The 45,629-nt window shown below is 72.8% G+C and carries 34 protein-coding genes; 8 read left to right on the forward strand and 26 right to left on the reverse strand.

Annotated features, from left to right (window positions below; genetic code table 11):
* Positions 1-297 precede the first annotated feature (297 nt).
* The 9 genes from ACGFX4_RS37900 to eccD form a co-directional block, all read right to left on the reverse strand.
* A complete protein-coding gene (locus tag ACGFX4_RS37900; protein ID WP_393085012.1) occupies positions 298-1,983 on the reverse strand; it encodes a ribonuclease J in 1,686 nt (561 codons plus the stop codon).
* A 166-nt stretch (positions 1,984-2,149) separates the two neighbouring features.
* Positions 2,150-3,049 (reverse strand): 4-hydroxy-tetrahydrodipicolinate synthase, encoded by a 900-nt coding sequence (gene dapA / locus ACGFX4_RS37905; protein ID WP_393085015.1) that lies wholly within the window; start codon positions 3,047-3,049, stop codon positions 2,150-2,152.
* Between the two features lie 218 nt (positions 3,050-3,267).
* Entirely contained in the window at positions 3,268-3,999 is a 732-nt protein-coding gene (gene thyX / locus ACGFX4_RS37910) for an FAD-dependent thymidylate synthase (protein WP_393085017.1), read from the reverse strand.
* Positions 3,996-4,466 (reverse strand): hypothetical protein, encoded by a 471-nt coding sequence (locus tag ACGFX4_RS37915; RefSeq protein WP_393085020.1) that lies wholly within the window; start codon positions 4,464-4,466, stop codon positions 3,996-3,998. The genes thyX and ACGFX4_RS37915 overlap by 4 nt, the downstream gene beginning before the upstream one ends.
* A gap of 1 nt (position 4,467) precedes the next feature.
* Entirely contained in the window at positions 4,468-5,214 is a 747-nt protein-coding gene (dapB, locus tag ACGFX4_RS37920; RefSeq protein ID WP_393085023.1) for a 4-hydroxy-tetrahydrodipicolinate reductase, read from the reverse strand.
* Between the two features lie 31 nt (positions 5,215-5,245).
* The gene (locus ACGFX4_RS37925; protein WP_393085026.1) at positions 5,246-6,598 is read right to left on the reverse strand and encodes a M16 family metallopeptidase; all 1,353 of its coding nucleotides are present in this window, start codon (positions 6,596-6,598) and stop codon (positions 5,246-5,248) included.
* An 87-nt stretch (positions 6,599-6,685) separates the two neighbouring features.
* Entirely contained in the window at positions 6,686-8,896 is a 2,211-nt protein-coding gene (locus ACGFX4_RS37930; protein ID WP_393085028.1) for a polyribonucleotide nucleotidyltransferase, read from the reverse strand.
* 380 nt (positions 8,897-9,276) lie between these two features.
* The gene (gene rpsO, locus ACGFX4_RS37935; RefSeq protein ID WP_345697103.1) at positions 9,277-9,567 is read right to left on the reverse strand and encodes a 30S ribosomal protein S15; all 291 of its coding nucleotides are present in this window, start codon (positions 9,565-9,567) and stop codon (positions 9,277-9,279) included.
* A gap of 90 nt (positions 9,568-9,657) precedes the next feature.
* Positions 9,658-11,112 carry a type VII secretion integral membrane protein EccD gene (gene eccD / locus ACGFX4_RS37940; RefSeq protein WP_393085031.1) on the reverse strand — a complete coding sequence of 485 codons (1,455 nt, stop codon included), beginning with the start codon at positions 11,110-11,112 and terminating at the stop codon, positions 9,658-9,660.
* Between the two features lie 264 nt (positions 11,113-11,376).
* Between eccD and eccCa the strand changes: the two genes are divergently transcribed.
* Complete coding sequence (eccCa, locus tag ACGFX4_RS37945; protein ID WP_393085034.1) at positions 11,377-15,327, forward strand: type VII secretion protein EccCa; 3,951 nt, start codon at positions 11,377-11,379, stop codon at positions 15,325-15,327.
* A 425-nt stretch (positions 15,328-15,752) separates the two neighbouring features.
* Positions 15,753-17,159, forward strand: coding sequence for an APC family permease (locus ACGFX4_RS37950; protein WP_393085037.1), 1,407 nt, complete (start codon positions 15,753-15,755; stop codon positions 17,157-17,159).
* A gap of 68 nt (positions 17,160-17,227) precedes the next feature.
* On the opposite strand, the gene mycP is transcribed toward ACGFX4_RS37950, so the two are convergent.
* The 4 genes from mycP to eccB form a co-directional block, all read right to left on the reverse strand.
* On the reverse strand, positions 17,228-18,508 hold the full coding sequence (gene mycP / locus ACGFX4_RS37955) for a type VII secretion-associated serine protease mycosin (RefSeq protein ID WP_393085040.1): 1,281 nt from the start codon (positions 18,506-18,508) through the stop codon (positions 17,228-17,230).
* A gap of 105 nt (positions 18,509-18,613) precedes the next feature.
* Positions 18,614-18,907, reverse strand: coding sequence for a WXG100 family type VII secretion target (locus ACGFX4_RS37960; protein WP_393085043.1), 294 nt, complete (start codon positions 18,905-18,907; stop codon positions 18,614-18,616).
* Between the two features lie 84 nt (positions 18,908-18,991).
* On the reverse strand, positions 18,992-19,294 hold the full coding sequence (locus tag ACGFX4_RS37965) for a WXG100 family type VII secretion target (protein ID WP_393085046.1): 303 nt from the start codon (positions 19,292-19,294) through the stop codon (positions 18,992-18,994).
* A 180-nt stretch (positions 19,295-19,474) separates the two neighbouring features.
* Complete coding sequence (eccB, locus tag ACGFX4_RS37970; RefSeq protein WP_393085049.1) at positions 19,475-21,064, reverse strand: type VII secretion protein EccB; 1,590 nt, start codon at positions 21,062-21,064, stop codon at positions 19,475-19,477.
* A gap of 335 nt (positions 21,065-21,399) precedes the next feature.
* Between eccB and eccE the strand changes: the two genes are divergently transcribed.
* The 3 genes from eccE (at position 21,400) to ACGFX4_RS37985 (ending at position 25,595) form a co-directional block, all read left to right on the forward strand.
* Complete coding sequence (eccE, locus tag ACGFX4_RS37975) at positions 21,400-22,626, forward strand: type VII secretion protein EccE (RefSeq protein WP_393085052.1); 1,227 nt, start codon at positions 21,400-21,402, stop codon at positions 22,624-22,626.
* Positions 22,626-23,387, forward strand: coding sequence for a hypothetical protein (locus tag ACGFX4_RS37980; protein ID WP_393085054.1), 762 nt, complete (start codon positions 22,626-22,628; stop codon positions 23,385-23,387). Before eccE ends, ACGFX4_RS37980 begins: the two co-directional genes overlap by 1 nt.
* 204 nt (positions 23,388-23,591) lie before the next feature.
* Positions 23,592-25,595: an AAA family ATPase gene (locus tag ACGFX4_RS37985; RefSeq protein WP_393085057.1), complete on the forward strand. Its 2,004-nt coding sequence runs from the start codon at positions 23,592-23,594 to the stop codon at positions 25,593-25,595.
* A gap of 62 nt (positions 25,596-25,657) precedes the next feature.
* On the opposite strand, the gene ACGFX4_RS37990 is transcribed toward ACGFX4_RS37985, so the two are convergent.
* The 10 genes from ACGFX4_RS37990 to rimP all read right to left on the reverse strand — a co-directional run bounded on the left by ACGFX4_RS37990 (position 25,658) and on the right by rimP (position 38,637).
* Positions 25,658-26,596: a bifunctional riboflavin kinase/FAD synthetase gene (locus ACGFX4_RS37990; RefSeq protein ID WP_393085060.1), complete on the reverse strand. Its 939-nt coding sequence runs from the start codon at positions 26,594-26,596 to the stop codon at positions 25,658-25,660.
* Positions 26,597-26,659: 63 nt separating this feature from the next.
* A complete protein-coding gene (locus ACGFX4_RS37995; RefSeq protein ID WP_393085063.1) occupies positions 26,660-30,181 on the reverse strand; it encodes a hypothetical protein in 3,522 nt (1,173 codons plus the stop codon).
* Between the two features lie 245 nt (positions 30,182-30,426).
* The gene (gene truB / locus ACGFX4_RS38000; protein WP_393085066.1) at positions 30,427-31,338 is read right to left on the reverse strand and encodes a tRNA pseudouridine(55) synthase TruB; all 912 of its coding nucleotides are present in this window, start codon (positions 31,336-31,338) and stop codon (positions 30,427-30,429) included.
* Positions 31,339-31,348: 10 nt separating this feature from the next.
* A complete protein-coding gene (locus ACGFX4_RS38005; RefSeq protein ID WP_393085069.1) occupies positions 31,349-32,446 on the reverse strand; it encodes a bifunctional oligoribonuclease/PAP phosphatase NrnA in 1,098 nt (365 codons plus the stop codon).
* 2 nt (positions 32,447-32,448) lie between these two features.
* A complete protein-coding gene (rbfA, locus tag ACGFX4_RS38010; RefSeq protein WP_393085072.1) occupies positions 32,449-32,889 on the reverse strand; it encodes a 30S ribosome-binding factor RbfA in 441 nt (146 codons plus the stop codon).
* Between the two features lie 144 nt (positions 32,890-33,033).
* Positions 33,034-33,330, reverse strand: a complete 297-nt coding sequence (locus ACGFX4_RS38015; RefSeq protein WP_345697119.1) for a DUF503 domain-containing protein — start codon at positions 33,328-33,330, stop codon at positions 33,034-33,036.
* A gap of 121 nt (positions 33,331-33,451) precedes the next feature.
* The gene (infB, locus tag ACGFX4_RS38020; protein ID WP_393085076.1) at positions 33,452-36,559 is read right to left on the reverse strand and encodes a translation initiation factor IF-2; all 3,108 of its coding nucleotides are present in this window, start codon (positions 36,557-36,559) and stop codon (positions 33,452-33,454) included.
* A gap of 177 nt (positions 36,560-36,736) precedes the next feature.
* Positions 36,737-37,006 carry a YlxR family protein gene (locus ACGFX4_RS38025; protein WP_345701835.1) on the reverse strand — a complete coding sequence of 90 codons (270 nt, stop codon included), beginning with the start codon at positions 37,004-37,006 and terminating at the stop codon, positions 36,737-36,739.
* A gap of 81 nt (positions 37,007-37,087) precedes the next feature.
* On the reverse strand, positions 37,088-38,089 hold the full coding sequence (gene nusA / locus ACGFX4_RS38030) for a transcription termination factor NusA (protein WP_393085079.1): 1,002 nt from the start codon (positions 38,087-38,089) through the stop codon (positions 37,088-37,090).
* Positions 38,090-38,091: 2 nt separating this feature from the next.
* A complete protein-coding gene (gene rimP, locus ACGFX4_RS38035; protein ID WP_393085082.1) occupies positions 38,092-38,637 on the reverse strand; it encodes a ribosome maturation factor RimP in 546 nt (181 codons plus the stop codon).
* 240 nt (positions 38,638-38,877) lie between these two features.
* Here rimP and ACGFX4_RS38040 point away from each other — a divergent pair, with 240 nt between their 5' ends.
* Together ACGFX4_RS38040 and ACGFX4_RS38045 are read left to right on the forward strand one after the other, a co-directional pair.
* On the forward strand, positions 38,878-39,954 hold the full coding sequence (locus tag ACGFX4_RS38040) for a ferritin-like domain-containing protein (RefSeq protein ID WP_393085084.1): 1,077 nt from the start codon (positions 38,878-38,880) through the stop codon (positions 39,952-39,954).
* Between the two features lie 80 nt (positions 39,955-40,034).
* Entirely contained in the window at positions 40,035-40,949 is a 915-nt protein-coding gene (locus tag ACGFX4_RS38045) for an aminoglycoside phosphotransferase family protein (protein WP_393085087.1), read from the forward strand.
* A gap of 7 nt (positions 40,950-40,956) precedes the next feature.
* Here ACGFX4_RS38045 and ACGFX4_RS38050 read toward each other — a convergent pair whose 3' ends face one another.
* Positions 40,957-42,576 (reverse strand): right-handed parallel beta-helix repeat-containing protein, encoded by a 1,620-nt coding sequence (locus ACGFX4_RS38050; RefSeq protein ID WP_393085090.1) that lies wholly within the window; start codon positions 42,574-42,576, stop codon positions 40,957-40,959.
* Positions 42,577-42,676: 100 nt separating this feature from the next.
* Between ACGFX4_RS38050 and ACGFX4_RS38055 the strand changes: the two genes are divergently transcribed.
* Positions 42,677-43,222 carry a GNAT family N-acetyltransferase gene (locus ACGFX4_RS38055; protein ID WP_393085092.1) on the forward strand — a complete coding sequence of 182 codons (546 nt, stop codon included), beginning with the start codon at positions 42,677-42,679 and terminating at the stop codon, positions 43,220-43,222.
* Between the two features lie 25 nt (positions 43,223-43,247).
* On the opposite strand, the gene ACGFX4_RS38060 is transcribed toward ACGFX4_RS38055, so the two are convergent.
* Both ACGFX4_RS38060 and ispG read right to left on the reverse strand, forming a co-directional pair.
* Positions 43,248-44,123, reverse strand: coding sequence for a GNAT family N-acetyltransferase (locus ACGFX4_RS38060; RefSeq protein ID WP_393085096.1), 876 nt, complete (start codon positions 44,121-44,123; stop codon positions 43,248-43,250).
* Between the two features lie 129 nt (positions 44,124-44,252).
* The gene (gene ispG, locus ACGFX4_RS38065; RefSeq protein WP_345697126.1) at positions 44,253-45,413 is read right to left on the reverse strand and encodes a flavodoxin-dependent (E)-4-hydroxy-3-methylbut-2-enyl-diphosphate synthase; all 1,161 of its coding nucleotides are present in this window, start codon (positions 45,411-45,413) and stop codon (positions 44,253-44,255) included.
* Positions 45,414-45,629 lie beyond the last annotated feature (216 nt).

Consider the following 45,629-nt stretch of genomic DNA (forward strand, 5'->3'; position numbering starts at 1 on the left):
GCTGTTGAGTTCTCAAGGAACGGACGCTTCCTTCGGACCGCCTTCCAGCGGGCCCTCCGGGCGCTTCGTTCTTTCGTGTTTCAAGCTTATCAGATGTTTTCCGCTCCGTTTTCCGGAGTTTCGATCCGATTTGCTTTTTGCCTTTCGGCGCTCCCGAACTCTATCAGAGTTTCTCGGCCTGTTTTCCCCGCCCCGTCCGAACGAATTCGAATTCTGGAGCGAAGCCGCACGACCGTGGGGCAACTCGGAGAACATTACGCACCGAGCTGCCCCAGGTCAAATCGGCCGACCGGTGCGTCAGACCTCGACGACGACCGGGAGGATCATCGGCCGGCGGCGGTAGTTGTCCGCCACCCACTTGCCGATCGTCCGGCGGACGAGCTGCTGGACCTGGCGGATCTCCAGGACGCCCTCGTTCGCGGACTTGGTGAGCGCTTCCTCCAGCTTGGCGGCGACGGCGGTGAACGCACCGTCGTCGATGCCGGAGCCGCGGGCCTGGATGGTCGGGCCGCTGACGATCTTGCCGTTGGTGGAGTCGACCACCACGAAGACCGAGATGAAGCCCTCCTCGCCGAGGATCCGGCGGTCCTTCAGCGAGGCCTCGGTGATGTCGCCGACCGACGAACCGTCGACGTAGACGTACCCGGCCTGGACCTTGCCGGCGATCCGGGCGACGCCGCCCTCGAGGTCGACGCAGACGCCGTCCTCGGCGATGACGACCCGGTTCTTCGGGACGCCGGTCGCGATGCCGAGGTTGGCGGCGGCGCGCAGGTGTCGCCATTCGCCGTGGACCGGCATCAGGTTCTTCGGCTTGCAGATGTTGAAGAAGTACAGCAGCTCGCCGGCCGAGGCGTGGCCCGAGACGTGCACCTTGGCGTTGCCCTTGTGCACGACCTTGGCGCCCCAGCGGGTCAGGCCGTTGATCACCCGGTAGACGGCGTTCTCGTTGCCGGGGATGAGCGAGGACGCGAGCACGACGGTGTCGCCCTCGACGATGCGGATCTGGTGGTCGCGGTTGGCCATCCGGGACAGCGCGGCCATCGGCTCGCCCTGCGAGCCGGTGCAGATCAGCACAACCTCCTTGTCCGGGAGGTCGTCCAGGGTCTTCACGTCGACGATCAGGTTGCCGGGGACCTTCAGGTACCCCAGGTCCCGCGCGATGCCCATGTTGCGGACCATCGAGCGGCCGACGAAGGCGACCTTGCGCTTGTACTCGTGCGCGGCGTCCAGCACCTGCTGGATGCGGTGCACGTGGCTGGCGAAGGAGGCGACGATGATGCGCTTCTCCGCGTTGGCGAAGACGTTGCGCAGGGCCGCCGAGATGTCGCGCTCGTGCGGGATGAAGCCGGGGACCTCGGCGTTGGTGGAGTCCACCAGCAGCAGGTCCATGCCCTCCTCGGCCAGCTTGGCGAAGGTGGGGAGGTCGGTGAGCCGGCCGTCCAGCGGGAGCTGGTCCATCTTGAAGTCGCCGGTGGCGACGACCATGCCCGCGGGAGTGCGGACGGCGACCGCCAGTGCGTCCGGGATGGAGTGGTTGACCGCGATGAACTGGCAGTCGAAGGGGCCGATCCGCTCGCGGTCGCCCTCGGCGACCTCCAGGACGTACGGGCGGATGCGGTGCTCGGCGAGCTTGGCCTCGATCAGGGCGAGGGTGAGCTTCGAGCCGATCAGCGGGATGTCCGGGTTCTCCCGGAGCAGGTACGGGACGGCACCGATGTGGTCCTCGTGCCCGTGGGTCAGGACGATGCCGTCGATCTTGTCGAGGCGGTCCCGGATGTAGGTGAAGTCCGGGAGGATCAGGTCGACGCCGGGCTGCTCGTCCTCGGGGAAGAGCACGCCGCAGTCGATGATCAGGATGCGGTCGCCGTACTCGAGGACCGTCATGTTGCGGCCGATCTCGCCGAGGCCGCCGAGCGGAGTGATGCGGAGGGCGCCCTCCTTGAGTGCGGGAGGGGCGCCGAGTTCGGGGTGCGGGTGGCTCAAAAGACTCTCCTCACGACGCACGCCATATGCCCGGGGGGCTCCCCCGCGGGCATATGGCGTGCGTCCATCGTTGGTTACCTACCTGCCGAGTGCTTCGCGCCTTCGGTCCGGTCCAGCGGCAGACCCGGGAGGGTCCGGCGAGCCGGGGCGCGCACGTCTGTTGTTGCTACAGGTGTACCCCGCCGGAGGCGAGATCCTGCGTCAGTCGGGCGATCTCCTCGTCCGTGGCGGAGACCAGGGGCAGCCGGAGCGGTCCGGAGGGGTGTCCCTGGAGGTTCAGCGCGGCCTTGGTGAGGATGACGCCCTGGGTACGGAAGATACCGCTGAACACCGGCAGCAGGGCCTGGTGGATCGCGGTCGCCTTGGCCACGTCGCCCGCGGTGAAGGCGTCGATCATGGTGCGCAGCTCGCCGGCGACCAGGTGACCGACCACGCTGACCACGCCGACGGCTCCGACCGAGAGCAGCGGGAGGGTCAGGATGTCGTCGCCGGAGTACCAGGCGAGGTCGGAGCGGGCGATCGCCCAGGCGGCGGCGCCGACGTCGCCCTTGGCGTCCTTGTTGGCGACGATCCGGGGGTGCTCGCCGAGGCGGACCAGGGTCTCGTGGCCGAGTGCGACGCCGCTGCGGCCGGGGATGTCGTAGAGCATCACGGGCAGTTCGGTGGCGTCGGCGACGGCGACGGTGTGCCGGTACAGACCCTCCTGCGGGGGCTTGCTGTAGTACGGCGTGACGGCGAGCAGGCCGTGGGCGCCGGCGGCCTGGGCCTGGCGGGCGAGCTCGATGCTGTGGTGGGTGTCGTTGGTGCCGACTCCGCTGATCACCCAGGCGCGGTCTCCGACCGCCTCGACCACGGCCCGTACCAGCTGGGCCTTCTCCGCGTCGCTGGTGGTCGGGGACTCTCCGGTGGTGCCGTTGAGCACCAGGCCGTCGTTGCCGGAGTCCACGAGGTGCGCGGCGAGGCGCTGGGCGCCGTCGAGGTCGAGCGCGCCCTCGGCGGTGAACGGCGTGACCATGGCGGTCAGCACCCGGCCGAAGGGCGTCTGGGGGGTGGAGGTCGGAGCCATGAGTCCAAAAGTACTCGTAGGGCGGTGGGGGTCGGTCGCCCAGGTCCAGGGTTTGGACATCGCTGACCCCCCGAGGACGGGGCCGGACAAGGGATTCCGGTGCTGCATGCTCGGGGGTTCAAGCAGCACCGGAATCCGTGTCCTGAGCGTATGGAGCGGCCGCAAAAGCCGCAATCCAGACATGCCGACGCGTCAGCCCGGATGGGCATCGGCGCAGGTCAGGGGGCGACCCGGCCGTGCTTCTCGAAGGCCGCATGGGTGAGCGGCATCAGCTCGGCCCACTGCCGCTCCATCTGCTCGGCGACCATCTCGATCTCCCGCTGGGGGAAGGACGGGACGGCGGAGTTCTCCCGCTTGGTCCGCAGCGAGAGGAAGTGCATCAGCGAGCGGGCGTTGCAGGTGGCGTACATCGAGGAGAAGAGGCCGACCGGGAGGACGGCGCGGGCCACCTCGCGGGCGACGCCTGCGGCGAGCATCTCGCGGTAGGACTCGTAGGACTTCCGGTAGGAGTCCTCCATCGCATCGACGGTGACCTTGTGCTGCTCGGGGGTGCCCTCGACGAACTCGTACCGGCCGGGCTTGCCCTGCTGGACGAGCTTGCGCTCGGCGGCGGGCACGTAGAAGACCGGCTGCAGCTCGCGGTAGCGGCCGGACTCCTCGTTGTAGGACCAGCCGGAGCGGTGGCGGTGGAACTCGCGGAACACGAAGATCGGCGCGCTGATGAAGAAGGTCATCGAGTTGTGCTCGAAGGGCGTGCCGTGGCGGTCCCGCATCAGGTAGTTGATCAGGCCCTTGGACTTCTCCGGGTCCTGCTGCAGCGCCTCCAGCGACTGCTCGCCGGCGGTGGAGACCCGGGCGGCCCAGACCACGTCCGAGTCGGCGGCGGCGCTCCGGACCAGGTCGACCGTGACGTCGCTGCGGAAGGCGGGGGTCAGGTCGTCGTCGCTCACGCGGTGCTCCTTGCGGGTTCGGCTGGTTCGGTGGTGCTGTGCAGCTTGATGGCGTGCTGCATGGCCTTGCGGGCGCGGGGGGTGTCGCCGGCGTCGGCGTAGGCGACGGCGAGCCGGAAGAAGGCGCGCCAGTCGTCCGGCGCGGCCTCGGCCTCGGCCTTGCGGCGGGCGAAGACGGCGTCGGCGCTGGCCCGGTCGATCCGCCCGCCGGCGGTGCGCTCCAGCTCGTCGACGGGCAGGCCGCCCTCGGCTTCGAGCTGCTTGGCGAGGCGCTCACTGGCCCGGCCGAAGCGGACGGTCTGCCAGAGGAACCAGACGCCGATCGGGGGGATGACGAAGGCGCCGAGGCCGATGCCGATGCCGAGCGGCTTGCCGGTGGCGACCAGCTGGACGCCCTCGCCGACACAGATCAGCGAGACCACCAGCAGGGCGGCGGCGAGCAGGAAGAAGCCGATGCGGGAGGTCATCTCAGAGGTCCAGGAAGTGCTCGAGGCCGAAGGTCAGACCGGGCTGGTCGACGATCTTCCGGACGCCCAGCAGGATGCCCGGCATGAAGCAGCTGTGGTGCAGCGAGTCGTGCCGGATGGTGAGGGTCTCGCCGGTGTCGCCGAAGAGCACCTCCTGGTGGGCCAGCAGGCCGCGGAGCCGGACCGCGTGGACCGGGATGCCGTCGACGTCCGCGCCGCGGGCGCCGGGCAGCTCGTGCGTGGTGGGGTCCTGCTGGGGGGCGCGGCCGGCGGCCTCGCGGGCGGCGGCGATCAGCTGGGCGGTGCGGGTCGCGGTGCCGGAGGGCGCGTCGGCCTTGCGGTCGTGGTGCAGCTCGACCACCTCGACCGACTCGAAGTACTTGGCGGCCTTCTGCGCGAACTGCATGCCGAGGACCGCGCCGATGGAGAAGTTCGGGGCGATCAGCAGGCCGAGCGACGGCGCGGCGTCGAGCAGGCCGCGGACGGTGGCGAGGCGCTCCTCGGTCCACCCGGTGGTGCCGGTGACCACGTGGATGCCGTTGCTCAGGCAGTAGTCCAGGTTGGCCATCACCGAGTCGGGGTGGGTGAGCTCGACGGCGACGTCGACGCGGGCGTCGGTCAGCTCGGTGAGCTTGGAGTCGCGGCCGAGGGTGGCGACCAGCTCCAGGTCCGGGGCGGCCTCGACGGCCTTGACGGCCTCGGCGCCGATCCGTCCCTTGGCGCCGATCACGGCGACGCGCAGCGTCATGTCAGGAGTCCTCTCACACCAACGGGTCGGGTCACACCAGCAGGTCGGCGAGCTTGGCGGCCCGCCGGTCGTTGATCGGGCCGATCAGGGCCAGCGAGGGCCGGTACGCGCCCAGCACATCACGGGCCACGGCGTGGACGTCGTCCAGGGTCACCGAGGCCATCTTCTCCAGCATCTCGTCGACCGAGAGGTGGTGGCCGTAGGAGATCTCCGCCTTGCCGATCCGGTTCATCAGCGAGCCGGTGTCCTCCATGCCGAGCACGGTGGAGCCGGAGAGCTGGCCGATGGCGCGCTGCAGCTCCTCCTCGGTGATGCCGTGCTCGACGACCCGGGCGAGCTCCTGGCGGCAGATCCGGAGCACTTCCTCGACCCGCTTGGGCTGGCAGCCGGCGTAGATGCCGAACAGGCCGGTGTCGGCGTACGAGGACGAGTAGGAGTAGACCGAGTACGCGAGGCCGCGCTTCTCCCGGACCTCCTGGAAGAGCCGCGAGCTCATGCCGCCGCCGAGGGCCGCGTTGAGCACGCCCATCGCCCAGCGGCGCTCGTCGTGGCGCGGCACGCCGGGGGTGCCGAGGACCAGGTGGGCCTGCTCGGTGGGCCGGTTGAGGGCGGCCACCTTGCCGGCGGTGCGGACCGCCTTGACGCCCTGGCGCACCTCGGCGGGGTGGCCGGTGGACGTGGCCAGGACGCCGGCGAAGGCCTGCTCGACCAGCTTGACCACCCGGCGGTGGTCGAGGTTGCCGGCCGCGGAGACCACCAGGTTCTCCGGGCGGTAGCGGCGGTGGTAGAAGCCGGCGATCTGGTCCCGGGTGAGGCCGGTGACGGTCTCCTCGGTGCCGAGGATCGGGCGGCCGAGCGGGCCGCTGCCGAAGATCGTCTTGGCGAAGAGGTCGTGCACCACGTCGCCCGGGTCGTCCTCGGCCATCGCCATCTCCTCGAGGATGACGCCGCGCTCGGCCTCCACGTCCTCGGGGCGGATCAGCGAGCCGGTGAGCATGTCGCAGACCACGTCGATGGCCAGCGGCAGGTCGGTGTCGAGCACCCGCGCGTAGTAGCAGGTGTTCTCCTTGGCGGTGAACGCGTTCATCTCGCCGCCGACCGCGTCCAGGGCGGCCGAGATCTCCAGCGCGCTGCGCCGGGAGGTGCCCTTGAAGAGCAGGTGCTCCAGGTAGTGGGTCGCGCCGTTGAGGACCGGGGTCTCGTCCCGGGAGCCGACGCCGACCCAGATGCCGAAGGTGGCGGAGCGCACCGTGGGCAGGGTCTCGGTGACGACGCGCAGGCCGCCGGGGAGAACGGTGCGGCGCACCGTCCCGGCGCCTTCGACGCCCTTGAGCAGGGTCCGGGTCGTGCCGGGGCGCTGCTTCGCCGCGGAGGCCTGGGCCACCGGGGTACCTCCAAGAAGGGTGGAACAACAGGGTGCGGCCCGCACGCCGCGAGGGGCGTGCGGGCCGCAAGGTCAGCTACCCGAAGGTCACTCGGAAGCGGCGGCCTCGCCGCCCTCCTCGCCCTCGACGACCGGGATCAGGGAGAGCTTGCCGCGCGGGTCGATCTCGGCGATCTCGACCTGGACCTTGGCGCCCACGCCCAGAACGTCCTCGACGTTCTCGACGCGCTTGCCGCCGGCCAGCTTGCGGATCTGCGAGATGTGCAGCAGGCCGTCCTTGCCCGGCATGAGCGAGACGAAGGCACCGAAGGTGGTGGTCTTCACCACGGTGCCCAGGTAGCGCTCGCCGACCTCCGGCATGGTCGGGTTGGCGATCTGGTTGATCGTGGAGCGGGCGGCCTCGGCGGCCGGACCGTCGGAGGCACCGATGTAGATGGTGCCGTCGTCCTCGATCGTGATCTCGGCGCCGGTGTCCTCCTGGATCTGGTTGATCATCTTGCCCTTGGGGCCGATGACCTCGCCGATCTTGTCCACCGGGATCTTGATCGTGATGATGCGCGGGGCGTACTGCGACATCTCGTCCGGAGTGTCGATGGCCTCGTTCATCACGTCGAGGATGTGCAGGCGGGCGTCCTTGGCCTGCTTCAGCGCGGCGGCGAGCACCGACGCCGGGATGCCGTTCAGCTTGGTGTCCAGCTGGAGGGCGGTGATGAAGTTGCGGGTACCGGCGACCTTGAAGTCCATGTCGCCGAACGCGTCCTCGGCGCCGAGGATGTCGGTGAGGGTCACGTAGTGGGTCTCACCGTCGATCTCCTGCGAGATCAGGCCCATGGCGATACCGGCGACGGCGCCCTTCAGCGGCACACCGGCGTTCAGCAGCGACATGGTGGAGGCGCAGACCGAGCCCATCGAGGTGGAGCCGTTGGAGCTGAGCGCCTCGGAGACCTGACGGATCGCGTAGGGGAACTCCTCGCGGGTCGGCAGCACGGGCAGGATCGCCCGCTCGGCCAGCGCGCCGTGGCCGATCTCGCGGCGCTTCGGGGAGCCGACGCGGCCGGTCTCGCCGACCGAGTACGGCGGGAAGTTGTAGTTGTGCATGTAGCGCCGACGGGTCTCCGGGGAGAGGGTGTCGAGCTGCTGCTCCATGCGCAGCATGTTCAGCGTGGTGACGCCCAGGATCTGGGTCTCGCCGCGCTCGAACAGGGCGGAGCCGTGGACCCGCGGGATGGCCTCGACCTCGGCGGCCAGGGTGCGGATGTCGGTGACACCGCGGCCGTCGATGCGGACCTTGTCCTTGATGACGCGCTCGCGGACGATCTTCTTGGTCAGCGCGTTGTAGGCGGCGCTGATCTCCTTCTCGCGGCCCTCGAACTCCGGGAGCAGCTTGTCGGCGGCGATCGCCTTGATGCGGTCGATCTCGTTGTTGCGGTCCTGCTTGCCGGCGATGGTGAGCGCCTGGGCCAGCTCGTCCTTGACCGCGGAGGTCAGGGCGGCCAGCACGTCGTCCTGGTACTCCAGGAAGACCGGGAACTCGCCGGTGGGCTTGGCGGCCTGGGCGGCCAGCTGGGCCTGCGCGGCGCACAGGATCTTGATGAACGGCTTGGCGGCCTCGAGGCCGGCGGCCACGACCTCCTCGGTCGGCGCCTCGGCGCCGCCCTCGACCAGCTTGATCGTCTGGGTGGTGGCCTCGGCCTCCACCATCATGATCGCGACGTCGCCGTCCGGCAGCGCGCGGCCGGCCACGACCATGTCGAAGACCGCGTCCTCGAGCTCCGAGTGGGTCGGGAAGGCCACCCACTGGCCCTTGATCAGCGCGACGCGGACGCCGCCGATCGGGCCGGAGAACGGCAGGCCGGCCAGCTGGGTGGACGCCGAGGCGGCGTTGATGGCCACCACGTCGTACAGGTGGTCCGGGTTGAGCGCCATCACGGTGACGACGACCTGGATCTCGTTGCGCAGGCCCTTGACGAAGGACGGGCGCAGCGGGCGGTCGATCAGGCGGCAGGTGAGGATCGCGTCCTCGGAGGGCCGGCCCTCACGACGGAAGAACGAGCCGGGGATCCGGCCCGCGGCGTACATCCGCTCCTCGACGTCGACGGTCAGCGGGAAGAAGTCGAAGTGCTCCTTCGGCTGCTTCGAGGCGCTGGTGGCCGACAGCACCATGGTGTCGTCGTCCAGGTACGCCACGGCGGAGCCGGCGGCCTGACGGGCCAGACGGCCGGTCTCGAAGCGGATGGTGCGGGTGCCGAAGCTGCCGTTGTCGATGACGGCCTCGGCGTAGAAAACGTTCTCTTCCACCTGGAAGATCTCCTCTTTCGTACGTCTCAGGAGGAGCGTCCCTGCGCTGTGCCCAACCGGTGGCCCGGGCAGGTCTGGGCCGGTCTTCGATCGAAGCCCCCGGGTCGTCTGCTGACTCCCGGCGGCCACTACCGAGGACCGGCGCCTCGTCGGCCATCCGGTCGGCGGTCGCGTGTGGACGCTCCCCTGGTGCGGGCGGCTTCCGTTTGAAGCCATTCGGCCCGCAAGGGCGGACATGCCCTTTACCTTACAAATTCACACCCTACCGAGCGGCGGATCACCACGCGCGTCTCTTTGTGGCGGATGCGTCCGCGGCGTTCTCGCGGCGGATGTGCCGAAGGGCGGCTCCCCGGGAAGGGGAGCCGCCCCTACGAGCGGTACTAGCGGGCGCCACCGGCGGCACCGCGGCGGATGCCGAGGCGGTCGACCAGGGTACGGAAGCGCTCGATGTCCTTCTTGGCCAGGTACTGCAGCAGACGGCGGCGCTGACCGACCAGGATCAGCAGACCACGACGCGAGTGGTGGTCGTGCTTGTGGGTCTTGAGGTGCTCGGTCAGGTCCGAGATGCGGCGGGAGAGCATGGCCACCTGGACCTCGGGGGAACCGGTGTCGCCCTCCTTCTGGCCGAACTCGGCAATGAGCTGCTTCTTGACGTCAGCGGCGAGAGCCACAGCATCTCCTTCGGGTGTTTGACCGAGCCGACCCTGGTAGGCAACACAAGATCTGACATCACTCGGACTGGCCAAGGGTACCAGTGCGGATCAGCCGGTCGCGCCGCGCACCAGGTTGTACACGTTGAGCACGGCCAGCGTCAGCGGCACCAGCGAGATCAGCATCAGGCTGTCGACCATGTCCAGGATGCGGCCCCAGAACGGGGAGACGCCCACCCGGGGGACGATCAGCGCGATGCCGGTGAGGATCGCCGCGCCCGCCGCGATCGAGCCGGCCAGCCAGATCGTGCGCAGGTCGGCGCTGGTGGCGCCGGCGCCGAGCAGGTGCAGCGGGGTGTGCAGCGACAGGCCGAGGACCAGCAGGCCCAGGGCGGCCAGGCCGGCGATGGTGAGCGCGAAGACCTGGGCGGTGTAGCGGAACAGCCGGGCCCGCAGCATGGTCGAGATGCCGATCACCAGGGCGAGCAGCTCGGCGAAGGTGCGGTCGCTGAAGCCGAGCACCGCGACGGCGCCGACCACGGTCGCGGCGCAGCCGCCGACCAGGCCGACCAGCACCTCGTGGCCGCGCCGGGCCTGGGCGGCGATCCGCTCGTACTGGACGGTCTCGGCGCGCTCGGTCTCGTCGGCGAAGTTGGAGCCGCGGGTCCGGGTCTGGCCGGGGGCGCTGAAGCCGACGGGCAGGCGGGCGAAGCGGGCCGAGAGGGCCGGCAGGAAGCCGACCGCGGCGACCGCCGCGACACCGGTGACGGCGGCGATGTTGGTGGCCGAGGTGCCGGGCATCAGCACCGCGGTGAAGGTGGCCAGGGTGCCGGAGGCGGCCAGGAAGGCGGAGGCGACGAAGATCGAGTCCTTCTCCGGCAGCAGGCCGACCAGCAGGACGGAGACCACCAGCACGCAGACGCAGCCGACCAGGAACTGCAGCCGGCCCGGGCCCTCCACGGCGGACGCCACCGCGATGACGCCGGAGCCGGCGATCAGCGCGTGCGGCAGGGCGCCGAGGCCGAGCGCGACGGCGGCGTTGTGGTCCTCGTACACCCGGGCGCGCACACCGGCGTAGGTGGTGAGCACGATCGCGGTGACGCCGGACAGGATGCCGGGCAGGCCGTGCATGTCGTGGCGCAGGTCCGAGAACCACAGCGCGAAGCCCAGCAGGACCAGCAGGACGCTGGCGCCGATCAGGCCGAAGGCCCGCATCAGCTCGGGGCTCCAGAAACGGCGGTCGGCCTCGACCGCGGACGCGATCGCGTCGGCCACGTCGTCGTAGACCGCCGGCGGCAGCGACTCGGCGAACGGTCGCAGGCTCAACAGGTCACCGTCGCGGACCTGTTGGGCGGCCAGCGGAAGACCGCTGTCGAGCACCGTGCCGTCCCGGCGGACAAGGTGGAACCCGGTCGGCGTGCCGTCGATCTGGCTCTGCCCGGTGAGGCGCAGGACCTCCGGGTAGATGTCCGCGAGCGGGACGTCCTCGGGCAGGGCAACGTCGATCCGGCTGTCCGGCGCCACTACGGTGACCCGGCAGAAACCGGTCGTTGCGTTTGTGCTCACCGGCCCTCTCCCCCTCGTTGATTGTGTCGGTAAGTCAGGCGGCACCCTACCTCCCGCATGTACGCGGCGGCCAAGGCGGGTTGGGGTAGGACCCCGCAGGGTGCGCCGTTGACCGTGCCCAGTAGGATCTGCCCCTGCGCAAGGCGCACGGGGGCGGTACGAAGTTTTGCGACGACCTCCCCGCGCCTGCGGTCGGCGGAGCGGGGGCGGCGTCATCACACGGGGCGCCCTCACCCGTACGTATCCAGATGCGTGAGGGCAAGCATGAGTGTCGTGACGGTCAAGCGTCCACCCCGGGCGTACCCGCCCCCGGTGCCGGACCAGCCGGTCGAGTTGGTACCGCCGCCGGAGCTTCCGCGGGCGGGCGGCGAGGACTGGATGATGTCGCTGCTGCCGCTGTTGGGCATGGGCGGCTCTGCGGCGTTCTTCTTCTCGCCGGGCGCACAGGGTCCGATGAAGATGATGGGCGTGCTGATGGTGGCGTCCACCGCGGCGATGGCGGTCGCGCAGATCGTCAAGGCCCGCAAGGGCGGCAGCGCGGGCACCGCGGACGAGCGCCGCGACTACCTGAAGTACCTTCAGCAGAAGCGCCGCGAGGTCCGCCGGACCGCCGAACGGCAGCGCGGCGCCCTGCTGTTCACCCACCCCGAGCCGGACCAGCTGTGGTCGATCGTGGCCGAGGGCCGCCGGCTGTGGGAGCGGCGGCCGTCCGACGCGGACTTCGCCCAGATCCGGGTGGGCCGCGGCCCGCTGCAGCTGTCGACGCCGCTGGTGGCGCCGCAGACCGCGCCGATGGACGAGCTGGAGCCGCTCGCCGCGGAGGCGATGGGCACCTTCATCCGGACCCACGGGACGCTCCAGGACCTGCCGTTGGCGGTCTCGCTGCGCGCCTTCTACCACATCACCGTCTGCGGCGACCCGGACTCGGTGTACGGCAACGTGCGCGCGATGATCGCCCAGCTGGCCACCCTGCACTCGCCCGAGGACCTGATGATCGGCGTCGCCGCCGCTCCGGGTGCGATCGACGAGTGGGAGTGGGCGAAGTGGCTGCCGCACACCCAGCACCGCAAGGAGGCGGACGGCGCGGGTACGCGGCGTCTGATCGCCTCCGGGCTGGGCGAGTTGGAGGAGCTGCTGGCCAACGAGCTGGCCGGCCGCAAGGGCTTCTCGCGGGACTCCGTGCCGACTCCGGACCAGCCGCACATCGTGGTGGTCATGGACGGCGCGGGCGTGCCGGTGGACTCGGTCCTGGCCGGCGCGGAGGGCGTCCAGGGCGTGACCGTGATCGAGGTCGTCCCCGGCGACCTGGACGAGCCCAACGGCCACCTGGTGATCACCATCGGCAAGGACGAGCTGCTGCTGGAGGCCGCCTCGGGCGCCTCCTACCCGGGCAAGCCGGACGCCCTGTCGAGCTGGCAGTCCGAGGCGCTGGCCCGCCAGTTGGCGCCGTTCCGGGCCTCGGCCGGCGACGACGACGGCGACCCCTCGCTGGTCTCGATGGACTTCACCGAGATGATGCACACCGGCGACCCGGGCTCCTTCGACCCGGCCCGGCACTGGCGGCCGAAGCCGATCGCCGAGAAGCTCCGGGTGCCGCTGGGCGTCGGCCAGAACGGCGAGTACGTCTGGCTGGACATCAAGGAGGCCTCGCTCCAGGGCATGGGCCCGCACGGCATGTGCGTCGGCGCGACCGGTTCCGGCAAGTCCGAGGTGCTGCGCACCATCGTGCTGGCGCTCGCGGTGACCCACTCCTCCGAGGTGCTCAACCTGGTCCTCGCCGACTTCAAGGGTGGTGCGACCTTCGCCGGCATGGCGGAGATGCCGCACACCGCGGCCGTGATCACCAACCTCGAGGGCGAAGCCACCCTGATCGACCGCATGCGCGACGCGATCGAGGGCGAGATGAACCGCCGCCAGGAGCTGCTGCGGACGGCGGGCAACTACGCCAACATCAACGAGTACGAGCGGGCCCGCGCGGCCGGTGCGGCGCTCGACCCGATGCCCTCGCTGCTGATGATCATCGACGAGTTCTCCGAGCTGCTCACCGCGAAGCCGGACTTCATCGACCTGTTCATCCAGATCGGCCGGATCGGCCGTTCGCTCGGTATGCACATGCTGCTCGCCTCCCAGCGACTGGAGGAGGGAAAGCTCCGCGGCCTGGACACCTTCCTCTCCTACCGGCTGGGTCTGCGCACCTTCTCGGCCGCCGAGTCGCGGGCCGCGATCGGCGTCCCGGACGCCTACCACCTGCCGCCGATCCCCGGTGTCGGCTACCTGAAGTTCGGCTCCGACGTGATGGAGCGCTTCCGCGCCGCGTACGTCTCCGGTGCCTACCGGGCGCCGGGCCAGCAGCGCGTCGTCGGCGGGCGGGCGGTCACCGCGCAGCCGGTGCTGTTCACCGCCGCCGAGGTGCCGGTCATCGAGCCGGCGGTCGAGGAGGTCGTCGAGGAGTCGGCGCCCGAGGTGGACGACTCGCTGCTGCCGACCATGCTCGACGTGTTCGTGGAGCGCATGGTCAGCCAGGGCCCGCCGGCCCACCAGGTGTGGCTGCCGCCGCTGGAGGCCGCACCCTCGATCGACCAGCTGGTGCCGCCGCTCCAGGTGACCGCGGACCGCGGCCTCTCCGCGCCGCACGGCCGCAACGGCGGCCTGGTGGTGCCGGTCGGCATCGTCGACAAGCCGCGCGACCAGCGCCGCGACATCATGGAGCTGGACTACTCCGGCGCCGCCGGCCACGGCATGATCGTCGGTGGTCCGCGGTCCGGCAAGTCGACCCTGGTGCGCACCATCGTGGCCGGCTTCTCGGTCACCCACACCCCGGTCGAGACGCAGTTCTACCTGCTTGACTTCGGCGGTGGCGGTTTCGGCTCGCTGGCCGACCTGCCGCACGTCGGCGGTGTCGCGGGCCGACTGGACGTGGAGAAGGTCCGCCGTACCATCAGCGAGGTGCACGGTGTGCTGAACCGCCGCGAGGAGCTGTTCCGCTCCACCGGGATCGACACCATCGCCACCTACCGGTCCCGCCGCGCGGCCGGCCAGCTGCCGGACGAGCAGTTCGGCGACGTCTTCCTGATGATCGACGGCTGGCTGACCTTCAAGCAGGAGTTCGAGGTCCTGGAGCCGGTCATCGCCGACATCGCCCAGCGCGGTCTCGGCTACGGCGTCCACGTGATCATCACCGCGGCCCGGTACGCCGAGGTCCGCCCGGCGCTGAAGGACCTGCTGCAGAACCGGGTCGAGCTCAAGCTCGGCGACTCGATGGAGTCCGAGATCGACCGCAAGGTCGCCGTGAACGTCCCGCCGATCCCCGGCCGCGGTCTGACCCCCGGCAAGCTGCACTTCCTGTCCGGCCTGCCCCGGATGGACGGCTCCTCCAGCATCGAGGACCTGGTGGACGGCGTGGCCGACCTGGTCACCCAGGTGAACGCGGGCTGGACCGGCCCGCGCGCCCCGCAGGTCCGGATGCTGCCCGCCGTCCTGGACGGGCAGTCGCTGCCGAAGGGCTTCGAGCACCCGGAGCTGGGCATCGCGTTCGGTGTCGACGAGGTCGAGCTGGCGCCGGTCTTCGTGAACTTCGAGACCGACCCGCTGTTCATCGTCTTCGGCGAGAGCGAGTCCGGTAAGTCGGCGATGCTGCGGATGCTGATCAAGCAGATCACCGAGCGGTACACCCCGGACCAGGCCGGCATCGTGGTCGGCGACTTCCGCCGCTCGCTGCTGGGCGTCGTCCCGCCGGAGTACCTGGTGGAGTACGCGGCCGCCGCCCCTGCGATGTCCTCGATCGTGGAGATGCTGCGCGGCGCCTGCTCGCGCCGCCTGCCCGGCCCGGACGTCACGCCGGAGCAGCTGCGCAACCGCAGCTGGTACAGCGGCAAGGACATGTTCGTGATCGTGGACGACTACGAGCTGGTCGCGACCCAGTCGGGCAACCCGATGGCGCCGCTGGCCGAGTTCCTGCCGTTCGCCCGCGACATCGGCCTGCGCATCATCGTCGCCCGCAACTCCGGCGGCGCCGGCCGCTCGCTGTTCGAGCCGATCATGCAGCGGATGCGCGAGCTCGGCGGCCAGGGCATCCTGCTCTCCGGTGACAAGAACGAGGGCGCGCTGCTCGGCACGGTCAAGCCGCAGCCGCTGCCCCCGGGCCGGGGCGTCTTCGTCTCGCGCCGGATCACGGCCGGCCAGACCGTCCAGACCGGCTGGCTGCCGACGCTGTAGCCGCCGCTGGTCAAGTAACAGGGTGTAACGACGAGGGCCGGGTTCCGACGAACCCGGCCCTCGTGGCATCTCGCCGCCCGGACGGTGCCAGAACGTTATCTTCGGGTTTCTGCTGGTGAGCTGCGGTTCCCGTACCTCCGCGGCGCGTTGCGGGCCGCTCGACGCCCCGGAGGATGTCATTCGAATCGAAGGTCTCCGGCTGTATCCACCTTTGATTCGAGCGGAATTTACCGGGATTTAGCATGGGCGGTGCATGACTATGTTGCCCCCCGCAACGAATTCCGTAGCTCCCGCCGCGTTGACTGGACCAATGCACACGGGCACCCTGGCCAACCGGGAGCGATGAGAACACCACACCGCCAGGCAAGCCTTCGGAGGCGATACCGCTCCCCACCCCCAACCCCCGCCAGTCGATCGGAAGCCCCATGACCGACACGCTTCACCCGCAGGTCGCCGCCCCGGAGGGCGGCGGTTCAGCCTCCGGGAACCCGCAGAAGCTCTCCCGATCGCTGGGCGTCGTGGGTGGCACGCTGCTCACCCTGTCGTGTGTCACCCCGGCCTCCTCACTGTTCGTGATCGTCCCCGAGCTCTTCAACTCGCTGGGCACCTTCACCGGTCTGACCATCGCGATCGGCTCGCTGATCTGCGTCGCGGTCGCCTTCTGCTACTCCGAGCTCGGCACCCTGATCCCCAGCGCCGGCGGCGAGTACGCGATGGTCGGCACCCTGGCGGGACGCTTCGCCGGCTGGCTGGTCTTCATCCAGTCACTGATCGTGGTGATGATCGTGCCCTCGCTGATCGCGATCGGCACCGCCGACTACCTGGCGCCGATCATCCAGGTCGACCCCAAGATCGCCGGCGCCGTGGTGATGATCGCGGCGACCGTGGCCGGTCTGCTCGACCTGCGGGCCAACGCCTGGATCACCGGCATCTTCCTGGTCCTCGAGGTCATCGCCTGCGCCGTGGTCTCCTTCCTCGGCTTCGCCAACAGCGAGCGGGGCCTCGGCAGCCTGCTGCACGGCCAGGTCGCCGACGGCAACGGCGGCGCCAGCCCGGTCACCCTCGCGCTGATCATGGCCGGCATGGGCACCGCGCTCTTCGTCACCCAGGGCTTCTCCACCGCCATCTACCTCTCCGAGGAGCTGGAGAACCCGCGCACCAACGTCGCCAAGACCGTGCTGTGGACCCTGGGCCTGTCGGTCGTCATCATCCTGGTCCCGGTCGCCGCGATCACCGTGGGCGCCCCCGACCTGGCCGCGCTGACCGAGGGCAACATCTCCGACCTGGTGGCCGGCTGGGCCGGCAGCTCGGTGGGCACCTTCGTCAGCCTCTGCATCGCGCTGGCCATCATCAACGCCGGCATCGTGATGGTGATCCAGAACTCCCGCGTGCTCTTCGCCTCCGGCCGTGACAAGGCGTGGCCGGAGCCGCTCAACCGGGCCTTCGGCACCCTGAACCGCTTCAAGGCCCCGTGGATCTCCACCCTGGCCGTCGGCATCCCCGGCGCGGTGCTCTGCTTCGTCCCCCAGGACCAGCTGACCAGCATCACCGGTGTGGCGGTCGCCGCCCTGTACCTGCTGGTCGCCGTCGCCGCGCTGTTCGCCCGCAAGGGCCACCACAAGGACGCCCCGGCGTGGCGCCAGCCGCTCTGGCCGGCCCTGCCGATCCTGGTGATCGTCGCGCTCGCCTACACCCTGTACAGCCAGGACAAGATGGCCCTGCTCTACACCGCCGGCATCACCGTGCTGGCCAGCCTCTACTGGGTCTTCTACCTGCGCCCGCGGCAGGACAGCCGTTGGGTGATCACCGTCCCCGAGGACGAGCAGGTCTGATCCTGCCCCGCACGTGACAGCGGCCCCGCCCGGAAGCTCCGGGCGGGGCCGCTGTCGTAGCCGGGGTCTCAGGCGTGCTCGCCGCGGCGGCGGCGGAAGTCGCGCAGCACCACGGCGCCGCCGGCCAGCGCGGCGACCGCGAGGCCGCCGCCGCCGAGCACGAAGGTCGCGGTGCGGGCGTCCCGGTCGGCCTGGGTCTCGGCCAGGCCCAGCGGCTGCGCCACGATCGGGACGGTGTCGAGCTTCACCTTGGCGTCGGGGCTCGGGGACCCGGCGGGAGCGGCCTCGCTCTGCACCGCCTTCACCGGGTCGACGACGCCCCAGCCGATGAAGCGGTTCGCGCCGCGCTCGTTGCGCTGCGCGGTCTGCTCGATCCGGGTGCGGATCTGCTGGGCCGTCCACTTCGGGTACATGCCCTTGAGCACCGCGGCCAGTCCGGCCACGTACGGGGCGGAGAAGCTGGTGCCGTTGTCGACGCACTGGCCGCCGGCCGGCACGGTGGAGAGCATGTCCACCCCGGGCGCGGCGATGTCGACGAAGTCGCCGTACTGCGAGAACGGCGCGCGCTCGTTGTTGCGGTCGGAGGCACCGACGGCCAGCACCGTTTCGATGGCGGCCGGGTAGGTGTCACCCTCGCGCCCGTCGTTGCCGGACGAGGCGACCACCACGACGTTATCGCTCTCGGCCCGCTTCAGGGCATCCTCCAGGGCGGCCCGCCCCTCGAACTCGCCCTTGTCGTTGTCGGCGCGCACGTCCTGGGAGATGTTGATCACCTTGGCGCCGGCCGTGATCGCCTGGTTGATCGCGGCCACCAGGGTGGTCACGTCGCCGTTGCCGTCGCTGTCGTTCTGCCGGATCGCCAGGATCTTGGCGTCCGGCGCCAGGCCCACGAAGCCGGTCCGGTCGGGCAGCGGACGGGCCGCGATGATGCCGGCCACCTTGGTGCCGTGGCCGACCTTGTCGGTGACGCCGGTGCCCTCGACGGGCTTGCCGGTCTGCCGGTCCTTGAGCAGCGAACCACCGTCGATCACCTTGCCGGCCAGCTGCGGGTTGCTGGCGTCCACGCCGGTGTCGATCACCGCGACCGTGACGTCCTTGCCGGTGCCGGCCGCCCAGAGCTGGTCGAGCAGCACCCGCTGCAGCGCCCACGGCTTGCTCTTCACGTCCGCGGCGGGGAACGTGCACTCACCCGCGGCGGCTATCGACATCGGGGACCAGCGGACCCCGCCGGCCCCGTCGGCGGCGCCGGCCGAGGGCCCGGCCGCGAAGGCGGGCGCCGCGGCGGTGCCCCCGACCACCCCCAGCACGACCAGCACGGCGGCGGCCCTGCGGAACGTACCCAACGACACCTTGCTACCCCTCAGTTCCCCGTTGTCGTCACGCCAGCAGGGCGGGCGCCCGTCCGGACGCCCGCCCTGTTCAGCGCTGCTGTGCTTCCCCCGTCAGGCCGAGAATCAGGCCCAGATGCCCTTGTTGGCGTTCTCGGTCGCCTGGTAGCTCTGCGCGGCGTTGTCCAGCGCGGTGGCGATCTGGCCGAGCACCTGCTGCAGGTCGGCCGCCTTGCGGTCCCACTCGTTCTGGCGGGCCTGGTAGCCCTCCTGAGCCGCACCGGACCAGGCGCTGGCGATGCGCTGCACGCCCGCCTTCAGGTCGTCCAGCTGCGACTGGATGCGCGAAGCGGTCTGACGCACCTCGGTACCCGCACCCGAGATGGTCTGGAAATTAACGAGGATGCCGCCGTCGGACATGGTGTCTCCTTGTCGATGGAAGTCGAGCGGCCCTCAACGGGCCGCAGATGAAGAGGCTGCGGATTCGACCGAATCCGCCGAGGCTCAGACGCCGATGCCGCCGACCGAGGACCGCTGGTCCGCTTCGGTCTGCTGGTACGCCTTGGTGGTGGCCTCGATGGCCTGCTTGATCTCGTCGAGCACCTTGTTCAGCGCGTTGGCGTCCTCGTTGAACCGGGTCTGCATCTGCTGGTAGGCAGTGGCAGCCTCGCCGCGCCAGCCGGCGCTGATCTCGCTCACCAGGTTGTTCAGCTTGCCGATCTCCTGCTGAACATCCTGGTTCACCTGACCGATCCGGTTGGCGAACGCGATCATTTCCTCAGCGGTCGTCGTGAACTGACCAGACATTTCCACCGTCCCCCATGAGACTGACTACGTCGGGGCGGCCATGACTCTGACCACCCGTCCGGACACCACGGATGTGGGTCCGGGTAGCACTGTATCCGTCAACCGCCGTACGCCCAACACCGGGTAGCGGGTAGTTACCAGACCATGACACTCGACCCGGCGTGGCGTCCTGACGGATCGTCAGGCGTTCTGCGCCTGAATGGCCGCGTTGGTGTCGAGCACCGGGCCGGCCGGCACCAGTCGGGCCCACGCCAGCGGGACCTGCACCGGTGACACGTTCTTGTAGCCGAGCCGGGCCTGCGACTCGTTGGCTTCCTTCTTCTCCTGCGTCTGCGCCTGCGGGGCGGGCGAGGCGCCGCCGGCCGGGGCCGCCTGGCCGCCGTCGCCGTTGGCCGGCAGCGAGTAGCGCAGACCGGTCTCGGTGATCAGGAAGTCGCTGCCGGAGCTGTCCTGCCCCTGGCCGTCCACGGCCCGGAAGAGCAGGCCGTGGCCGGGCGTCACATGGGCGCTGGCGGAGCCGGAGGAGACCGTCACCGGGTAGTCGGTGTGCGCCCAGACCGAGCGCTTGACGACGCCGTTCTCGATCCCGTCGAAGGACGAGCAGACCACCGAACGGCTGCCCTTGGCACCGATGTTGACGGCCGGGGACTTCTCGGTCGGCCAGTCCTTGGTGGCCTCGGCGGTCATCATCGACTTGTCGATCTTGCTCTGCAGGGTGTTCCGGTCCTGCGGGGTGAGGTCGCCGTAGCTCGGGGTGGCGCCGTTGTAGATCGGCGCCAGCGCGGGGTTGAGCCGCATCAGCTCGGCCTGGAACGGGGTGATCTGGAACAGCATGTCCTTGCCGACCACGTAGTACGCGTCGTTCTGGAACTTCAGCAGCCGGCCGACCCGCTTGTCCTCGGTCTTGGTCAGGCCCACCGTGGAGGGCTGCACCTTGCCGTCGAAGTCCTTGACCACCGGGAAGGTGATCGGGTTGCCGTTCTCCAGCGTCCGCAGCCACTCGTCGGTGACCTCCTGCGGCTGAGCGCCGTCGCCGAACAGCGCGGTCACCAGGGAGGGCTTGGTGACGGCCGTCCCCTCGGTGCCGACCGAGTGGCGCACCCCGCGCCCGTCCACCAGGTAGCGGCCGCCGTCGACCTTGCCGTCCTTGGGGCCCTTGACGAAGAGCACCTGGCCGTCGCCGAGCCGCAGCTTGGGGTCGGCCAGGGTCGCGGCCTCCTTGGCCGCCGCGACGAACACCGCCTGGTTGATGGTGGCCTGGGTGTTGGCGTCGGTGCCCGGTCGGTCGCAGACCGACCAGGTCTTCGCCTGCCCGGCGTCGGCCTCCTTGGGCAGCTTGTCCGGCGCGTACGGGATGCCGATCGTCGGGCCGCGCCACTGGTACTTGTCCAGCACGTCGTCGGCGACGATCTGCACCTGGGCGCCGGCCGGCAGCACCAGCCGGGCCGAGGACATGTTCAGCACCTGGTGCAGCACCATGTGGCGGTTGGCGCCCTCGCCCTCCGGCAGCAGCACGTACCGGGTGGTGGACTGCTTGCCCTGGATGATGTTCTTGCCCTCGTCCCAGTGCAGCGGCGCGGCGGGCTTGATGACGCCCCACATGCCGAAGCCCGCCACGGCCACGGCGGCCACCACCACGCTCGGCAGCACGGCCCGGACGGGACGCGGTGCGTCCTCGTCGTTGCCGCCGCCGTTGGGCTGGAGGAAGGCCCCGACCATGCGCTTGCGCGCGAAGGTGTAGGCGTTCAGCTCGTCCCGGCGTGATGCCATGCTCGTCCCCGTCTCCCCTGTGTGACCTGCCGTCTGTGCGGGCGTCAGCGCGCTTCCGCAGTGCGTGAGTCTGCCACCCGCCCGGCGGAGGCCGCAGCCCACCCTCTACGATGCGGCAGCAGACGGTAGGTACGGTACGGGTACGGTTCGCCGCCCGACCAACCGGGCCGTGGGAACGAGCAGAGAGGGCAAATCGGGGGATGCCAAGCCAGTCCGCTCCAGCGCGACGCAGCACATCGCACGGTCGGGGGCCGGACGGCCGCGGCTCACGTCGGGGCCAGTCCGCGCCCGCCACCGGGCCGGTGGCGCTCAAGGTCCTGCCCAGGCCGGGCCTGTTGGGAAGCCGGCTCCAGCTCCAGCAGCTGGTCCAGCTGGAGGTTGCCGCCGCGCTGGTCGCGGTCGGATGGACCATCAGCCCGATGATGGCCGGTGTGTTCGCGGTGCCCGCGCTGATCCTGCTGGTCGTCGCGGTCCTGCGCCTGGGCGGCCGGACGGCCGGCGAGGCGCTCGGGGTCCGGATGACCTTCAACTCCCGCCGCAAGCAGGCGAAGTTCAACGTGCCGCCGCCCGGCACCGACCCGGCGCTGGCCCCGGTGATGGAGCTGGAGCCCGCGCTGAAGACCTGCACCCACGCCACCGAGACCGACCTCGGCGACGGACGTCCGATGCGCCGCGAGACCGGCATGGTCGGCGACGGCACCTTCCTCACCTCGGTGCTGCTGGTGCAGTCCAAGGACGAGCCGATGCGCCCCCACCGGGCCTCGGTGCCGCTGGACGTGGTGTGCTCGGTGCTGCGCGTCGACGACATCGAGCTGGAGTCCGTGCAGCTGGTGCAGCACACCCAGCCCGCCCCCGCGCCGCACCTGCCCGAGGGCTCGCTCGCCTCGCGGGCGTACCAGCAGCTGCCCGGCGGCGTCTCCACCCCGGGCCTGCGGCTCACCTGGGTCGCGCTCAAGCTCGACCCGGAGCGCGCCGCGACCGCCGTGCTGGCCCGCGGCGGCGGCGAGGAGGGCGCCCGCAAGACCCTCCAGCGGGTCACCGACCAGCTGGCCGGTCGGCTCAACAACGCCGGCTTCACCGTGACCGTCCTGGACGAGCGCGAGCTGATCGCCGCCCTCGCCATCTCCTCCTGCGCCAACCCGATGGCGGTGGCCGGGCGGCAGGGCTCGGGCGGCGGCGGCGCGGGTGCCCGGCGCACCCAGGAGTCCAACCGCTTCTGGCGGGTGGACGACCGCTGGCACACCACCTACTGGATCTCCAAGTGGCCGCAGCTGTCGCGGCCCGGCGGGAGCGGCCGGGTCGCCGCGCCCGAGCTGGTCAACCAGCTGACCGGGACGCCCGCGTTCACCTCCACCTTCAGCCTGACCGCCGGCCACGGGCTGGGCGGCGCGGTGGCGATCAGCGGCCACCTGCGGCTCACCGGGCGCAGCGAGAGCGAGGTCACCCAGGTCGGCCGGATGGTCGAGCAGCGTGCCCAGCAGTCCGGCACCCACCTGACCCGCCTGGACCTGGAACAGGCTCCCGGCATGCTCGCCACCCTGCCCCTGGGAGGGACTTCCTGATGGCCTATCAGACCTATCCCAACCAGGCGCCGCAGTCCGCCGAGCCCGCCCGGGTCCGGCGGATCCGCCCCGGCTTCGGCCTGCGCGGCCCGCGGCGCGAGAAGCACGTGCTGACCCTGGACGACCTCGGCGCGCTGTCCTTCCCGGTCGGCGACGACGGCGTGCTGATCGGCACCGACCAGCACCAGCAGCCCGCCGTGCTCGGCCTGTTCCGCCCGTCCGCCTACGAGGTGGTGCTGGTCGGCGGCATGTGGACGGCGCAGGTGATCGCCCTGCGGGCGGCCGCGATCGGGGCCCGCGTCGCGGTGGAGACCGGACGTCCGCAGGCCTGGGCGCCGATGGCGCAGGCGGCCGGCGGCGGCCAGCCCTGCGTGACCGTCCACGCGGTGGGCCGGCTCGGCGCGCAGGGCGCGTCGGTGGCCTCGCCGGTGCTGGTGGTCCGCGACCTCGGTGCCCGCCCGTCCCGCAGCCGGCTGTCGGCCGCGCCGTGGCAGACCACCCTGACCCTGCTGCCGTACCTCGGCCCGAACGCCTCCCGGGTGCTCAACGCCGCCGACCTGGTCGGTGTCCAGCGGGTCTCCCCGCAGGAGGCCGAGCTGGTCGGCCGGATCCTCTCGCTCAGCGCCGAGGACCTCACCTACCTGCCGACCGTGCCCGACAACGTGACGCTGTGGGCCACCCGGATGCGCCGCCAGTACGTGATGACCAACCCCGGCGACGCCGAGACCCAGGTGCTGGGCGGCCCGCGCCGCATGGACTGACCGCGCGCCGGACGCGCGCACCCGGGCCGGGGACGGAGTGAACATCAGGTGACAGGAGGTCGCTGAGATGTTGACGCACTCCGTCCCCGGCCTGCGTACACGACGACGGACCTCGGGCACCGCCTTCAGACAACCGGTGTCCACGTCCTAGTCTTGATGCCCGACGGCACCGCGAACAGCGGCGGCGAACACGAGGGAGCCCAAGTGAGCAGCGATCGGGACGGCGTCTACGTCGGCGACAACGCGGCGGAGGACGACGACGACTGGTCGGACGCCCCGGACTACACGCCTCCGTCCTGGTACACGCAGAGCACGGACCCGGCACCGGGCGCCGACACGGGTGCGACGGCGCAGGCCGCGGCCCCGACCGCGCCGGACGCGGCGGGCGGTGACGCCGCGGCAGCCGCCCAGCCCGTGGCGGAGCCTGCCCCGGCCCCGGCCGTCGAGTCCGCACCGGTGGCCGAGGCTCCGCCCGCCGTCCCGGTGGCGCCGGTCGCCGAGGCCCCGGTGGCCACCCCGCCGGTCGCCACCCCGCCGGTGCAGCAGCCCCCCGTCCAGCAGCAGCCCGTCCAGCCCGCTCCGGTGCAGCAGCCGCCCGTCCAGCAGCAGCCGGTCCAGCAGGCCCCGGTGCAGCAGCCCCCCGTGCAGCAGGCGCCGGTCGCGCCGCAGCCCGGACCGCTGCCGCCGCACGCCGAGCAGCAGCCGTACCCGCCGCAGGCGTGGCCGCCCGGCCCGCAGCCCGGCCCGCACCAGCAGCCGCCGATCGCGCCGCAGCCGGGGCCCCAGCAGGTCCCGCCGCCGGGCCCGCACCAGCAGCAGCCGCCGATGCAGCAGCAGCCCGCGCCGCCGTACCAGCAGCACCCGCAGCAGGGCCAGCAGTGGGGCCCGCCCCCGCCGCAGCAGCCCGGTCCGCCGCAGGTCCAGCAGCCGCAGCAGCCCGGTCCGCACACCCAGCCGCCGGTCGCCGACCCGCGCCAGGGCGGCTGGCCGCAGCCGCCCGCGTACCCGCAGCAGGGCGCGGCGCAGGCCTCCGCCGCGTTCCAGGCCGCGCCGCCGCAGACCGCGCACGGTGCCGCGCTCGGCTACACCGCCGCCGTGGAGCTGTCCTCGGACCGCCTGCTGCGCGGCCAGCCGAAGGCGCAGCGCCAGCAGCCGCGCTTCCAGTTCGGCGGCAAGGGCGCGCAGGCCGACCGGGCCCGCAAGCTGGAGCTGATCCGCCAGCCGGTGATGTCCTGCTACCGGATCGCCGTGATCAGCCTCAAGGGCGGCGTCGGCAAGACCACGACCACCACCTCGCTCGGGGCCACCCTGGCCAGCGAGCGCCAGGACAAGGTGATCGCGATCGACGCCAACCCGGACGCCGGCACCCTCGGCCGCCGGATCAAGCGTCAGACCGGCGCGACCATCCGCGACCTGGTGACCGCCATCCCGCGGCTGCGCAGCTACATGGACGTCCGCCAGTTCACCTCGCAGGACCCGCACTCGGGCCTGGAGATCGTCGCCAACGACGTCGACCCGGCCGTCTCCACCACCTTCGACGACTCCGACTACCGCAAGGTGGTCGAGGTGATCGGCCAGCACTACCCGATCATCCTGACCGACTCCGGCACCGGCCTGCTCTACAGCGCCATGCGCGGCGTGCTGGACCTCGCCGACCAGCTGATCGTGGTCGCCACCCCGAGCGTGGACGGCGCCAGCTCCGCGTCCACCACGCTCGACTGGCTCTCCGCGCACGGCTACGCCGACCTGGTGCAGCGCTCGATCACCGTGGTCTCCGGGGTCCGCGAGACCAGCAAGATGATCAAGGTCGAGGACATCGTGGCGCACTTCCAGACCCGCTGCCGCGGCGTCGTGGTGGTGCCCTTCGACGAGAGCCTGGCGGCCGGCGCCGAGGTCAACCTGGCGATGATGCGGCCCAAGGTGCGCGACGCGTACTTCGAGCTCGCCGCGCTGGTCGGCGAGGACATCGTCCGCGCCCAGCAGGCCGCCGGCGGCTGGCAGGGCCAGCAGCAGGGCGGCTACCAGCAGCAGCCCCCGCAGCAGCAGGGGTGGCAGCAGCAGCCCCCGTACCCGCAGCAGCAGGGCTACCCCCAGCAGGGGCAGCCGCCGCAGGGCCAGCCGCCCTACCCGCAGCAGCCGGGCTACCCCCAGCAGGGCCAGCCCTGGGGCCAGCAGCCGGGGTACGGCTACCCGCCGCCGCAGCAGTAGCAGGGGAAGACGGACGAGGGGCGCGAGTGATCTCGCGCCCCTCGTCCGTCGTTCCCGCGGTCCTACTCGGTCAGCTCGCGGGCCCGCTTCACGTCGTCCGCCATCCGCTCCAGCAGCGCGTCGATCGAGTCGAACTTCTCCATCCCGCGCAGGTACGCGAGGAAGTCCACCGCGACGTGCAGCCCGTACAGGTCGAGCCCGACGCGGTCGATCGCGTAGGCCTCCACCGTGCGGCTGGTCCCGTCGAAGGTCGGGTTGGTGCCCACCGAGATCGCGGCCGGCATCCGCTCCCCCGCCGCCGTCAGCCAGCCCGCGTACACGCCGTCCGCCGGGATCGCGCTGTGCTGCACGGTGTCCACGTTCGCGGTCGGGAAGCCGAGCTCGCGGCCGCGCTGCGCGCCCCGGACGACCTCGCCCTCGACCCGGTGCGGACGGCCCAGGATCTCCGCCACGCCGGTCAGGTCGCCCTCGGCGACCAGCCGCCGGCACAGGCTGGACGAGAACGGCTCGCCGTCGCCCGCCGCGCCGCGCACCTGCAGGTCGAGCACCTCGACCTCGAAGTCGTCCGCCCGGCCGAGCTCGGTGAGCAGCGCGACGTCCCCGGCCGCCTTGTGCCCGAAGCGGAAGTTCGGCCCCTCGACGACCAGGCGCGCGCGCAGCGCGTCCACCAGCACCGACCGGACGAAGTACTCCGGCGACTCCTTGGAGAACTCGGCGGTGAACGGGAGCACCAGCACCGCGTCCACCCCCAGCTGCTCGATCAGCTCCGCGCGGCGCGGCTGCGGCGCCAGCAGCGGCGGGTGGCTGCCGGGCCGGACGACCTCGCTCGGGTGCGGGTCGAAGGTGACCACCACCGACTTCGCGCCGAGCTCGCGCGCGCGTTCCACCACCCGGCCGATGATCAGCTGGTGGCCCCGGTGCACTCCGTCGAACGATCCGATGGTGACGACGCTGCGCCCCCAGTCCCCGGGGATCTCCTCCAGGCCGTGCCAGCGCTGCACCTGACCGCTCCTTGTTCCTATGCCGTGCACACCCGGTGCACTCGAACATCCAAACCTGAACCCCTATAGCGTGCCATGCGCCCGCCCCTGCCTCGGCACCGGAAGGGGCTCGGTGTGATCGGTGCGACGCTCCGCCTCCGACGCCGCAGGCCACTGGGCCAGCAGCCGGGCGAAACCGGCCGAGCGGCCCGCGCAGCGGGCCAGCACCGCGTCGGCGCCGTCCCAGCGGCCGCCGATCCGCCGGAGCAGCTCGCGCAGCCGTCCGGGCTCGTGCTCGGCGTACCGGTCGGCCAGCCGCTCCAGCACCGCGACCAGCACGTCGGGATCCTGCTCGGCGGCGAGCAGACTGTCCAGCAGCCGTCCCCGCCCGGGCACCTCCGTCCGCTCCGTCCCGCCGTCCCTCCCGTCGCCCGTCCCGGTCTCCGCCCCACCGTCCGGCGCGGCCAGGACCGCGGCGAACGGCACCCGGACGGCCGGGGCGGCGGCCAGTACCTCCGCCAGCAGCGGGCGGGCGTCCCGGCCCGCGGCGAGCAGCGCGTCCAGGAACTCGGCGACCTGCCCGGCCCGCTCCGGCCGCTCGCGCAGCAGCTCCGCCGCGAACCGCCTGCCGTGCTCCGCCGCCTCCTCGCCCTCCGCGGCCGCCAGGACCGCCAGCACCTCGCGCACCGGCGCCGCCGGGGCGGCCAGCCGCTCGCGCAGCGCCGCCAGCACCTGCTCGGGGTGGTCGGCGACCGCCCCGACGAGCACCTCCGGGGTCAGGAAGGGGTCCTCCGCCCGGTACGCCGCCAGCGCGGCCGGCAGGTACTCGGCGCGGCACTCCGGGTCGTCCAGCAGCAGCGCCAACGCGGCGCCGTGCAGGGCGGGTTCGTCCTCCCGGGCGAGCAGCCTACGGGCCGCGTGGCGCAGCAGCCGGCGGCCCGAGCCGCCGGCGTGCGGCGCCGTGCGGCGGGCGTGCACGGCCGCCGCCACGTGCCGCTCCGGCCGCGGGTCGTGGCTCCACCGGTCGACGGCCCGGCACAGCGCGGACGGCTCCTGGACGGCGAGCCGGCCCAGCAGCCGGTCCGCGCGGGGGTGCGCGGCGCCGACCAGCACCTCCGTCAACTCGTCCAGGGCGAGCGCCCGATGGGTGAACAGCAGCTCCTCGGCGAGGTCCCCGGCCCGCTCGTCGGCGCCCTCGAACCAGCCGCACAGCAGCGGAAGCACCGTTCCCGGGTCGGCGGTCAGCAGCTCGGCGGTGGCGGCGTCGAACACCGTGTCCACCCCGACCAGGCGGCGCAGCAGCCCCAGCCGGTCGACGGGGGCGAGGGGCAGCGCCGCCCAGAACGCCGCCCCGAACCGGGGGTCGCTCCGGGCGCGCTCGGCGAGCACCGCCAGCAGCTCCCGGTGCACCGCCACGTCCGGGCTGCCCGTCACCCCGGCGGCCAGCAGCCGGCCCGCCCACCAGTCCGCCTCGCCGCCCGGCTCGACCCGGTCCAGCGCCAGCCGGATCCGGTGCAGCCACACGTCCAGCGCGCCCGCGCCGTGCACCTCCCCCACCCGCCGCAGGGCCGCCACCACCACCCCGGCCCGCCCCCGCCCGACCCCGTGCGACGCTCCTGCCGGGCCGCCGCCCCCCTCCGGCACGCCCGGCGACCCACCGACCGCCGGCTCCTCCGCCGGGCCGGCCCGTCCCCCTCCGGGCCGCAGGGGGGCTTCCCGGCGACCGTGGAGCGCCTCTTCGGTGCCCGCTCCGCTGCCGTCGGCACCCCGTTCCCGCCCGTCGGCACCCCTCTCGCCCGCCCCCGGCGTGGGCGCGGGCCCGCGCGCCCACGGGTCGCCTCCGTCGGCCCCCTTCTCCCCCTGCTCCGTCAGCAGCAGGCGCAGCGCCGCGTCCAGGTCCAGGTGCAGCCCCTGCAGCCACTCCCCCCACTCCTCGTGTCCCGGCCGGTACCCCGCGCCCGCGGGCGTCAGCAGCCGCGCCTCCACCACCGCCCGCGCCCAGCCCCCGGCCACCGGGAACAGCCGCTCGAACTCCGCGGCGGCGAGCCCCCCGTGGCCCGCCCCCAGCATCAGCCGCGCCGCGTCGTGCAGCCGCCCCGCGGCCTCCGCCGCCAGCCGCCGGACCTGCCCGGCGTCCTCGCCCGCCGGCAGCGGCCCGCCGCGCCGGTGCGCCCCGGGCCGCCGTACCGTCCGCGCCGCCGCGACCCGGCGGGCGACGCGCAGGCACCCCAGGTCGAACCAGCCCGCGAACGCCTCCTCCCGCCCCGGTACCGGCCCCCGGGCGCCCGCCGCCGCCAGTTCCCCGCCGAGGCGCAGCACGAGCGCGTGGCCCGCCTCCGACGGCGCCAGATAGCCCTCCGGCAGGCCGTACCGCCGGGCGGCCCGGGCCGCCGCCTCCGCCGGCAGCCCGCCGAGCCACAGCAGCCGTGCCTCGCCGTGCCAGCCGGCGAGCTGCTCCCAGCCGTCCGGTCGGCAGGCCGTCAGCAGCCGGGCGCCGCAGCGCCGGAGCCACTCCCCGCCCGCCCGCAGCCACGCCTGCCCGAGGGCGAGGGGCGCCTCCTCCGGCCCGTCCAGCACCACCAGCAGCGGACGCCCCGCCGCCTCGCACAGCGCGGCCACCGCGTCCGCCCCGGGCACCGGGACGCCGAGCGTCCCGGCGGCCCCGGCGAGCGCCCGCTGGACGGCGTCGGCGAGCGAGCGGTCGGCGGGCTCCAGGTCCGCGCCGCGCAGCCACAGCGTGGGCAGCGGGTGGCCGCCGCCGCTCCGGCGCACCGTCAGCGCGGCGAGCTCGGTGGTCCGTCCGCTGCCGGTCTCGCCCAGCAGCACGGTGAGCGGCTGCTGCGGCTCCTCGCCGCTGATCCCGTCCGCCCGGTCGACCCGGTCGGCGGCGAGGTCGGCGATCCGGCCGTGGCCGGCGCTCGCCGCGGCGAGCTGCGCGGACGCGATCCGCAGCACCCCGCCGAGGTTGAGCGCCCGCCCGTACGCGGGGACGTCGGCCGCGTTCCGGGCCAGCAGCGCACCGAGCGGCCCGGCCCGGTCGGCTCCCGCACCGCCCAGCGACGCCGCCCGGACGGCGCCCTCGGGGCCGCCGCGCAGCCGCGGCGCGACCACGCCGAGCACGGCGCCGGTCTCCGCGTCGAGCACCGGCGCCCCGGCCAGCGGCGTCCCGGCGAGCTCCAGCAGCAGGGCGCCCTCGACCAGGTGGAACGCCTCGCCGTACGGGTACATCACGGTGTCCCGGCCGACCACCCCGCCCTGGACCAGCACCGGCTCGCCGTCCTCCCAGCGCTGGTGCGGCACCGCGATCAGCCGGGCGGTGGCGTCCGCCGCGATCGGCAGCGCCGGGCCGGGCAGTCCGCCGACGGCCGCGGTCCGCAGCAGCGCGAGCCCCCGCGCGGGCAGCAGGTCGACGGACTCCGGCCCGAGCACCCGGGCCTGCCCGCCGGGCGTGTGCAGCACCACCCTGGGCAGCCCGGCCACCGTCTCGTGGGCGGTCACCACGGTGCCCTGCCGGTCGGCGAGGAAGCCCAGGCCGTACAGCCGTCCGTGCAGGTCGCGGATCCTCAGCAGCGCCGCCGCCGGATCCGCCGCCACCTCGTCGCCCATCCGCACCGTCCTCCCGCCGGGCCCCGGTACCAACCGCCGGTGAGCCTGCCCCCACCTGCACCTCCGGCACCTCGTACGCCCCGCTCACCCCGCCCGTTCACTACGCGCGCTCGCCCGTCCGGGCGAACCCGACCACCGCGCCGCTCGCTCACCTGAGCGACCGCGCCCCGGAAACGGCGGACGCCCCGCTCCCGGCCGACTCCTGGTCGACCGGGCGCGGGGCGCCCGGGTACGTCTGGGTGGATCTAGCTCTGGCCGACGAAGACCGCGACCGGCTTGGCGGTGCCGCCCTTCTCCTCGACCAGGGCGAGGAAGCGCCCGTCCGGGTCGAAGACGGCGATCGGGCCGTCGACGCCCAGCCCGGGGGCCTTCAGCTTCATGCCGTTGGAGAGCAGCCGGGCCGCGTCCGCGTCGATGTCCCAGCGCGGGAAGGCGGCGGCGGCCGCCTCGGCGATCGGCAGCACCTCCAACTTCTCTTCCAGCTGCTCCAGCGTCCGCGCGGACTCCACGCCGTACGGCCCGACCCTGGTGCGCCGCAGCGCGGTCAGGTGTCCGCCGACGCCGAGCGCGGCGCCGAGGTCGCGGGCGAGCGCCCGGATGTACGTGCCGGAGGAGCACTCCACCGTCACGTCGAGGTCGATCACCGGGGTGCCGTCCTCGGCGACGGCCGCGCGCTGCTCGTGCACGGTGAAGGAGTGCACGGTGGTGGGCCGGGCCGCCAGCTCGAAGTCCTCGCCCTCGCGGACCCGCGCGTAGGAGCGCTTCCCGTCGATCTTGATCGCGGAGACCTTCGACGGCACCTGCATGATCTCGCCGGTGAGCGCGGCGATCCCGGCGTCGACGGCCTCCCGGGTCACGCCGTCGGCCGGGGTCGAGGAGGTGACCTCGCCCTCCCGGTCGTCGGTGACGGTGGTCTGGCCGAGCCGGACGGTCGCCTCGTACGTCTTGGCGGTGAGCATCAGGTGGCCGAGCAGCCGGGTGGCCCGCTCGACGCCGATGACCAGGACGCCGGTGGCCATCGGGTCCAGGGTGCCGGCGTGGCCGACCTTGCGGGTCCCGGCGAGCCACCGCAGCTTGGCGACCACGCCGTGCGAGGTGATGCCTTCGGGCTTGTCGACGATGACCAGGCCGTCCGGCCCGGTGCCCTTGCGCTTCATCGATTCTTTTCTAGTCGGTGGTGGGGACGCCGAGCGCGGCCCGGAACCGGGCCAGGGTGGTGGGCACGTCCTCGCGCGAGGTGAACCCCGCCGCGTACACGTGCCCGCCGCCGCCGAGCTCGGCGCAGGCGGCGGCGACGTCGACGGCGCCCTTGGAGCGGCAGGAGCCGCGCAGGGTGCCGTCCGGGTCCTGCTTGAGCACCAGGGCGACCTCCGCCTCGGCGGGGCGGCGCAGCACGTCGATCAGGCCTTCGATCTCCTCGACGGTGACGCCGAACAGCGCCAGGTCCTGGTACGGCACCCAGGTCCACACCAGGCCCTGCCCGTCGGCCTCCTCGGGCTCGTAGACGGCCCGTTCCAGCGCGCCGGCCAGCACCTTCAGGTAGCCGAAGGAGGAGGTCTCCCACAGCTGCCGGGAGATGAGGTCCTGCCGGATGCCGGTGGCCAGCAGCCGGCCGGCCAGCTCGTGGGTGGCCGGGGTGGTGGCGGCGTACCGGAAGGAGCCGGTGTCGGTCGCCACGCCCGTGTAGAGGCAGGTGGCGATCGCCTGGTCCAGCGGGACGCCGAGGCGCCGCAGCAGCTCGTCCACCAGGACGGCGGTCGCCGGGGCGGCCGGGTCGATCAGCCGGACGCCGCCGAAGCCGGGGTTGGAGGCGTGGTGGTCGAAGACGACCAGGGTCCGCGCCGCGAAGGCCTTCGTGTGCAGCAGACCGAGCCGCGACTCGGCGGCGACGTCGAAGCAGAGCACCAGCTCGGGCCGGTCGGGCACCGCCGAGGCGGGCACGATCAGCTCCTGGCCGGGCAGGAAGGAGAGCGACTCCGGCACGATCTGCGGGTCGTCGCCGAAGGACACCCGGACCTCGTGGCCGAGCTCGCGCAGCGCCAGCCCGGCGGCCAGCGCGGAGCCGAGGGCGTCGCCGTCGGGGCAGATGTGGCAGATCAGGTCGATCTCGCGGGCGCCGGAGATGGCCGCCAGCGCCGCCTGCCAGGCCGGCTCGAAACCGCCCGGTGACTCAGTGCGAGGGCCCGGAAGCACCGCGAGGGCGGTCTCCACCTCGACAGTGGAGACCGCCCTCGCGGAACCGGCCCCGGCCGGCTCGCCGGCCATGGCTACTCGTCCTCGTCCGCGTCGTCGGCGGGCTGCCGGTACGGGTCCGCGTCGCCGGCGTACGTGGCGCCGGCGGCGGCCGTACGGACGGCGGCGTCGGAGATCCGCGCCTTGTCCAGCAGGTCGTCGATGTTCTTGGCGTTGTCCGGCAGGGCGTCCGCGACGAAGGTCAGCGTCGGGGTGAAGCGCACCCCGGTCTGCTTGCCGACCTCGGAGCGGAGGACGCCCTTGGCGCTCTCCAGCGCGACCGCGCTGGCCTGCCGCTCGGTCTCGTCACCGTAGACGGTGTAGAAGACGGTGGCCTCGCGCAGGTCTCCGGTGACCCGGGCGTCGGTGATGGTCACGTAGCCCAGCCGCGGGTCCTTGATGCGCCGTTGCAGGGTCTCCGCCACGACCACCTGGATCCGGTCGGCGAGCTTGCGCGCCCTTGCGGTGTCGGTCACGTTGCCTCCTCGTGCAGTGAGCGCGGTACCCGGGTCATGACCTCTCCCGGTGGGGCCCATCCCCCAACGTACCCGCCCGCGCCCAGCCTTGTGGGCGCTCTCGGTCCTTGGCGGGTGTGAGAGTGGTGACTCCCGCACCCGCGCTCAGTCATCGTCGTCGTGGTGGTACCGCCTCCGTGCGGAGAGCAGCATCACCTCGGGGCGGCCGGCGACGAGCCGCTCACAGCTGTCCAGGACCTCGGTGACGTACCCGGCGTCGCCGGACACCACCGCCAGGCCGATCTCGGCCCGGCGGTGCAGGTCCTGGTTCCCGACCTCGGCAGCGCACACGCTGTACTTGCGCTGCAGTTCGGCCACGATGGGCCGCACGATCGAACGCTTCTCCTTCAGCGAGTGGACGTCGCCGAGGAGCAGGTCGAAGGTGAGTGTTCCTACGAACATGAAAGGCAGGTCTCGCCGACCTGAAGGCCTCGAAGGATTCCCAGCACTGGGACCCTAACAGCGAGACCGGGGCCGGTCGACGGGATAAACACCCCGTCGACCGGCCCCGTGGGCCACTCGCTTACGCGCGCGGCTTCTCGCGCATCTCGTAGGTCTCGATGACGTCCTCGACCTTGATGTCGTTGAACGAACCGAGCGTGACACCGGCCTCGAAGCCCTCGCGGACCTCGGTCGCGTCGTCCTTGAAGCGGCGCAGACCCTCGATGGAGAGGTTCTCCGCCACGACCTTGCCGTCGCGCAGCAGGCGGGCCTTGGCGTTGCGGCGCAGCAGGCCCTCGCGGACGATGACACCCGCGATGTTGCCGAACTTGGAGGAGCGGAAGACCTCGCGGATCTCCGCGGCGCCGAGGCGCACCTCCTCGTACTCCGGCTTGAGCAGGCCCTTGAGCGCGGCCTCGATCTCCTCGATCGCCTGGTAGATGACCGAGTAGTACCGGATGTCGACGCCCTCGCGCTCGGCCGCGGTACGGGCACGCCCCTCGGCGCGCACGTTGAAGCCGATGATGATGGCGTCCGAGCCCATCGCCAGGTCCACGTCGGACTCGGTGATGGCACCCACACCGCGGTGCAGGATCCGGAGCTCGACCTCCTCGCCCACGTCGAGCTTGACGAGGGCGTCCTCGAGGGCTTCGACGGAACCGGAGACGTCACCCTTGATGATGAGGTTGAGCTTCTCGATGGAGCCGGCGGCCAGGGCGGCCTCGAAGCCCTCCAGCGAGACGCGCACGCGGCGCTGCGCGAAGGACGCGTTGCGGTCGCGGGCGGCACGCTTCTCGGCGATCTGGCGGGCGGTGCGGTCCTCGTCGACGACGATGAAGCTGTCGCCGGCGCGGGGCACCGAGGTCAGACCGAGCAGCAGCACCGGGCGGGACGGGCCGGCCTCGGAGAGGCTGTTGCCGTTCTCGTCCAGCATGGCGCGGACGCGGCCGTAGGCGTCACCGACGACGACCGAGTCACCGACGCGGAGGGTACCGCGCTGCACGAGCAGCGTCGCCATGGCGCCGCGGCCCTTGTCGAGGTGGGCCTCGATCGCAATACCCTGCGCGTCCTGCTCCGGGTTGGCCCGCAGGTCGAGCGAGGCGTCCGCGGTCAGGACCACGGCCTCCAGCAGCTCGTCGATGTTCAGGCCCTGGCGGGCGGAGATGTCGACGAACATGGTGTCGCCGCCGTACTCCTCCGCGACCAGGCCGAACTCGGTCAGCTGACCGCGGACCTTGGTCGGGTCGGCGCCCTCGACGTCGATCTTGTTGACCGCGACCACGATCGGGACACCGGCGGCCTTGGCGTGGTTGAGCGCCTCGATCGTCTGCGGCATGACACCGTCGTTGGCCGCGACCACCAGGATCGCGATGTCGGTGGACTTGGCACCACGGGCACGCATGGCGGAGAACGCCTCGTGACCCGGGGTGTCGAGGAAGGTGATCGGACGCTCTTCGCCGTTCACCTGCGCCGTGACCTGGTAGGCACCGATGTGCTGGGTGATGCCACCGGCCTCGCCGGCCACCACGTTGGTCTTGCGGATGGCGTCCAGCAGGCGGGTCTTACCGTGGTCGACGTGACCCATGACGGTGACGACCGGCGGGCGGGCCACCAGCATGTCCTCGTCGCCCTCGTCGGCACCGAAGTCGATGTCGAACGACTCGAGCAGCTCGCGGTCCTCGTCGTCCCGGCTGACGATCTCCAGGACGAAGCCCATCTCCTGGGCCAGCATCTCGAGGGTCGCGTCGGAGACGGACTGGGTCGCGGTGACCATCTCACCGAGGTTGAACATCACCGAGACGAGCGCCGCCGGGTTGGCGTTGATCTTCTCCGCGAAGTCCGTCAGCGAGGCACCACGCGACAGGCGGACCGACTGGCCGTTGCCGCGGGGCAGCATCACACCGCCGACGGACGGGGCCTGCATGGCCTCGTACTCCTGGCGCTTCGCCCGCTTCGACTTGCGACCACGGGCCGGACGGCCACCGGGGCCACGGCCGAAGGCACCCTGCGTGCCACCACGGGCACCCGGGCCACCGGGACGACCGCCGAAGCCACCGGGACGGGCACCGCCGCCGCCGAAGCCACCGCCGCCACCGGCACCCGCGCCACCCGGACGCGGGCCGCCGAAGCCGCCACCGGCCGGACGCGAGCCCGGACCGGCCGGACGGCCCTGGAAGCCGGGACGACCGCCGCCGCCGGGCGCACCCGGACGGGCGCCGGGACCACCCGGACGCGCACCCGCACCCGGACCCGGACGCGGGCCCGGACGCTGCGGCATCATGCCGGGGTTCGGACGCGGCATGCCGGACGGGCTCGGGCCGCCGGGACGCGGGCCGGCCGGACGGGGCAGCCCGTCGGGACGCGGCGCACCGGCGCCGGGGGCACCGGCCGGACGCGGACGGTCGCCACCCGGACGGGGAGCGCCACCGGCACCGGGGGCACCGGCCGGACGCGGACGGTCGCCACCGGGACGCGGAGCGCCACCGGGACGCGGGCCGCGCTCGCCACCGGCACCGGGGGCACCGGCCGGACGCGGACGGTCGCCGCCCGGACGCGGGCCGCGCTCACCGGCACCGGGGGCACCCGCACCCGGACGCGGAGCGCCGGGACGGGCCATGCCGGAGGCACCGCTGGAGGTGAAGGGGTTGTTGCCCGGACGGGGACCGGCCGGACGCGGGCCCGGACGGGCCGCGGGGTTCGCCGGAGCCGGACGCGGAGCGGCCGGACGGGCGGGGGCCTCGCCGGCCGGGGCCGGGGAGGAGAACTCGGCAGCGGGCGCCACGGGGGCGGCCGGCGCTGCCGGGCGGGCAGCCGGGCGCGGACCGGGGGTCGGCGCACCGGGCTTGGAGGCAGCGGGCGCCGCGGGGGCGGCCGGCGCTGCCGGGGTGGTGGGACGGGGACCCGGCGTCACGGTCGGACGCGGGCCGGGGGTGGGCGCGCCCGGCTTGGGCGCGGCGCCGCCGGAGGCGGCAGGGGTGGGCGCCGCGGGCTTCCGCGGGCCAGGCTTGGCGGACGCGCCACCGGACGGCGGCGTCGCTCCCAAAGCGTCAGTCAACTTGCGAACGACCGGTGCCTCAATCGTCGAGGACGCCGACCGCACGAACTCACCGAGCTCGGTCAGCTTGGCCATGACGGCCTTGCTCTCCAAGCCAAGCTCCTTGGCGAGTTCGTATACCCGGACCTTAGCCACTTCGCTCCTGTCTATCCGTCCGGGGGGTAATCGTCCGCCGGACTGTCGCTACTTCATGGGCGTACTCATCGCGTACTCATCGAGTGCTCATCGCAATCTCGACCTACTTCCATCTCGCGAGGTACCTGACGACGCACGGCGTGCCGATGCCGTGCGCTGGTGCGTGCTGCGGTGCGTTCACCCCTCGACGTGGGCCCGCAGCACCGTGGTGTCGAGTGCCCCCTGGAGCCTGAAGGCCCTGGGGAACGCCCGGCGGCGTACCGCGAGATCGAGGCAGCTCGGGTCGGGGTGCAGATGTGCGCCCCGGCCCGGCAGTGTGCCGCGGGGGTCGGGGACGCAAGCACCCTCGACCGCCACGACACGCAACAGCTCGTGCTTGGCCGCGCGCTTGCGGCAGCCCACGCAGGTGCGTTCCGGGCATGCTCGGACATGCGTCCGGCCAGACACGTTCAAGTCTACCCCTCCGAAGGGACCTGCCGCCGCCCGGTTGATCGGCACATGATCGCCGGAGGACAGCTACAACGCTTTTCAGTGGGTCTGCGATTCCCCGCCGGGAACCTCGGTGTCCGGACGGATGTCGATCCGCCACCCCGTCAGACGCGCGGCCAGGCGGGCGTTCTGGCCCTCCTTGCCGATCGCCAGCGAGAGCTGGTAGTCGGGGACGATCACCCGCGCGGAGCGCTGGGCGTAGTCCACGATCTCCACCTTCGTCACCCGCGCGGGGGACAGCGCGGCGGCCACCATGTCGGCCGCGTCCTCCGACCAGTCGACGATGTCGATCTTCTCGCCGTGCAGCTCGGCCATCACGTTGCGCACCCGCATGCCGTTCGGGCCGATGCAGGCGCCCTTGGCGTTCAGACCGGGCTTGCGCGACCAGACCGCGATCTTGGTGCGGTGGCCGGCCTCGCGGGCGATCGAGGCGATCTCCACCGAGCCGTCCGCGATCTCCGGCACCTCCAGCGCGAACAGGCGCTTCACCAGGTTCGGGTGGGTGCGCGAGAGGGTGACCGACGGGCCGCGCACGCCCCGGCGGACGCCCACCACGTAGCACTTCATCCGGGTGCCGTGCTTGTACTCCTCGCCGGGGACCTGCTCCTGCGGGGGCAGGATGGCCTCCAGCTTGCCGATGTCGACCAGGACGTTCTTCGGGTCGTTGCCCTGCTGGACGACACCCGTGACGATGTCGCCCTCCTTGCCGGCGTACTCGCCGAAGGTCTGGTCGTCGGCGGCGTCGCGCAGGCGCTGCAGGATCACCTGCTTGGCGGTGGACGCGGCGATCCGGCCGAAGCCGCTCGGGGTGTCGTCGAACTCCTTCGGCTCGACGCCCTCCTCCAGCTCCGACGCGTCCTCCAGCGCCCACACCGTGACGTGGCCGCTCTTGCGGTTCAGCTCGACCCGGGCGCGGCGCCGCGAGCCCTCGGTGCGGTGGTACGCGATGAGGAGCGCCGACTCGATCGACTCGACCAGCAGGTCGAACGGAACGCCCTTCTCGGTGACCATCCCACGCAGGGCCGTCATGTCGATGTCCACGGTTACGCCTCCTCTTCCTCTACGTCCGTGTCCTCGGTGAAGTCAGCAGCCTCGTCGAGCAACGCGTCGTCCTTGCGGTTGAACTCGACCTGCACCCGGGCCTTGGCGACCTCGGCGAACTCCAGCCGGCGCTCCTTGGGGCGGCCGGCACCCTTCACCGGCTGCACCTCGACCAGGGCACCGTCCTCGTCGCTCTCCAGGATCCGCGCGGTGATCTCCTTGCCGTCCGCCAGCTTGACCGCGGCGAGGCGGCCGGTGGCGCGGCGCCAGTGGCGCGGCTCGGTGAGCGGGCGCTCGGCACCCGGGGAACCGACCTCCAGCAGGTACGCGGCACTGCCCATCAGGTCGGACTCGTCCAGGGCCTGCCCGACGGTGCGGGAGAACTCGGCGATGGTGTCGAGATCGACGCCGCCGTCGGCGTCCACGTCGATCTGCACCTGGCGACGGCTGCCGGCCTGGGTGACCTTGACCTCTTCCAGGTCCAACCCTGCCTCGGCGGCGAGCGGCTCCAACAACGCGCGCAGCCGGTCGGTGGGGGTGGTGCTCATCCGGGTGACTCCTCGGCCGCGTCTGCTGTTGTCGAAGGTGCTAACTCACGGCGAAGCCTAACGGGTCGGACCCCGAACCGCCGATTCCGACCTGGCGGGGCCCCCGGTCGGCGTACCCCGCTGCGAGCAAGGTCACAATGGGCGGATAGCCTCCGTAGTCGCTCCGGAACCGTGAGGGTCCGGTCATGATTCATCACAACGGGGGCACAGGGCCCCCACGAGACTCCGGGAGCGCGTTCCATGTTGTCCCCCACCCGGCGGAGCTTCCTGGCCCTCGGGGCGATCGGCGGCCTGTCCCTGCTGTGCGGCTGCACCGACGAGGGCGACAAGGATCGCAAGCAGGCCGAGGACGCCGACCGCGCGGTCCGGATCCGGGCCGTCGCGGCCACCGACGCGCTGTTGGCCTCCTACGACGCGGTGATCGCCGGACCGGGCGCCGGGCAGGCGGACACCCTGCAGGACCTGCGCGAGGACGTCGCCCAGCACCGGGCCGCCCTCGCCCAGGGCCTGCCCGCCGCCACCGGCTCCCCCTCGCCCTCCGGCAGCGGCGCCCCGGCCGCCTCGGTCGCCGCGCTGGCCGCCGCCGAGCGGCAGACCGCCGCCGCCCGGCTGGCCGACCTGGACGGCGCCTCCCCCGAGCTGGCCAGGCTGCTCGCCTCGGTCTCCGCCTCCAACGCCGCGCACGCCGCCGCGCTCGGCGACACCGGCCAGGTCGCCCCCGCGCCCGCCGCCTCCGGCTCCCCCTCGCCGTCCGCCGCCGCGTCCGGACCGGCCTCCGCCACCGGCTCCGGCTCCGGCTCCGCGAGCCCCTCCGCCAAGCCCAGCCCGTACCCGTCACCGCAGGCCACCGCGCTGCAGTCGGCGCTGGCCGCCGAGCACGCCGCGGTCTACGGCTACGGCGTGGTCGGCGCGCTGCTGCCGGTCGGCCCGCAGCGCGAGGACGGCCGCGCCTCGTACGCCGCGCACCAGGCCCGGCGGGACGGCTGGCAGCGGCTGCTCGCGAACGGCGGGGTCTCCCCCACCGCCGCGGCGCCCGGCTACCGGCTGCCGTTCGCGGTCAAGGACGCGGCCGGCGCCAAGCAGCTCGCCGCGTACATCGAGACCCAGCTGACCGGCGCCTACGTGGAGTTGACCGGCACCTCGACCGGGGCGCTGCGGGCCGAGGGCGCCGCCGCACTGCGGGAGACCGCGCTGCGCGCCGTGCACTGGGGCGCCGAACTGCCGGCGCTGCCCGGCATGCCGGCCGCCGACGGCGCGGCGAGCGGCGCGCCGAGCAACCCGCCGGACAGCACGGGGAGCGCCTCGCCGAGCGCCTGACCGGCTGTCGCGCCCCGATGGCCGACAATGGGCGGGCAGCCACCCCCCCCCCCAGGGGACGGACCGAGCGAGAGGCCAGCATGCCGGCACAACCTGGGCAGATCACCATCCCCGAGCGGCTGGCCGACGCGGTCCGGGCCGAGCAGGGCGAGGCCGCGCCGGCCCTGCTGGCGGAGCTGCCCGGCCGGTTCGCCGAGCACCTCGGCCGCTGGGGCCTGGTCCTGGAGCGGATCGCCGAACCCGGCGGCCGCTCCAGCCTGATCGGCTACGTCCACCGCGAGGACGACCTGGCACCCGCCGTGCTCAAGGCCTCGCCGGCCGGCTCCGACCAGGAGCACGTCGCGCTGCGGCAGTGGGCCGGCCGGGGCGCCGTGCTGCTGCTGGACGCCGACCCCGCCGCCGGGATGCTGCTGCTGGAGCGGCTGCACGGCGACATCCCGCTGCGCTCCCTGGCCGAGGCCAAGGCCATGCTGGAGGCCGCCGGGCTGCTCCAGCGGCTCTGGGTGGAGCCGGGCGCGGGCCACCCGTTCACCCCGCTCGCCGACCGGGTCGCCGAGCGCGCGGAACTGCTGCGCGCCCGCCGCGACCTGGCCCCGGAGGCCGCGCCGCTGATCGACGAGGCGCTGGAGACCGCCGGGGCGCTGCTCGTCGGCGCGACCGAGCAGTACCTGCTGCACGGCGACTTCCACCACGGCAAGGTGCTGGCCGCCGACCGCTCCCCCTGGCTGGCCGTCAGCCCCCGTCCGCTGGTGGGCGAGCGCGCCTACGACCTGGCCCGGCTGGTCCGGGACCGGTTGGACACCCTGGCCGGCTCCCCCGGCCCGCGCGGCGCCGCCCGCCGCCGGATCACCCAGCTCGCCGACGCGGTCGACCTCGACCCGGACCGGGTCCGCGGCTGGGCGCTGTTCCGCGGCGCCGACGCCGGCCTGGCCGCCCTCGCCGCGGGCGACCGCGCCACCGCCGAGCTCTGCCTGGAGTTCACCGGCTGGCTGTGAGCGGCCGTCAGACCGCGTTGCCGCCCGTGGTGACGGTGCCGGTGCCCGCGTCGTAGAGCGCCGCCGCACCACCGCCCCAGCCCCGCAGGTCGTTGCCGGTCACCCAGGCGTCGGTGACCGCGGCGACCACGCCGATCGCCCCGGCCGCGACCGCCGCCGGGGCCGCGGCGCCGGTCGGCGCCTTGCGCACCACGTTGCCCTGGCAGGAGACGTTGGCGGACCTGCCGCCGATCCGGATGCCGTAACGGTCGGCGGTGTTGCCGGTGTTGGCCCCCACCACGACGTTGTCCCGGATCGCGGCGTCCGAGCAGTTCACCGCGATGCCGTTCATCGTCGGGTCGGTGATCCGGTTGCCGGAGACCACGACGCCGAGCGAGCCGTCGTCCACCCCGATCCCGTCGCCGTCGGCGCAGTTCACCGTGTTGCCGGAGACCACGACGCCGGCCGAGCGGTAGACGTGGATGCCCTGCCGGTCGACGTTGCCGCCCAGGGTGGCGCCCCACACGGTGTTGCCGGTGACGGCGGCGCCGTCGGCGTACTGCAGGAAGACCGCCGCGGTGCCGAGGGTGTCCTTGACGGTGTTTCCGCTGATCACCAGGCCCTTGGTGCGGCCCGGGGCCGGGCCGACCACCACGATGCCGCCGCCGCTGTTCGGGTCGGTGCTGCCGAGGATCTGGTTGCCCTCGATCACCAGCCCCTCCAGGGTGTTCGCGGCGTGCTCGATCACCTGGATGCCGATCTTCGCGGACCCGGTGACGGTGTTGCCGACCACCGCGGAGTGCCGCCAGCCGGCCACCCGGACGCCCGCCTCGGTGGCGCCCTCGATGTGATTGCCGATCACCCGGACGCCGGTGTGCTGCATCCCCTCGAAGGTGCCGTGGTCGCCGCAGAGGACCCCGTACGCCTGCCCGCCGGTGGAGTCGCGCAGGGTGCAGCCTGTGATCAGCACGTCCACGCAGGGCGTGAAGTCGAACGGCGGCGCGGGCAGGTTGTTCGAGCCGGTCGCGCCGGTGATCTGCACGGCTTCCTTGTTGCGGTCGGTGCCGCACAGGCCGTCGAAGACGCAGTCGACGACCCGGGCGTGCTTCACCGCGTTCAGCTCGATCGCGTGCGCGCTCGGCACATTGAGGATCGCGCAGTCCCGAACCAGCACGTCCTGCGCGTGCGCGAAGACCATCGCGTCGCACTGGTCGGTGTGGGTCGCACCCGCCATGTCCCAGGTGCCGCCGAGGACCGCGACCCGGCCGGCGCCCAGGTACGTGCCCGCCGCCGGGTTGCCCGGGCCGACGTTCTTCACCAGGGCGCCGGTGTTGCCGCCGCGGACCACGGTGGCCCCGTACGCGGAGACGGTCATGCCGGCGGACAGCACCAGCGAGGTCGAAACCTTGTACACGCCCGGCGGGATCAGCAGCGTGGCACCGCCGGGGACCGCCCGGGCGGCGTCGAGGGCCGCGGTGAAGGCCGCGGTGGCGTCGCTGCCGTCGCCCTTCGCACCGTACGGGTCCGCCCGGACGTCGATCACCGACGCGGTGCCCGCGGCAGCCGCGGCCGGCGCGAGCGCCAGCTGGGCGGCCGCGGCCGTCCCGGCCAGCGTGCCCGCACCCAGCAGTATCGAACGACGGTTCATCCCGGTTCTCCCCCTCCGTGGCGATCGTTCGTGATCGTGCGAGGAGGGTACCGCGGGGAGTGATCGTCTCCGGGGGCGGCGGAGTAGTAACGTCCCGGTCATGGAGCAGCTCACCGAGGTGACGATCGAATCCATCGACCTGGCGGCCTGGGCGCCGGCCGCGCTGGAGGTGCAGGCGGTCGCCTTCGGGCTGCTGCCGGACGAGGTGGCGGTGCGGCTGCCGATCGTGGGCCGGCACGCGCTCCAGCCGGGCGTGATCGCGCTGGGCGCGATGGCCGACGGCCGGCTGGTGGGCTTCGGCTACGGCATGCCCAACCGGCGCGAGCACTGGTGGAGCACGGTGATCGAGCCGTACCTGGCCGCCCAGGGCAACGACCACTGGCTGGACGAGGTCTTCGCCGTCACCGAGCTGCACGTGCTGCCCGAGTACCAGGGCCGCGGGGTGGGCAGTTCGCTGATCCGCACACTGTGCGAGCGCTCCGGCAAGCCCCGCTCGATCCTGTCCGCGATCGACGCGGAGACCCCGGCCCGGCGGCTCTACCGGGCGCTCGGCTACCGGGACCTGGCCCGCGCCGTCCGCTTCCCCAACACGCTGCGCCCGTACGCGGTGATGGGCGCCGAGCTGCCGCTGCGCGCCCCGCACTGATCCCGCACGCCGGATCGGACCCGGGTCAGAACAGCACGCTCATGAAGGCGCCGACCTCGCGGAAGCCGACCCGGCGGTACGCGGCGCGGGCCCGCACGTTGTAGTCGTTGACGTACAGCGACACCACGGGGGCGACCTCGGCCAGCGCGGTCGCCAGCACGGCGGCCATCCCGGTCTCGGAGTGGCCGAGGCCGCGGTGCTCGGGGGCCACCCAGACGCCCTGGATCTGGCAGGCCCCGGCGGTGACCGCGCCGATCTCGGCCTTGAAGACCACCCGGCCGTCCTCGTCGAAGCGGGCGAAGGAGCGGCCGCTGGAGACCAGTTCGGCGACCCGGGCCTGGTAGAGCAGGCCGCCGTCGCCGGCCAGCGGGGAGACCCCGACCTCCTCGGTGAACATCGCCACGCAGGCCGGCATCAGGGCCTCGATCTCGTGCCGCCGCACCCGGCGCACCAGCGGGTCGGGCGCGATGTCGGCGGAGGGCCGGTCGGTGGCCATCAGCGGCTGGTGGGCGCGGACCTCGCGGGCCGGGCCCCAGCTGCGCTCCAGCAGTGCCCACAGGGCCGCGGCGGCCTCGGCCGGGCCGACGATCGAGGAGCAGCGCCGGCCCTGCCGGCGGGCCCGCTCGGCGAAGGCGCGGACGGCCTCCGGCCCGGCGTTGACCGGGACCAGGTTGGCGCCCGCGTAGCAGAGCGACTCCAGCCGCCCGTCCTGGTCGTGCCAGCCCCACATCTCGCCGCCGAGCCGCCAGGGATCGAGGCCGACGGCCTCCACCCGGGTGGCCACGAAGGCGTTGGCGACCGGGTCGCGGTGGAGGATCTCCAGCGCGTCGTCGAGATCCGGGGCGTCCAGGATCCGGGTCGCGGACAGGGCCCGGGCTACCTGGAAGGGGCCGGGGAGCATCACACCTCGGTCGAGCACGGGCGTACCTCTCTGGGTTACTCCTGCCGCAGGACCCTACTCCCCATTCGGCTGCTGGCAAGACTGCGGGGCCGTCCGTGGACGGACGGCCCCGCCTGACGACTCAGCCGGTCACTCGGCGGCGACCACGACCGGGGCGCCGGACTCGACGCCCTCCTCCTGCATCTGCTCGGCCAGCTTCAGGGCCTCCTCGATCAGGGTCTCGACGATCTTCGACTCGGGCACGGTCTTGATCACCTCGCCCTTGACGAAGATCTGGCCCTTGCCGTTGCCGGAGGCGACGCCGAGGTCGGCCTCGCGGGCCTCGCCCGGGCCGTTGACGACGCAGCCCATGACGGCGACCCGCAGCGGCACCTCCATGCCCTCCAGGCCGGCGGTGACCTCCTCGGCGAGCTTGTAGACGTCGACCTGGGCGCGGCCGCAGGACGGGCAGGAGACGATCTCCAGGCCGCGCTGGCGCAGGCCGAGCGACTCCAGGATCTGGTTGCCGACCTTGATCTCCTCGGCCGGCGGCGCGGAGAGCGAGACCCGGATGGTGTCGCCGATGCCCTCGGCCAGCAGCGCGCCGAAGGCGACCGCGGACTTGATGGTGCCCTGGAAGGCCGGGCCGGCCTCGGTGACGCCCAGGTGCAGCGGGTAGTCGCAGGCGGCGGCCAGCTGGCGGTAGGCGTTGATCATCACGACCGGGTCGTTGTGCTTGACCGAGATCTTGATGTCGCGGAAGTCGTGCTCCTCGAACAGCGAGCACTCCCACAGCGCGGACTCCACCAGCGCCTCGGGGGTGGCCCGGCCGTACTTCTCCAGCAGGCGCTTGTCGAGCGAGCCGGCGTTGACGCCGATCCGGATCGGGACGCCCGCGTCCTTGGCCGCCTTGGCGATCTCGCCGACCTTGTCGTCGAACTGCTTGATGTTGCCCGGGTTGACCCGGACCGCGGCGCAGCCGGCGTCGATCGCGGCGAAGACGTACTTCGGCTGGAAGTGGATGTCGGCGATCACCGGGATCTGCGACTTCTTCGCGATGATCGGCAGCGCGTCGGCGTCGTCCTGCGAGGGCACCGCGACCCGGACGATCTGGCAGCCGGAGGCGGTCAGCTCCGCGATCTGCTGGAGGGTGGCGTTGACGTCGGAGGTCAGCGTGGTGGTCATCGACTGCACCGAGACCGGGGCGTCTCCGCCGACCGGGACGTTGCCGACCATGATCTGACGCGAGTAGCGGCGCTTGGCGAGCGGCTTGAGCGGCAGGGACGGAATACCGAGCGAGATCGCGGACATGTGCGCAGGGTTCCCCTGAGTGAGGTCGGTGAGCCGGCCGGGTGCTCTGGCCGGGGCGGGGGGGGGGGGGGGGGGGGCGCCCCCGCCCCCCCCGCCCCCCGCCCCCCCCCCCCCCCCCCCCCGGACCGCCTCCGCCGCGGCGCCGCCGTTCAGCGACAGGCCGAACTTCTGGTCCTCGTGCGCGGTCGCGATGAACTCGTGGGTGTGCGCCTCCAC

The sequence above is a fragment of the Kitasatospora sp. NPDC048365 genome (genome assembly GCF_043200835.1).
In the GTDB taxonomy this organism is placed as follows: domain Bacteria; phylum Actinomycetota; class Actinomycetes; order Streptomycetales; family Streptomycetaceae; genus Kitasatospora; species Kitasatospora terrestris.

Excerpts from the sequence above, each read along its gene's own strand:
- dapA (WP_393085015.1), bottom strand. The coding sequence starts at position 3,049 with ATGGCTCCGACCTCCACCCCCCAGACGCCCTTCGGCCGGGTGCTGACC.
- ACGFX4_RS37915 (WP_393085020.1), bottom strand. The coding sequence starts at position 4,466 with ATGACCTCCCGCATCGGCTTCTTCCTGCTCGCCGCCGCCCTGCTGGTG.
- dapB (WP_393085023.1), bottom strand. The coding sequence starts at position 5,214 with ATGACGCTGCGCGTCGCCGTGATCGGCGCCAAGGGACGGATCGGCGCC.
- eccCa (WP_393085034.1), top strand. The coding sequence starts at position 11,377 with ATGAGTGTCGTGACGGTCAAGCGTCCACCCCGGGCGTACCCGCCCCCG.
- ACGFX4_RS37950 (WP_393085037.1), top strand. The coding sequence starts at position 15,753 with ATGACCGACACGCTTCACCCGCAGGTCGCCGCCCCGGAGGGCGGCGGT.
- ACGFX4_RS37960 (WP_393085043.1), bottom strand. The coding sequence starts at position 18,907 with ATGTCCGACGGCGGCATCCTCGTTAATTTCCAGACCATCTCGGGTGCG.
- ACGFX4_RS37965 (WP_393085046.1), bottom strand. The coding sequence starts at position 19,294 with ATGTCTGGTCAGTTCACGACGACCGCTGAGGAAATGATCGCGTTCGCC.
- eccB (WP_393085049.1), bottom strand. The coding sequence starts at position 21,064 with ATGGCATCACGCCGGGACGAGCTGAACGCCTACACCTTCGCGCGCAAG.
- ACGFX4_RS37980 (WP_393085054.1), top strand. The coding sequence starts at position 22,626 with ATGGCCTATCAGACCTATCCCAACCAGGCGCCGCAGTCCGCCGAGCCC.
- ACGFX4_RS37995 (WP_393085063.1), bottom strand. The coding sequence starts at position 30,181 with ATGGGCGACGAGGTGGCGGCGGATCCGGCGGCGGCGCTGCTGAGGATC.
- truB (WP_393085066.1), bottom strand. The coding sequence starts at position 31,338 with ATGAAGCGCAAGGGCACCGGGCCGGACGGCCTGGTCATCGTCGACAAG.
- ACGFX4_RS38005 (WP_393085069.1), bottom strand. The coding sequence starts at position 32,446 with ATGGCCGGCGAGCCGGCCGGGGCCGGTTCCGCGAGGGCGGTCTCCACT.
- ACGFX4_RS38015 (WP_345697119.1), bottom strand. The coding sequence starts at position 33,330 with ATGTTCGTAGGAACACTCACCTTCGACCTGCTCCTCGGCGACGTCCAC.
- rimP (WP_393085082.1), bottom strand. The coding sequence starts at position 38,637 with ATGAGCACCACCCCCACCGACCGGCTGCGCGCGTTGTTGGAGCCGCTC.
- ACGFX4_RS38040 (WP_393085084.1), top strand. The coding sequence starts at position 38,878 with ATGTTGTCCCCCACCCGGCGGAGCTTCCTGGCCCTCGGGGCGATCGGC.
- ACGFX4_RS38045 (WP_393085087.1), top strand. The coding sequence starts at position 40,035 with ATGCCGGCACAACCTGGGCAGATCACCATCCCCGAGCGGCTGGCCGAC.
- ACGFX4_RS38050 (WP_393085090.1), bottom strand. The coding sequence starts at position 42,576 with ATGAACCGTCGTTCGATACTGCTGGGTGCGGGCACGCTGGCCGGGACG.
- ACGFX4_RS38055 (WP_393085092.1), top strand. The coding sequence starts at position 42,677 with ATGGAGCAGCTCACCGAGGTGACGATCGAATCCATCGACCTGGCGGCC.
- ACGFX4_RS38060 (WP_393085096.1), bottom strand. The coding sequence starts at position 44,123 with ATGCTCCCCGGCCCCTTCCAGGTAGCCCGGGCCCTGTCCGCGACCCGG.
- ispG (WP_345697126.1), bottom strand. The coding sequence starts at position 45,413 with ATGTCCGCGATCTCGCTCGGTATTCCGTCCCTGCCGCTCAAGCCGCTC.